This is a genomic window from Streptomyces sp. NBC_01267 (assembly GCF_036241575.1).
Classification (GTDB): Bacteria; Actinomycetota; Actinomycetes; order Streptomycetales; family Streptomycetaceae; genus Streptomyces.
In genome coordinates this window covers 6,394,854-6,452,524 of the sequence record NZ_CP108455.1, presented here as the reverse complement: position 1 = coordinate 6,452,524, position 57,671 = coordinate 6,394,854, and the positions used below count along the sequence as shown (strand labels likewise).

At 69.2% G+C, this 57,671-nt stretch carries 43 protein-coding genes (2 of these 43 cut by a window edge); 23 read left to right on the top strand and 20 right to left on the bottom strand.

What is annotated here, in order from left to right:
• Both OG709_RS28905 and OG709_RS28900 read right to left on the bottom strand, forming a co-directional pair.
• Positions 1–281, bottom strand: the 5' portion of a protein-coding gene (locus tag OG709_RS28905; protein ID WP_329168128.1) for a GH92 family glycosyl hydrolase. The gene continues 2,116 nt to the left of window position 1, outside the view; 281 of the gene's 2,397 nt are visible here — the first part of the coding sequence; it begins with the start codon at positions 279–281; its stop codon lies beyond the left edge, outside the window.
• Positions 282–631: 350 nt separating this feature from the next.
• Positions 632–1,051 (bottom strand): ArsI/CadI family heavy metal resistance metalloenzyme, encoded by a 420-nt coding sequence (locus OG709_RS28900; RefSeq protein ID WP_250305648.1) that lies wholly within the window; start codon positions 1,049–1,051, stop codon positions 632–634.
• A gap of 173 nt (positions 1,052–1,224) precedes the next feature.
• Here OG709_RS28900 and OG709_RS28895 point away from each other — a divergent pair, with 173 nt between their 5' ends.
• The 4 genes from OG709_RS28895 to OG709_RS28880 are packed head-to-tail and all read left to right on the top strand — an operon-like array spanning position 1,225 to position 3,992.
• A complete protein-coding gene (locus tag OG709_RS28895; protein ID WP_250305649.1) occupies positions 1,225–1,626 on the top strand; it encodes an ArsR/SmtB family transcription factor in 402 nt (133 codons plus the stop codon).
• On the top strand, positions 1,623–2,714 hold the full coding sequence (arsB, locus tag OG709_RS28890; RefSeq protein WP_266640198.1) for an ACR3 family arsenite efflux transporter: 1,092 nt from the start codon (positions 1,623–1,625) through the stop codon (positions 2,712–2,714). Before OG709_RS28895 ends, arsB begins: the two co-directional genes overlap by 4 nt.
• Positions 2,707–3,180 (top strand): arsenate reductase ArsC, encoded by a 474-nt coding sequence (locus OG709_RS28885; protein ID WP_329168125.1) that lies wholly within the window; start codon positions 2,707–2,709, stop codon positions 3,178–3,180. Before arsB ends, OG709_RS28885 begins: the two co-directional genes overlap by 8 nt.
• Positions 3,181–3,224: 44 nt before the next feature.
• Positions 3,225–3,992 (top strand): class I SAM-dependent methyltransferase, encoded by a 768-nt coding sequence (locus OG709_RS28880; RefSeq protein ID WP_329168124.1) that lies wholly within the window; start codon positions 3,225–3,227, stop codon positions 3,990–3,992.
• Positions 3,993–4,098: 106 nt separating this feature from the next.
• On the opposite strand, the gene OG709_RS28875 is transcribed toward OG709_RS28880, so the two are convergent.
• Complete coding sequence (locus OG709_RS28875; RefSeq protein WP_250305652.1) at positions 4,099–6,183, bottom strand: alkaline phosphatase family protein; 2,085 nt, start codon at positions 6,181–6,183, stop codon at positions 4,099–4,101.
• A gap of 357 nt (positions 6,184–6,540) precedes the next feature.
• On the opposite strand from OG709_RS28875, the gene OG709_RS28870 reads away from it, so the two are divergent.
• Both OG709_RS28870 and OG709_RS28865 read left to right on the top strand, forming a co-directional pair.
• On the top strand, positions 6,541–7,875 hold the full coding sequence (locus OG709_RS28870; protein ID WP_329168122.1) for a DUF692 domain-containing protein: 1,335 nt from the start codon (positions 6,541–6,543) through the stop codon (positions 7,873–7,875).
• 85 nt (positions 7,876–7,960) lie between these two features.
• A complete protein-coding gene (locus tag OG709_RS28865) occupies positions 7,961–9,568 on the top strand; it encodes an alpha/beta hydrolase (protein WP_329168120.1) in 1,608 nt (535 codons plus the stop codon).
• A 68-nt stretch (positions 9,569–9,636) separates the two neighbouring features.
• On the opposite strand, the gene hemQ is transcribed toward OG709_RS28865, so the two are convergent.
• Positions 9,637–10,374 (bottom strand): hydrogen peroxide-dependent heme synthase, encoded by a 738-nt coding sequence (gene hemQ / locus OG709_RS28860; RefSeq protein WP_266640206.1) that lies wholly within the window; start codon positions 10,372–10,374, stop codon positions 9,637–9,639.
• Positions 10,375–10,378: 4 nt separating this feature from the next.
• On the bottom strand, positions 10,379–11,788 hold the full coding sequence (gene hemG, locus OG709_RS28855) for a protoporphyrinogen oxidase (protein WP_266640208.1): 1,410 nt from the start codon (positions 11,786–11,788) through the stop codon (positions 10,379–10,381).
• A gap of 130 nt (positions 11,789–11,918) precedes the next feature.
• Between hemG and OG709_RS28850 the strand changes: the two genes are divergently transcribed.
• Together OG709_RS28850 and OG709_RS28845 are read left to right on the top strand one after the other, a co-directional pair.
• Positions 11,919–12,983 (top strand): DUF4349 domain-containing protein, encoded by a 1,065-nt coding sequence (locus OG709_RS28850; RefSeq protein ID WP_266640210.1) that lies wholly within the window; start codon positions 11,919–11,921, stop codon positions 12,981–12,983.
• Between the two features lie 24 nt (positions 12,984–13,007).
• Positions 13,008–14,387 (top strand): FAD-dependent oxidoreductase, encoded by a 1,380-nt coding sequence (locus OG709_RS28845; protein WP_329168117.1) that lies wholly within the window; start codon positions 13,008–13,010, stop codon positions 14,385–14,387.
• A 58-nt stretch (positions 14,388–14,445) separates the two neighbouring features.
• On the opposite strand, the gene hemE is transcribed toward OG709_RS28845, so the two are convergent.
• On the bottom strand, positions 14,446–15,519 hold the full coding sequence (gene hemE / locus OG709_RS28840; RefSeq protein ID WP_326693791.1) for a uroporphyrinogen decarboxylase: 1,074 nt from the start codon (positions 15,517–15,519) through the stop codon (positions 14,446–14,448).
• A 92-nt stretch (positions 15,520–15,611) separates the two neighbouring features.
• On the opposite strand from hemE, the gene OG709_RS28835 reads away from it, so the two are divergent.
• The 9 genes from OG709_RS28835 to OG709_RS28795 all read left to right on the top strand — a co-directional run bounded on the left by OG709_RS28835 (position 15,612) and on the right by OG709_RS28795 (position 28,947).
• Positions 15,612–16,262: a DUF3000 domain-containing protein gene (locus OG709_RS28835; RefSeq protein ID WP_250305660.1), complete on the top strand. Its 651-nt coding sequence runs from the start codon at positions 15,612–15,614 to the stop codon at positions 16,260–16,262.
• 338 nt (positions 16,263–16,600) lie between these two features.
• Complete coding sequence (locus tag OG709_RS28830; protein ID WP_250305661.1) at positions 16,601–17,257, top strand: response regulator transcription factor; 657 nt, start codon at positions 16,601–16,603, stop codon at positions 17,255–17,257.
• A gap of 78 nt (positions 17,258–17,335) precedes the next feature.
• Positions 17,336–18,619, top strand: a complete 1,284-nt coding sequence (locus OG709_RS28825) for a ribonuclease D (RefSeq protein WP_250305662.1) — start codon at positions 17,336–17,338, stop codon at positions 18,617–18,619.
• 361 nt (positions 18,620–18,980) lie between these two features.
• Positions 18,981–20,210, top strand: a complete 1,230-nt coding sequence (locus OG709_RS28820; protein WP_250305663.1) for a thiolase family protein — start codon at positions 18,981–18,983, stop codon at positions 20,208–20,210.
• Complete coding sequence (locus tag OG709_RS28815) at positions 20,207–22,339, top strand: 3-hydroxyacyl-CoA dehydrogenase NAD-binding domain-containing protein (RefSeq protein WP_266640214.1); 2,133 nt, start codon at positions 20,207–20,209, stop codon at positions 22,337–22,339. Before OG709_RS28820 ends, OG709_RS28815 begins: the two co-directional genes overlap by 4 nt.
• A gap of 106 nt (positions 22,340–22,445) precedes the next feature.
• The gene (locus OG709_RS28810; protein ID WP_250305665.1) at positions 22,446–23,489 is read left to right on the top strand and encodes a phage baseplate protein; all 1,044 of its coding nucleotides are present in this window, start codon (positions 22,446–22,448) and stop codon (positions 23,487–23,489) included.
• Positions 23,490–23,864: 375 nt separating this feature from the next.
• Positions 23,865–25,859: a hypothetical protein gene (locus OG709_RS28805; RefSeq protein ID WP_250305666.1), complete on the top strand. Its 1,995-nt coding sequence runs from the start codon at positions 23,865–23,867 to the stop codon at positions 25,857–25,859.
• A gap of 41 nt (positions 25,860–25,900) precedes the next feature.
• Entirely contained in the window at positions 25,901–27,352 is a 1,452-nt protein-coding gene (locus OG709_RS28800; protein WP_329168113.1) for a bifunctional cytidylyltransferase/SDR family oxidoreductase, read from the top strand.
• Positions 27,349–28,947, top strand: a complete 1,599-nt coding sequence (locus tag OG709_RS28795; protein WP_329168112.1) for a glycosyltransferase family 2 protein — start codon at positions 27,349–27,351, stop codon at positions 28,945–28,947. The genes OG709_RS28800 and OG709_RS28795 overlap by 4 nt, the downstream gene beginning before the upstream one ends.
• Before the next feature lie 74 nt (positions 28,948–29,021).
• On the opposite strand, the gene OG709_RS28790 is transcribed toward OG709_RS28795, so the two are convergent.
• Positions 29,022–30,179, bottom strand: coding sequence for a hypothetical protein (locus OG709_RS28790; RefSeq protein ID WP_266640217.1), 1,158 nt, complete (start codon positions 30,177–30,179; stop codon positions 29,022–29,024).
• A gap of 275 nt (positions 30,180–30,454) precedes the next feature.
• Between OG709_RS28790 and OG709_RS28785 the strand changes: the two genes are divergently transcribed.
• Positions 30,455–31,546, top strand: coding sequence for an LCP family protein (locus tag OG709_RS28785; RefSeq protein WP_250305670.1), 1,092 nt, complete (start codon positions 30,455–30,457; stop codon positions 31,544–31,546).
• 238 nt (positions 31,547–31,784) lie between these two features.
• Here OG709_RS28785 and OG709_RS28780 read toward each other — a convergent pair whose 3' ends face one another.
• The 10 genes from OG709_RS28780 to ngcE form a co-directional block, all read right to left on the bottom strand.
• On the bottom strand, positions 31,785–32,831 hold the full coding sequence (locus tag OG709_RS28780) for a hypothetical protein (protein ID WP_266640219.1): 1,047 nt from the start codon (positions 32,829–32,831) through the stop codon (positions 31,785–31,787).
• Between the two features lie 97 nt (positions 32,832–32,928).
• Positions 32,929–34,407, bottom strand: a complete 1,479-nt coding sequence (locus tag OG709_RS28775) for an amino acid permease (protein WP_250305672.1) — start codon at positions 34,405–34,407, stop codon at positions 32,929–32,931.
• Positions 34,408–34,566: 159 nt separating this feature from the next.
• Positions 34,567–36,486, bottom strand: coding sequence for a 1-deoxy-D-xylulose-5-phosphate synthase (dxs, locus tag OG709_RS28770; protein WP_250305673.1), 1,920 nt, complete (start codon positions 36,484–36,486; stop codon positions 34,567–34,569).
• A 175-nt stretch (positions 36,487–36,661) separates the two neighbouring features.
• On the bottom strand, positions 36,662–37,948 hold the full coding sequence (locus OG709_RS28765; RefSeq protein ID WP_250305674.1) for a sugar ABC transporter permease: 1,287 nt from the start codon (positions 37,946–37,948) through the stop codon (positions 36,662–36,664).
• Complete coding sequence (locus OG709_RS28760) at positions 37,945–38,733, bottom strand: ATP-binding cassette domain-containing protein (protein ID WP_250305675.1); 789 nt, start codon at positions 38,731–38,733, stop codon at positions 37,945–37,947. The genes OG709_RS28765 and OG709_RS28760 overlap by 4 nt, the downstream gene beginning before the upstream one ends.
• Positions 38,734–38,892: 159 nt before the next feature.
• Positions 38,893–40,002 carry an ABC transporter substrate-binding protein gene (locus OG709_RS28755; RefSeq protein ID WP_266644848.1) on the bottom strand — a complete coding sequence of 370 codons (1,110 nt, stop codon included), beginning with the start codon at positions 40,000–40,002 and terminating at the stop codon, positions 38,893–38,895.
• 132 nt (positions 40,003–40,134) lie between these two features.
• The gene (locus tag OG709_RS28750; protein ID WP_266640221.1) at positions 40,135–41,334 is read right to left on the bottom strand and encodes an ROK family transcriptional regulator; all 1,200 of its coding nucleotides are present in this window, start codon (positions 41,332–41,334) and stop codon (positions 40,135–40,137) included.
• A gap of 241 nt (positions 41,335–41,575) precedes the next feature.
• Complete coding sequence (locus tag OG709_RS28745; RefSeq protein ID WP_250305677.1) at positions 41,576–42,502, bottom strand: carbohydrate ABC transporter permease; 927 nt, start codon at positions 42,500–42,502, stop codon at positions 41,576–41,578.
• A gap of 1 nt (position 42,503) precedes the next feature.
• Positions 42,504–43,427 (bottom strand): carbohydrate ABC transporter permease, encoded by a 924-nt coding sequence (locus OG709_RS28740; RefSeq protein ID WP_250305678.1) that lies wholly within the window; start codon positions 43,425–43,427, stop codon positions 42,504–42,506.
• Positions 43,428–43,476: 49 nt separating this feature from the next.
• Complete coding sequence (ngcE, locus tag OG709_RS28735) at positions 43,477–44,925, bottom strand: N-acetylglucosamine/diacetylchitobiose ABC transporter substrate-binding protein (protein ID WP_250305679.1); 1,449 nt, start codon at positions 44,923–44,925, stop codon at positions 43,477–43,479.
• 475 nt (positions 44,926–45,400) lie between these two features.
• Here ngcE and OG709_RS28730 point away from each other — a divergent pair, with 475 nt between their 5' ends.
• Together OG709_RS28730 and xylA are read left to right on the top strand one after the other, a co-directional pair.
• The gene (locus OG709_RS28730) at positions 45,401–49,225 is read left to right on the top strand and encodes a GH92 family glycosyl hydrolase (RefSeq protein ID WP_329168107.1); all 3,825 of its coding nucleotides are present in this window, start codon (positions 45,401–45,403) and stop codon (positions 49,223–49,225) included.
• 247 nt (positions 49,226–49,472) lie between these two features.
• Positions 49,473–50,642, top strand: coding sequence for a xylose isomerase (gene xylA, locus OG709_RS28725; RefSeq protein ID WP_250305681.1), 1,170 nt, complete (start codon positions 49,473–49,475; stop codon positions 50,640–50,642).
• A gap of 82 nt (positions 50,643–50,724) precedes the next feature.
• Here xylA and acnA read toward each other — a convergent pair whose 3' ends face one another.
• The 3 genes from acnA to OG709_RS28710 form a co-directional block, all read right to left on the bottom strand.
• Positions 50,725–53,439, bottom strand: a complete 2,715-nt coding sequence (acnA, locus tag OG709_RS28720) for an aconitate hydratase AcnA (RefSeq protein ID WP_326693798.1) — start codon at positions 53,437–53,439, stop codon at positions 50,725–50,727.
• Between the two features lie 371 nt (positions 53,440–53,810).
• Positions 53,811–54,851: a hypothetical protein gene (locus OG709_RS28715; RefSeq protein ID WP_329168106.1), complete on the bottom strand. Its 1,041-nt coding sequence runs from the start codon at positions 54,849–54,851 to the stop codon at positions 53,811–53,813.
• A 342-nt stretch (positions 54,852–55,193) separates the two neighbouring features.
• Positions 55,194–55,742, bottom strand: a complete 549-nt coding sequence (locus OG709_RS28710; RefSeq protein WP_326693799.1) for a MarR family winged helix-turn-helix transcriptional regulator — start codon at positions 55,740–55,742, stop codon at positions 55,194–55,196.
• Positions 55,743–55,799: 57 nt separating this feature from the next.
• Here OG709_RS28710 and OG709_RS28705 point away from each other — a divergent pair, with 57 nt between their 5' ends.
• The 3 genes from OG709_RS28705 to OG709_RS28695 all read left to right on the top strand — a co-directional run.
• Entirely contained in the window at positions 55,800–56,303 is a 504-nt protein-coding gene (locus tag OG709_RS28705) for a DUF6790 family protein (RefSeq protein ID WP_326693800.1), read from the top strand.
• Between the two features lie 144 nt (positions 56,304–56,447).
• On the top strand, positions 56,448–57,260 hold the full coding sequence (locus tag OG709_RS28700) for a methyltransferase domain-containing protein (RefSeq protein ID WP_266640230.1): 813 nt from the start codon (positions 56,448–56,450) through the stop codon (positions 57,258–57,260).
• Between the two features lie 14 nt (positions 57,261–57,274).
• On the top strand, positions 57,275–57,671 hold the 5' portion of the coding sequence (locus tag OG709_RS28695) for a helix-turn-helix domain-containing protein (protein WP_250305687.1). Its footprint extends 1,133 nt past the window's final position; only the first 397 of its 1,530 coding nucleotides appear in the window; its start codon is at positions 57,275–57,277; the stop codon falls past the right edge of the window.

The window sequence follows — 57,671 nt, the reverse complement described above, 5'->3', positions numbered from 1 at the left end:
CCGAACGGAGTGTCGGCGCCGGGAAACGTCTTGCCGCAGGCGGTGTCGGGCGAGGTGGTCAGGGCGCCGATCAGCGGGTCGACGAGGTCCACCGGCGCGATGGCCTGACGGACGGTGCCGGCCGCCTGCGCCACGGTGCGGGCCGCGGCGCCGCCCGGTGTCGCGGCCGGTACGGCAGCGGCTGCCGGCACCGCGCCGGCGGCGCCGGCGACACCGAGGGCAGCGACACCCGTACCGGCCAGGAAGGTGCGTCGGGTGAGCGGACGTCTGGGCTCGGTCATGACGGTCTCCCGGAGGCAGGGGCGAAGAGGGGCGGCGGTGCCGGAGCGCTCACTATCTGACAACGTTGTCAAGAGTGGGTTCATTTTGGGCCGCGAACGCGGGAGCGTCAAGGGGCAGGCGGGCGCAACCCCCTGCGGGACGCTGCGGAGTACGGGGCTCGTCCAGCCCCGTACTCCTGCGCTACCAGGTCCGACCGACGCCCGCCGCGATCAGCAGCAGCACCACGGCGAACGCGGCCGGCGCGTCGCGCTCAGGATCGCGACGGCGCTCGGCGCCCACGTCATGGCATGACGTGGCATGGCGTGGCGTGGCACGTCATGGCGTGGCACGTCATGGCAGGGCAGTCGAATCAGCTGCTGCAGCATGCGTCGCCGTCAAGGGCGTCACTCTTGCCCATCCGGTCGGCGTCGGCCTTGACCACGTAGACCTCCCACGGCTCCTTCCCGGGGCCGTGCACCCATACCTTGTCCTGCACGGCGTAGCAGCACGAGGTGTCGTTCTCCTCGAACGTGGCGAGGCCCGCCTCCTCGAGGCGGCCGGTTGCGGCTGCGACCTGGTCCGTGGAGTCGACCTCTACGCCGAGGTGGTCGAGGCGGGTTTCCTGTCCGGGCTCGCCCTCGATCAACACGAGCTTGAGCGGCGGCTCGGCAATGGCGAAGTTGGCGTATCCCTCGCGTCGTTTGGCCGGTTCGGTGCCGAACAGCTTCGAGTAGAAGGTGACCGACGCTTCGAGGTCGCTGACGCGCAGGGCGAGCTGTGCACGGGACATGGTGGTGACTCCGATCGGTTGTAGTGACGTCTGACCGCATCGACATCTGACCGCGGGCATCCGTCTGCATCGCCATCCGCCCGCACGGGCATCCGTCTGCAAGAACGTCTGCCTGCATTGATGCTTGTCGATTCAAGGTTGCATCTTGGATCGAAGAACGTCAACATAGAAGCATGTCGAAACAAGAGCGTGCAGTGCTCGGCCAGACCGACGGGACCGGCCCCTGCTGTCCCGGGCTGCTGGCCGCTCCCCTCGGTGAGGGGCAGGCCGTGGAGCTGGCAAAGGTGTTCAAGGCGCTGGGCGACCCGGTGCGCCTGCGCCTTCTCTCGATGATCGCCTCGCGCGCCGGCGGCGAGGTCTGCGTCTGCGACCTGACCCCGGCCTTCGACCTGTCGCAGCCGACGATCTCGCACCACCTCAAACTGCTTCGGCAGGCCGGGCTCATCGACTGCGAGCGGCGCGGCACCTGGGTCTACTACTGGCTGCTGCCCGAGATGACCGACCGTCTCGCCGCCGTCCTGACGCGTCCCGCCGGCGAGACCCTGCCCGCCGCGCCCGCCGAGGCGACCTCGTGAGCGCCGCACCCGAGCAGCCGGTCGTCGGCCGACTGTCCTTCCTCGACCGGTACCTCGCCGTGTGGATTCTCGCCGCGATGGCGCTCGGCCTCGGTCTCGGCCGCGTCGTGCCGGGCCTCGGGAACGCGCTCGCCGAGGTCACCGTGACCGGTGTATCGCTGCCCATCGCGCTCGGCCTGCTCGTGATGATGTACCCGGTCCTCGCCAAGGTGCGTTACGACCGGCTCGACACCGTCACCCGCGACCGGCGCCTCCTGCTTCCCTCGCTACTGCTGAACTGGATCGTCGGCCCGGCGCTCATGTTCGCGTTGGCGTGGCTGTTCCTGCCCGACCTGCCCGAGTACCGCACGGGCCTGATCATCGTGGGGCTGGCGCGGTGTATCGCCATGGTGATCATCTGGAACGACCTGGCCTGCGGTGACCGTGAGGCCGCCGCCGTACTGGTGGCGCTGAACTCGGTGTTCCAGGTCATCGCGTTCTCGGCCCTCGGCTGGTTCTACCTGTCCGTGCTGCCCGGCTGGCTCGGTCTCGAACAGGCCGGCCTCGACGTGTCCGTGTGGGAGATCACCCGGAGCGTGCTGATCTTCCTGGGCATCCCGCTCGCCGCCGGGTACCTCACGCGCCGGATCGGCGAGAAGGCCAAGGGCCGTACCTGGTACGAGGCGCGGCTGATCCCGCGGATCGGGCCGTTCGCGCTGTACGGGCTGCTGTTCACGATCGTTGTGCTGTTCGCACTGCAGGGCGACGCGATCACCTCTCAGCCGCTCGACGTCGTCCGCATCGCACTGCCGCTGCTCGTGTACTTCGCGGTCATGTGGGCCGGTTCGATGGCGGTCGGCCGCGCCGTGGGGCTCGGCCACCCGCGCGCGACGACGCTCGCCTTCACCGCCGCGGGCAACAACTTCGAGCTGGCGATCGCGGTGGCCATCGCCACGTTCGGCGCCACTTCCGGTCAGGCCCTCGCGGGCGTGGTCGGACCACTCATCGAGGTGCCGGTGCTGATCGGCCTCGTCCACGTCGCGCTGTACGCCCGCCGCTACTTCACCGCCCCCGCACCTCTGACCGAGGAGGACCCCGCCCATGTCTGACGCCGCTCTCCCCTCCGTACTGTTCGTCTGCGTCCACAACGCCGGCCGTTCCCAGATGGCCGCCGCGTTCCTCACCCACCTCGCGGGCGACCGCGTAGAGGTACGGTCCGCCGGGTCCGCCCCCGCCGACGCGGTGAACCCGTCCGTCGTCGAGGCGATGGCCGAGGTGGGCGTCGACGTCTCGGCCGAGGTGCCGAAAGTGCTCACCGTCGAGGCCGTACAGGCGTCCGACGTCGTGATCACGATGGGCTGCGGCGACGCCTGCCCCGTCTTCCCCGGAAAGCAGTACCTCGACTGGCAGTTGCCCGACCCCGCCGGGCAGGGCGTCCGAGCCGTACGCCCCATCCGTGACGAGATCAGGGCGAGGATCGAAGCGCTGATCGCACACGTGCTGGGCTCTCAGGGCACGGCACCCCCGTCGGCCGACGGGGCGCGAAACGGCAGCGCGCGAAACGACGGGGCGTGACACGGCGGGGCGTGAACGGCGCGGCCCGTGTCAGGATGCCAGGCATGTCCGGTCGCGCGCTGAGCTTCGGAGTGATGGCGGAAGCCTTCGAACGGTTCCGGCCGGGGTATCCCGTGGAGCTCTTCGACATGGTGACGGCCTACGCGGCTCAGCCGGTTCGAACTGCCCTTGAAATTGGCGCGGGGACCGGCAAGGCGACCCGCCTGTTCGCCCAGCAGGGCGTCACGGTCACCGCGACCGAGCCCGACGGGGCCATGCTCGCCGAACTGCGCAAGCATGTGCCGGCAGGCGTCAGGACGGTGCGAGCCGCCTTCGAGGACGTGCCACCGGGCGAGAGGTACGAACTGGTCTACGCGGCAGCAGCGTTGCACTGGACCGCCCCGGAGAGCCGGTGGTCGCACATGGCCTCACTGCTCGAACCGGGCGGGGTGTTCGCCTCGTTCGCCGGGCCGGTCCAGCTGGCCGACCCGGCCGTGGAGGAAGCCGTCCGCACTGCCCGGGCGCCGTTCCTGGACAGCGACGAGGTCCCGTCCCCGGACGGGACACCTCCGGGGCATCACCTGCAGTGGCCGGGTACGGAGCTGCAACGGTCCGAGTGGTTCACCGACGTCCAACAGTCCGTGATCGAACGGCACTTGACGATGAGTGCGCGCGACTTCGTCGGCCACCTCTCGACCGTCTCGGCCTACCTCGTGCTGCCCGCCCCGGTGCAGGAACAGGTATTCAGCGAGATCCTTCAGGTCCTTCCCGGGACGGTCGAGCTCGCCGCCGACATCACCGTCCATCTCGCGCGTCGGTGTGACGAGCCGTAACACCCGGAACACCGCTTGCCGGACACCGGGTCACGGCCCCGGACGGCGAGCACCCTGGCGACGGCGGCCGGGGGACGGCTGCCGTCGCCACGGGTGTCCTGACGGATCAGCCCTTTCCGGCGGTAGCGATCCGGCCGGCGTAGCGCTGCGTCCAGGTGGTGTCGGTGTCGACGGTGACGACCACGTCGTAACGGCCCTCCTGCGTCGGCCACATGACGACCTTCGTCTTGCCGTGGGCCACGGTGACCTTCTGGGTCCGGCCGAGGTAGTCGTTGGCGGTGAGCGTGTAGTGCACCGGCTTGGTGCCGTCGTTGTGCAGCGTGAGTCTCACCTGCGCCTCGCGCTTGGCGCCCTCACTCCTCAGCAGGTCGACCTCCGCGCGCGGGAGCCCACCGCCCTTGTTGCCGGCGGGCGCGACCTGGCCGGCGAAGGAGCGGACGAAGCCGTCGTTGGAGTAGATCGAGAAGGCGTACTTTCCGTCGGTGGCCTTGGTGTCCCAGGTGTGGTCGCGCGGCTTGCGCGCGGTGACGGTGTACGGCGTGTTGGAGAACGCCTGGTACTTGTCGGGGAACACCTGGAAGCTCAGGGCCTTGTCGTTCGGGCCGCCGGTCAGCGTCATCCGCGCAGTGACCGTCCCCGATGCGTGGTCCTCCGAGAGCGTCGCGTGCGGATGGAAGCTCAGCGGGCGGGGCTTCATGTGGTCGGCGGCGACCGGCTGCGCGTGCTCGGCGAGCGGGTCCGGGAAGTCGGCCGGTCCGGGTTGCGGGTGGGTGAAGTCGAGTGCGCTGGTCAGATCGCCCGCGATCGAGCGCCGCCAGTCGCTGATGTTGGGGCAGCGGAACGGCTTGCCGAGGTGGGCCGCCCACGTCTCCAGGAACGTGATCGTCGAGGTGTGGTCGAACACCTCCGAGGCGACGTACCCGCCGCGGGTCCACGGCGAGACCAGCAGCATCGGTACCCGCGCACCGAGGCCGAGCGGGTAGTCACCGGCGTACTCGCGGGCCGTGCCCGGCTCGGGCCACGGCGGCAGCACGTGGTCGAACTTCCCGTCGTTCTCGTCGTAGTTGAGAATGAAGAGGGTGTGGTTCCAGATGTCGGGGTTGCTCTGCAGGCTGTCGAGCACCTTCTTGACGTAGCGCTCGCCGTGCCGGGTGTCCGCGCCCGGGTGCTCGGACCAGCCGTACGGCGCCACGAGCCAGGAGACCGCCGGCAGGGGGTGTTCCGCACCCGGCTGGCAGGCGTCATGGAAGTTCTTGAGGACCGCGTCGAGGTTCTCGTCGGAGTCGTCGTCCGGCGTGGTGGCGCCCGCGTAGTACGTGGCGTTGGCACGCCAGATCAGCCCGGTGCCGGGCTTCAGCTTCGGGTCGTCGGCGCTCAGTCCCTCCGGCTCGAACCCCTTGAAGTACTTCAGCTCGTTGTCGCCGTAGTCGCCGATCCAGGAGCTGATGTACCCCTGCCGCCCGTTGCCGCTGTTGTCGGAGTAGAGCCGCCAGTCGATGCCGGCCTGCTGGAGCTGCTCGGCCACCGTGATCCAGGAACGGGAGTAGTTGGACTCATCGGTGTTGCCGGTCTCGCTGTTGGCGGTGCCGCTCCACAGGTACTTCCGGTTGGGGTCGGTCGGCCCGAATTCAGAGCAGAAGTTCTGGTCGGCGACGGTGTACTGGGCGGCGACGGAGTGGTAGAAGCCCATGTAGTCGTCGCTGTGGTAGTTCATGCAACTGGCGCCGCTGTGCTGCGCCCACAGATCCCACTTGCGATGCTCGACGTCGCCCCAGGCTCCGTGGTCGTTGCCCCAGGCGCCGTCATCGGCCTGCGGGGTGACGATCGTGCCGTCGCTGTTCTTCTGCTGGAAGACGGTGGTGCCGTCCTGGAAGCGCAGCGCCTGCTTGTCGTTGAAGCCGCGTATGCCGGGGAACGTGCCGAAGTAGTGGTCGAAGGACCGGTTCTCCTGCATGAGGATCACCACATGCTTCAGGTCCGATATATCGCCCTTGAAGCCCTTCGGTACGACATACCTCGGCTGCTTCGGAGCGGCGTACGCGCCGCCCGCGCCGGCGGTCGCGCCGAACACCAGCGCCCCGGCGGCGATCCCGCCGCCCTGGAGGAACCGGCGACGGGAGGCGCCGGTGGCCGTGTCGGTCTTGTCGCCGAGCCCGGACTCGGGTGCCGGAGTGATCGGATCGGGGTCCATGGAAAGCTCCTCGCGCAGATAAGCACAGGTATGCATAGGTATGCACAGATAGGGACGGGTACCGCAGCCTGCTCATCGAAGCGAGTGAACACCAACTCCGTGTAAACACCAACCAAACGGTGATCAGGCTGATCAACTTCAGGCTTGCCAGCTTCTGCTGCCCTTATCCCGGCAATCGAACCCGCCTTGCGGCGCCGGGACATCGACATGCGACACGGTTCCGTCGGCCTCGGGCGGCGTGGGTTCCGGCAACCTCAAATGAAGCTCTGAATCTGCCGCCCGGTGGATTCACCGCGCCCCTCCGGGGTCATCAGCCCCGCACGGGCCGGAACCGCGGGGGCGGCGGAGGGGGACACCATGGGGCAGCTGGGGATCGGCATCGGATGGCGGCCGGAGATCGCCGGGGCGGTGGAGGGGCTGCCCGGGATCGACTGGGTCGAGGTGGTCGCGGAGAACATCTGCCCCGGTCATCTCCCCGACTCGCTGCGGCGACTGCGCGAGCGCGGGGTGACCGTGGTGCCGCACGGGGTGTCACTGGGCATCGGCGGCGCCGGGCGGCCCGCCGATGACCGGCTGGACGCGCTGGCCGAGCGGGCCCTGTTCCTGGGATCGCCGCTGGTCACCGAGCACCTCGCGTTCGTCAGGGCCGGGGGTCCGCTGACCGCGTCCACCGAGCTGGAAGCGGGACATCTGCTACCGGTCCCCCGTACCTGGGACGCGCTGCACGTGCTGTGCGAGAACGTCCGCATCGCCCAGGACTCGCTGCCCGTCCCGCTCGCCCTGGAGAACATCGCCGCGCTGATCTCCTGGCCGGGCGAGGAGCTGACGGAGGGCCAGTTCCTGGCCGAGCTGGTGGAGCGTACCGGCGTCCGCCTGCTGATCGACGTGGCCAACCTCCACACCAACCACGTCAACCGCGGCGAGGACCCGGCGACCGCCCTGGACGAGCTGCCGGTGGAGGCCATCGCGTACGTCCATGTCGCGGGCGGTGTGGAGAAGGACGGCGTCTGGCACGACACCCACGCCCACCCGGTGACCGGGCCGGTCCTGGACGTACTGGCGCAGCTCCGCGCCCGGGTGGACCCGCCCGGCGTGCTGCTGGAGCGGGACGACGACTTCCCGCCGGCGGAGGCACTGGCGGGTGAACTGGACGCGATCCGGAGGACTCTGACGGTCCGGCACCTCACGGCCGACGCCGGGCGGACCCCCCGGGCCCCCTCCCCCGCTCCGCGCCCGCCCGCGGCCCCGACGACGTCCGACACCACCCGCACCCGTCAGCGGCTCGCCCTGGCCGAGACCTCCTTGCTGTCCGCGCTGGTCGCGGGTACCCCCGCGCCCGAGGGGTTCGACGCCGGCCGGCTCGGCGTCCAGAGCCGGTCCCTGGCCGCCAAGCGCGCCGATGTCGTGTCGAAGGTCGCCCCGGAGCTGCCCGTCCTGCTCGGCACCGGCTACCGGAGCGCGTTCCTCGCGTATGCCAAGTCCCGTCCGATGAGCGGCGGTTACCGCCGTGACGCGCTGGACTTCGCCGAGCAGCTGCTCCGCTCGGGGCAGCCCGCCGATGCCGCCGCCCGGCGCCGCCTCAGCCTCTGGTGGCAGGACCGGGCGGCCCCGCACCCCCCGACCAGGGCCGGCCGCATCGCGCGCGCGGTGCGCACCCGGTTCAGGGGCCGTCCCGCGCATCGGGGTCAATGAGTCCGACACCGTCGGACGGTCCTTTACAACGCCAACTACCGCACCAAGTATCCCTTTTGTTCAGTAGCCGCACGAAGGGACACCGATGAAGGCAGTCGCGCTGTACGGAACCGCCGGGGTTCTGGTCCTGTCCGGCCTGTCCGCGCTGGGCGCCGCGCCGCCGGGCGACGTCGGTACGGACACCGCCGCCACCGCCGAGGCCGCGGGCACCGCGGTCGCCGCCGCGCGGGCGGCGGCGACCGGGATCACCTTCGGCGCCTGCCCGAAGCCGGAGGGGCTGCCCGCCGCCGTGAAGTGCGGCACCGTGCGGGTCCCGCTGGACTACGCGGACCCCTACGGGAAACAGATCTCCCTGACCGTCAGTCACGCGCACGCCACCGGCAAGCCCGCCGACCGCCAGGGCGCCCTGATCTACAACCCCGGCGGCCCCGGCGCCTCCAGCATGTACTTCCCGATGGCGACCGCCGTCCCCGCGTGGAAGCCGCTCGCCGCCGCCTACGACCTGGTGGGCTACGCCCCGCGCGGGGTCGGCCGCTCGGCGCCGCTGTCCTGCGAGGATCCCGCCACGAACGCCGAGGAACCGACAGCGGCGCCGATCCATCCCTCGGAAGCGTTCAAGCGGAAGAAGATCGCGCAGGCGAAGGCGTACGCGGCGGGCTGCGCCCGCAAGGCGGGCCCGGCGCTGCGGCAGTACAACTCGCTGAACAACGCACGGGACCTGGACGTCCTGCGGGCGGCGCTCGGCGAGCGGAAGATCACCTTCATGGGCGCGTCCTACGGCACCTACTTCGGCGCGCTGTACGCGACGCTCTTCCCCTCGCACGTCCGCCGGATGGTCTTCGACTCGGCGGTCGACCCGGACCCCCAGCAGATCTGGTACGGCAACAACCTCGCGCAGTCGCTCGCGTTCGAGAGCCGGTGGGCGGACTTCCGTACCTGGGTGGCGAAGCACGACAAGACGTACCACCTGGGCGCCAACGAGTCGGATGTGCTGGCCAGTTACGAGACGGCGCGCGCCCGGCTCACGGACAAGCCCGCGGGCTCCACCGTCGGTCCCGCGCAGCTTCAGGCCGCGTATCTCCAGGCGGGCTACTACGACGACGTGTGGCCGGCCGACGCCTACGCGCTCTCGCAGTACCTGAAGGGCAACGCGAAGCCGTTGATCAAGCTGGCCGCACCGGACCGCGCGGCAGCGAAGGAGAACGAGAACGGCACCGCCGTCTACACGGCGGTCGAGTGCAACGACGCCCCCTGGCCGACGGACTGGCGGGTCTGGGACGCCGACAACACCGCGCTCGCCCGGCGGGCGCCGTTCGAGACGTGGGACAACGCCTGGATGAATCTGCCGTGCGCCTACTGGCAGGCACCGCAGCAGCAGCCGCTCGACGTCCGTACCGCGGAGGGCGCGCTGCCCCCGACGCTGATCCTGGCCGCCGAGCGGGACGCGGCCACCCCGTACCCGGGGGCGCTCGAACTCCAGCGGAGGCTTCGGGGGTCGGTGCTGGTCACCGAGCGGGACGCGGGTACGCACGGCATCGGCGGTGGCCGCAACACGTGCGTCAACAGGTACCTGGACGACTATCTGCTGACGGGACGGACGCCGGTGCGGCGCGCTTCGTGCGCGCCGCACCCGCAACCGGACCCGGTGTCGCTGGAGAAGCGGACGCTGCCGCAGCCGCGGCCCGCTCTCTGATCTTCCGGGTCATGGAGAGCCGGGTTCACCCCGGGGCTCGTCCGGCCGGTCGGTCGGCCGGACAGCTCCTAGGCGAGCCCGGCCACCAGATCGGCGACCGACTTGCGCCGGCCGGTGTAGAAGGGGACCTCCTCGCGTACGTGCATACGCGTCTCGGAGCCCCGCAGGTGACGCATCAGGTCGACGATGCGGTACAGCTCGTCGGCCTCGAAGGCCAGCAGCCACTCGTAGTCACCGAGCGAGAACGAGGCGACGGTGTTGGCGCGTACGTCCGGGAAGCCCCGGGCCATCTTCCCGTGCTCCGCGAGCATCCTGCGACGGTCCTCGTCGGGCAGCAGGTACCAGTCGTAGGAGCGGACGAAGGGGTAGACCGAGACGTAGTCGCGGGGCGTCTCGTCGGCGAGGAACGCCGGGATGTGCGACTTGTTGAACTCGGCGGGGCGGTGCAGCGCCATGTTCGACCAGACCGGCACCAGCGCCCGGCCGAGGCGGGTGCGGCGGAAGAGGTTGTACGCGGACTGGAGCTCGTCCGCGGTCTCCGCGTGCCACCAGACCATCACGTCGGCGTCCGCGCGCAGCCCGGAGACGTCGTACGTGCCGCGGACGGTGATGTCCTTGGCCGCGAGCTGGTCGAACAGCTCCTGGACCTCGTCGGCGACAGCCGTGCGGTCCGTGTCGCCGGGCAGCACGTCGCGCAGCTTGAAGACGGACCACAGCGTGTAGCGCACGACCTCGTTGAGGTCCTTGGCCTTCTTGCCCGCGTTCGGGGCCTTGGGGGACTTCACGGTCTCCGGAGCATCAGTCATGCGGCTATTGTCCCGCGCCGCTCGCGGTGCCCGACGCCAGGGTTGCTGTGATCTCGTTCGCAGCCCGCTCGGCGCTCGCGATGCAGGCCGGAATGCCCACACCGTCGTAGGCCGCACCGCAGATCCGCAGGGACGGCAGCCCGGCGACGGCGTCCCGCACGCGAGCGACCCGGGCCAAGTGCCCGACCGGGTACTGCGGCAGCCCGTCGATCCACCGGGTCACCACGGTGGCCACCGGCTTCGCGGTGAGTCCGGTCGCCTCGCCCAGGTCGCTCAGCGACAGGTCGACCAGGTCCGCGTCCTCACGGTGCAGATGTTCCTCGTCGCCGTAGCGCCCGAGCGAGGTGCGCAGCACGGCCAGCTCCGGGTCGGCGTCGGACCAGGCCCACTTCTGGCTGGAGAAGGTGGACGCCTTGATGGTGTGGCCGTCCACGGGCGGTACGAGGAAGCCGGAACCCTCGGGGAGGTCCAGCTCCGTACGGCGGAAGGCGAGGGTCACCAGCGACATCGAGGCGTACTCGACGGCGGCCAGCTCGGTGGAGGCGGCCGGTGACTCGTCGGCGAGCAGCGCGGACGCGGCCCAGGCAGGGACCGCGAGGACCACGGCGTCGGCGTCGAGTGGGCCCTCGTCGGTACGCAGCCGCCAGCCCCCCTCCGTACGCCTCAGCTCGTGCACCTGCTGGTGCAGCCGGATGTCACCGCCGCGGGCGCGGACCGCGTCGGCGACGGCGAGCGGGAGGGTGCCGATGCCGCCGTCGATTCCCATGAAGACCGGTGCCGTCGAGGGTGTGGCCCGCTGCTGCAGGGCGCGCACCGCGGCGCCGAGGGTGGCGTGTTCGCGTGCCGCCGCGTGGAGCGCGGGAACCGCGGCCCGCATGGAGGTGCGGTAGACGTCGCCCGCGTAGACGCCGCCGAGCAGCGGTTCGACGAGGCGGTCGACGACCTCGCGGCCCATCCGGGCGGCCACGTACGTACCGAGTGCGATGTCCTCGCCGACCTCGGTGGGCGGCAGTTCGCTGTCCTGGCCGATGCGGCGCAGGCCCTCGGTGGAGAGGACGTCGCCGAGCCCGGCGGCGTCGGCGGGGACGCCCATCACATGGCCCTTGGGCATCGGCGTCAGCACGCCCCGGTTCCAGAGGCGGGCGCTGCTGGTGGCGGGCGGCTGGAGCGCCGCGTCGAGACCCACCTCACGGGCCAGGGCCACGGCTTCGGGGCGACGGGCGAGCATCGATTCGGCGCCGAGGTCGACGCGTACGCCTTCGATCTCGCCCGCGTGGAGCTTGCCGCCGACCCGGCCCGAGCCTTCCAGGACCGTCACCCGGGCTCCGGTGGCGAGCAGCCGGTGCGCTGCGGCGAGACCCGAGATCCCGCCTCCGATGACGACGACATGAGCCGTACGCGTGTCCGCATTCATGCCCCTACTCTCTCAAACCCGTTCCGAGGCCCGAACGTGACCGCTTCGGAACCGCAATCGGGCAACCCGCCAGGCCTCCCCGGACGTCAAACCGTCACCGTCCAGCGTCATGTCCCCGGGGGGAACGTCCATGCGTGCAGCCAGAGCCCTTGCGGCTCTCCTTCTCACCACATCGGTCGCCGTCGCTGGGTGCGGCGCGGCCGGTGACAGTGGCGGCAAGTCGGCCGCCGCCGCCCACCCCGCCGTGCAGCCGGCCGAAGGCAGTGGCGCCGCCGGTTCGGGCTCCGGGTCGGGTTCGGGTTCCGGTTCCGCGTCCGCTGCGAAGCAGTCGGGCGGCAAGGCACCGTCGGCCGTGCAGAACAAGATCGTCCGAACCGCCGAACTCACCGTGGAGGTCAAGGACACCGAGAAGGCCCTCGACCACGCCCGCACCGCGGCCGAGGACGCCGGAGGCTTCGTCGGAAGCGAGTCCACCGAACGGACCGCGGACGGCCTGGTGCGCTCGACCCTCGTGCTGCGCGTCCCGCAGAGCGCGTACGACGAGGTCCTGGCCGGACTCCAGGGCTCGGGCAAGCTGCTCGACCGCAAGGCGGACGCCAAGGACGTCACCAGCGATGTCGTCGATGTCGAGAGCCGGATCGCCTCGCAGCGAGCGAGCGTGGCCCGCGTCCGCACCCTGATGAAGCAGGCGTCCCAGCTCAGTGACGTGGTCTCGCTGGAGGGTGAACTGAGCACGCGGGAAGCCGCGTTGGAGTCGCTGCTGGCCGAGCAGGCGTCGCTCAAGGACCGCACCGACCTGGCGACCATCACCCTGCGGCTGTCCGAACCCGCGGCCCCGCAGGACGACAGCGGGAAGACGGCGGAGAAGGACGGCGGCCCGTCCTTCCTGGGCGCCCTGGCCGGCGGCTGGGACGCGTTCGTGGCGGTGGTCAGGTGGATCGCGATCGTGATCGCCGCGGTGGCTCCGTTCGCCGCCGCGGCCGCGCTGGGTTTCGCGGTCTGGCGGCTGCTGCGCCGGAGGCTTCCGGAGCGGGGCGCCTGGCGCCCCGTGTCGTGGGGGAAGGCGCCGTGGCGGAAGGTGTCGCCGCAGAGGGCGCCGTCGGGGCAGATGCCGACCGGGCAGGTGTCGCCGGGAGAGGTAGCGCCGCCCGCACACGTACCGTCCCAGGAGGAAGCGCGGCACGAGCAGGAGTGACCCGATCGGTACGGGAGGAACGCAATGGCAGCGGAACGACTGGTGGTCATCGGCGGTGACGCGGCGGGCATGTCCGCCGCGTCCCAGGCCCGCAGGCTCAAGGGCCCTGCGGAGCTGGGGATCACCGTCTTCGAGCGCGGCCACTTCACGTCCTTCTCCGCGTGCGGAATTCCGTACTGGGTGGGCGGTGAGGTCGGCGAGCGGGACGACCTGATCGCCCGGACACCCGAGGAACACCGCGCCCGCGCCATCGACCTGCGGATGCGCACCGAGGTGACGGAGATCGACGTCGCCGGACGACGGGTGCACGCCCGCGACCTGGAAACCGGCGACGGCGCCTGGACCCCGTACGACAAGCTCGTCGTCGCCACGGGCGCCCGGCCGGTGCGGCCCCCGCTGCCCGGCATCGACGCGCCTGGGGTGCACGGGGTGCAGACGCTCGACGACGGCCAGTCCCTCATCGACGACCTGCACCGGACCGAGGGCGGCCGGGCGGTGATCGTCGGCGCGGGGTACATCGGCGTGGAGATGGCCGAGGCGCTGCTGCACCGCGGCTACCAGGTGACCGTCCTGACGCGCGGCGCCCAGCCGATGGCCACCCTCGACCCGGACATGGGGCGGCTCGTCCACCGGGCGATGGACGGCCTGGGCATCACCACCGTGACCGGGGCCGAGGTCACCGGCATCCGCACGGACGCCGACGGCCGGGTACGGGCGGTCGTCACCGACGCGGCCGAGTACCCGGCGGACGTCGTGGTCCTGGGCATCGGCGTGGAGCCGCAGACCGCGCTCGCGGGCGCGGCGGGGCTCCCGCTGGGCGCGTACGGCGGGCTGCTCACCGATCTGTCGATGCGGGTACGCGGTCACGACAACATCTGGGCGGGCGGCGACTGCGTCGAGGTGCTCGACCTGGTCGCGGGCCGGATGCGGCACATCGCGCTCGGCACCCACGCCAACAAGCAGGGCCAGGTCATCGGTTCGAACGTGGGCGGCGGGTACGGGACGTTCCCCGGGGTCGTCGGTACCGCGGTGAGCAAGGTCTGCGATCTGGAGATCGCCAGGACCGGGCTGCGCGAGAAGGACGCGCGTGCGGCCGGACTGCAGTTCGTCACCGCGACGATCGAGTCGACGAACAGCGCGGGCTACTACCCCGGCGCGGCGCTGATGACGGTGAAGATGCTCGCCGAGCGGCGCTCCGGGAAGCTGCTCGGTGTGCAGATCGTGGGGCGTGAGGGCGCGGCGAAGCGGGTGGACATCGCGGCGGTGGCACTCACCGCGGGGATGACGGTGGAACAGATGGTCTCGCTCGACCTGGGGTACGCGCCGCCGTTCTCACCGGTGTGGGATCCGGTGCTCGTCGCCGCGCGCAAGACGGTGGCGGCGGTGCGGAAGGCGGGCCTGTAGGCCTGCGCCCGGCCTGCGGCGGGTTCGTATGGTCGAGCCCGCCGCCGGCCGGGGTGTGTCAGCGCTCCGTGCGGGTGTGGACGTACTCCACCAGGCGGCTCAGCGCGTCCGGGTCGGTCGTGGGCGGGACCCCGTGGCCGAGGTTGAAGATGTGGCCCTCCAGCCCTGCGGCTGCGGCCAGCACCTCGTCCGTCTTGGCCTCCACGGCCTCCGGCGTGGCGAAGAGCACGGCCGGGTCCAGGTTGCCCTGGAGCGCGCGGCCGGGGCCCACGCGGCGGGCCGCCTCGTCCAGCGGGACCCGCCAGTCGACGCCCACGACGTCCGCGCCCGCCTCGCCCATCAGCCCGAGCAGTTCGCCCGTGCCGACACCGAAGTGGATGCGCGGGACCCCGTACGGGGCGACCGCGTCGAAGACCTTCGCCGACGCGGACATCACCGAGCGCCGGTAGTCGGCGGGGGCCAGCGCGCCCACCCATGAGTCGAAGAGCTGGACGGCGCTCGCGCCCGCCTCGATCTGGATCTTGAGGAAGGCGGCGGTGATCTCGGCGAGCCGGTCGAGGAGGTCGGCCCACAGCTGCGGGTCGCCGTACATCAGGGCCTTGGTGTGCTCGTGGTTACGGGAGGGGCCGCCCTCGATGAGGTAGCTCGCGAGCGTGAACGGCGCACCCGCGAAGCCGATGAGCGGGGTGGACCCCAGCTCCGCGGTCAGCAGGCCCATCGCCTCGGTGACGTACCAGACGTCCGTCGGCTCCAGATCGCGCAGCTGCGCGAGATCGGCGCGGGTACGGATAGGCCGGGCGATGACGGGACCGACGCCCGGCTTGATGTCGAGGTCGATCCCGATGGCCTTGAGCGGTACGACGATGTCGCTGAAGTAGACGGCGGCGTCCACCTTGTGGCGGCGCACCGGCTGGAGCGTGATCTCGGTGACCAGGTCGGGCCGCATGCACGAGTCCAGCATCGCCGTCCCCTCGCGCACCTTCTTGTACTCGGGGAGTGAGCGTCCGGCTTGCCGCATGAACCAGACCGGCGTGTGCGGAACCGGCTCGCGTCGGCACGCCTTGAGGAAAGCCGAGTCTGCGGCGGGATTTGTCTGCTTCTGGGCGCCCGTGGGGCGGTCGTTGGCACTCACGTCGAGAAGTTTCGCATGTGCGGGGGAAGCGGTTGCCCCGGGCCGGGTGTCCTTCCCTGCACGGGAGGCTCGTTCCGCCTAGTGTTCCCCGCATGGCTGCGGCTCAGGGACGATTTTCAGATGGCGCTGACGGTACGAACAGTGCGGAGACGGACTCCGTCCCGCCCGCGTTCCGGGAGGCGGTCGAGGCGTTGCAGTCGGCCCGTCTGCGGCCGGAGATGGAGATCGACCCGACCAAGGCCCCACGCCGCCTCGCTCCGTACGCGTACGCCCTGGAGGCCGCGGTCGTCGAGAACGACAACGATCTGGCGGACGGCAGGCTCGTCCTGCTCCACGACCCTGCCGGGCACGACGCCTGGCAGGGTTCCTTCCGGCTGGTGACGCTCGTACGGGCGGAGCTGGAGCCGGAGATGGCAGCGGACCCGCTGCTGCCCGAGGTCAGCTGGTCCTGGCTGACGGGCGCGCTGCACGGGCGCGGGCTGTCGTACGGGGAGCCGAGCGGCACGGTGACCCGCGCGGGTTCGCACTACTTCGGCGGCCTCGCGGAGCGCAAACCGGCGACGCAGATCGAGATCCGGGCCTCCTGGACACCGAGCGAAGGCCGGGGCGGGGTGCCCGACACCGCGGCGCATCTGGCCGCCTGGTGCGATCTGCTGTGCCAGATCGCGGGGCTGCCGCCGGTCGGCCCGCCGGACGCCGCGGTGGTCTCCCTGCCGCAGCGGCGCGGACCCCGGGTGCAGTAACCGTGCGGGCGTCTTCTCCGCACGCGCGGCACCGGGCACGCGTCACGGGTCACGGGCCACCGCGGAGAGCGCCGCGAGCCGCAGCAAGGCTGTCATACGGCAACAAATCCGGCGCAGATGAAGCCGCAATTGGGCCACGAACAGAACCTCCGCGGACACGACCATCTTTCGAATGATCGAGCGCGCGTCCTATTTGCCCGAATTGTTACTCACTAAATCGTGATCATTCTCTAAAGCCGGGCGGGTTTGCTGCCGAAGAAGTCTGTGACCCTTCAAGCACGGTTCGCCCCGGCTCCTTCCCCCGGCCGGCACCGTTCCGCACCTTCCCAGGAGGCCTGGTGTCCGTTCTCCTCGAGCAGCCCGCAAGCCTGGTCGCCTACCGCCCGAACAAGCCGACGGCCATGGTCGTCGTGGCCGACCCGCGCGTCCGCTCCACCGTCACCCGCCATCTGTGGGCGCTCGGAGTCCGTGACGTCATCGAGGCGTCGTCCATCGCGGAGGCCCGTCCCCGCGTCGGTAAACCACGTGACATCTGCGTGGCCGACGTCCACCTGCCCGACGGTTCCGGGCTGACCTTGTTGTCCGAAACCCGGGCCGCAGGCTGGCCCAACGGCCTGGCACTCTCCGCCGCCGACGACATCGGCGCCGTACGCAACGCCCTCGCGGGCGGCGTCAAGGGATATGTCGTCACCGGCACCCGTAACAACGTCGGTCACCCGACCCGGCCCGGCGCCGCACCCATCGGCGCCGCCCGGATGCAGCGCCGCCCCCCGGGCACCCCGAGCCACCCGGGTGGTTACCGCGAGCTCTCCGGCCGCGAGGTCGAAGTGCTGCGGCTGGTCGCCGAAGGTCAGTCCAACAAGGCCATCGGTGTCTCCATGGGGCTCTCCGCCCTGACCGTGAAGAGCCACCTCGCCCGGATCGCGCGCAAGCTCGGCACGGGCGACCGGGCCGGAATGGTCGCGGTGGCCCTCCGTACCGGAATCATCCACTGACTCAAATACGCCCCCTCAGCACCCGTCGACGGATCGTTCCGTCGACGGGTGCTGTGTGTTCACCGATACCCTTGACGAGTGACCGACGCTCAAGAGACCGCAGCAGAGACAGCACTGCGAACCACCGGGGGCGCTCCCCCGGACGACGTCGAACAGGCGCCGATTCCCTTGCTGGAGCCCCGCGAGGGCATTCCTCCGGTGATTGCCACCGATGAAGCACTGGCCGATGTCGTCGCGGCCTTCGCGGCGGGCACCGGCCCGGTGGCCGTCGACGCCGAGCGGGCGTCCGGCTACCGCTACGGGCAGCGCGCCTATCTCGTGCAGCTGCGCCGCGAGGGCGCGGGCAGCGCACTGATCGACCCGGTCGGCTGCCCCGATCTCTCCGGCCTCGGCGCGGCCGTCGCCGACGCCGAGTGGGTGCTGCACGCCGCGACCCAGGACCTTCCGTGTCTGCGGGAAATAGGCATGGTTCCCACCCGGATCTTCGACACGGAGCTGGCCGGACGGCTGGCCGGGTTCCCCCGGGTCGGCCTCGGCGCGATGGTGGAGAGCGTCCTGGGCTTCACTCTGGAGAAGGGGCACTCCGCGGTCGACTGGTCGACCCGCCCGCTGCCCGAGCCGTGGCTGCGCTACGCCGCGCTCGATGTCGAGTTGCTGGTGGATCTGCGGGACGCGCTGGAGAAGGAGCTCGACCGGCAGGGCAAGCTGGGCTGGGCGATGGAGGAGTTCGACGCCATCGCGTCGGCGCCGCCCGCGCCGCCCCGCAAGGACCCGTGGCGCCGCACCTCCGGGATGCACAAGGTCCGCAGGCGCCGTCAGATGGCCGTCGTACGGGAGCTCTGGACCGCCCGCGACAAGATCGCGCAACGGCGTGACGTGTCGCCGGGGAAGGTGCTCGGCGACGGCGCGATCGTCGAGGCGGCCCTCGCTCTCCCGGTGAACGTCCAGGGGCTGACGGCGCTGACCGGATTCGGTCACCGCATGGGCAAGCGTCAGCTCGAACAGTGGCAGGCGGCGGTCGACCGGGCGAAGGCGCTCCCCGACATCGAGCTCCCGCAGCCCGGCCAGCAGGTGGCGGGGCCGCCGCCGCCCCGCGCCTGGGCGGACAAGAACCCGGCAGCCGCGGCCCGTCTCTCCGCGGCCCGTGCGGCCGTGTCGGCTCTCGCCGAAGAGCTGAACATGCCCCAGGAGAACCTGATGACGCCGGACACCGTGCGCCGGGTCTGCTGGGAGCCGCCCCGGGAGCGGACGGAGGACAAGATCTCAGCCGTTCTTTCGGAGCTGGGCGCCCGGCGCTGGCAGGTCGAGCAGGTGGCGCCGCTGCTGGTGAGCGCGCTTCAGGACGCTCCGCAGCAGAGCTGACGAACCGGGCCTGCGGCGCCGTCGCCGCAGGCCCGAAGTCCCGGACCGCATCCCTCACACACTGCACCGGCTCCGGGCCGTGGGCCGTACCGGGCTCGTTCGGCAACGCTTCCTTGCGATCATTGATTGACATGTGCACGCCATCGAATGACGGCCGGGGGCGGCGGGCCGATGCCGCTCACGGGCACGGCCCGGCGGGCGACGGCGCCACTGGACGGCGCTCCGCGCCCATGTGACCTTCGACGCTCCCGCCCCAAGGACTGGGCAGCATGGTTACCCGTGGGTAGCATGACCTTGTGCAGCGCGCCCCGGCGTGCCCGCGCAGCAGCAGTGCCACCCCGCACCCTGGAGGAGAGCCATCGTGCCTCGTACCATCCGGGACGTCGTCTTCGTCGACGGCGTCCGCACCCCGTTCGGCAAGGCGGGCCCCAAGGGCATCTACCACGAGACCCGCGCCGACGATCTCGTCGTGAAGGCGATCCGGGAGCTGCTGCGCCGCAACCCGGATCTGGACCCCGCGAAGATCGACGAGGTGGCCATCGCGGCGACCACGCAGATCGGCGACCAGGGGCTCACCCTGGGCCGTACCGCGGGCATCCTCGCCGGGCTGCCGCAGTCCGTTCCCGGCTTCTCGGTCGACCGGATGTGCGCGGGCGCGATGACCGCCGTGACGGCGACCGCGGGCTCGATCGCCTTCGGCGCGTACGACATCGTCCTCGCGGGCGGCGTCGAGCACATGGGGCGCCACCCCATGGGTGAGGGCGTCGACCCGAACCCCCGGTTCGTCTCCGAGAAACTGGTCGACGAGTCCGCCCTGTTCATGGGCATGACCGCGGAGAACCTGCACGACCGCTACCCCACGATCACCAAGCAGCGCGCCGACGAGTACGCCGTGCGCTCGCAGGAGAAGGCCGCCAAGGCGTACGCCAACGGCAAGATCCAGCAGGACCTGGTGCCGGTCTCCGTACGCCGCACCAACCCGGAGGCCGGGGAGACCGGTTGGGGTCTGGCCACCGCCGACGAGCCGATGCGCCCCGGTACCACTCTGGAGTCGCTCGCCGGTCTCAAGACTCCGTTCCGTGCGCACGGCCGGGTCACGGCCGGGAACGCCGCCGGCCTCAACGACGGTGCCACCGCGTCGCTCCTCGCGTCCGAGGAGACCGCGCGCGAGCTGGGCCTGCCGGTCAGGATGCGGCTCGTCTCGTACGCCTACGCGGGCGTCGAGCCCGAGGTGATGGGTTACGGCCCGATCCCGTCGACCGAGAAGGCGCTCGCCAAGGCGGGGCTGTCCATCGACGACATCGGCCTCTTCGAGATCAACGAGGCGTTCGCGGTCCAGGTGCTGGCGTTCCTGGAGCACTACGGCATCGCCGACGACGACGCCCGCGTCAACCAGTACGGCGGCGCGATCGCCTTCGGCCACCCCCTCGCGTCCTCCGGTGTGCGTCTGATGACGCAGCTGGCGCGGCAGTTCGAGGAGCAGCCGCACGTCCGCTACGGCCTGACCACCATGTGTGTCGGCTTCGGCATGGGCGCCTCGGTCATCTGGGAGAACCCTCACTTCGACACCACTGCCGGAGGCACCAAGTGAGCACCACCACCTCTGAGCTCCTGAAGGGCGCGGCCGAGCTGTTCCCCGGCGAGGTCGTCACCCAGGCGCACGTACGCCACCTCGATCTGCCGGGCGGCGCGGGCAGGTTCGCCCTGATCACGCTCGACAACGGCCTGGACCACACCAAGCCGACGACCTTCGGACCGCAGTCGCTGGCGAATCTCGACACCGCCGTCGACCAGGTCGAGAAGGAGGCCGCCGAAGGAGCGATCGTCGGTGTCGGCATCACCGGCAAGCCGTTCATCTTCGCGGTCGGCGCCGACCTCAAGGGCGTCGAGCTGCTGACGAACCACGCGGACGCGCTCGCCATCGGCAAGGGCGGCCACGAGGTCTTCAAGCGGCTGTCCGGACTCGCGGTGCCCACCTTCGCGTACTACAACGGCGCGGCCATGGGCGGCGGGGTGGAGGTCGGTCTGCACTGCGCGTACCGCACGGTGTCCGCGTCCCTGCCCGCCTTCTCGCTGCCCGAGGTCTTCCTGGGTCTCGTACCGGGCTGGGGCGGCTGTGTACTGCTGCCGAACCTGATCGGTGCGGACCGCGCGGTCTCGGTCATCATCGAGAACTCCCTCAACCAGAACCGCCAGTTGAAGGGCAAGCAGGTCCACGAGCTCGGGATCGCCGACGCGATCTTTGAGGGCGCCGACTTCCTGGAGCAGTCGCTGATCTGGACCTCCGCCGTCCTGCGGGGCGAGATCGAGGTCGTACGTCCGGAGATCGACCGCGGCGATGCCTGGGACCAGGCCGTCGCCCGCGGCAAGGCGATCGCCGACTCCAAGGTGCACGGCGCCGCCCCGGCCGCGTACCGCGCGCTGGACATCATCGGGGCCGCCAGGAACGGTGACCTGCAGCAGGGCTTCGACGCCGAGGACCAGGCACTCGCGGACCTGATCATGGGCGGCGAGCTGCGCTCCGGGATCTACGCCTTCAACCTGGTGCAGAAGCGCGCCAAGCGCCCGGCCGGCGCCCCGGACAAGAACCTGACCCGCCCGGTCACCAAGGTCGGCGTGGTCGGCGCCGGGCTGATGGCCTCGCAGCTGGCGCTGCTCTTCCTGCGCCGCCTGGAGGTCCCGGTCGTCCTCACCGACATCGACCAGGAGCGTGTCGACAAGGGTGTGGGCTATGTGCACGCCGAGATCGACAAGCTGCTGCTGAAGTCCCGCATCAACCAGGACAAGGCGAACCGTCTGAAGGCCCTGGTCTCCGGTGTGCTCGACAAGGCCGAGGGCTTCTCGGACGCCGACTTCGTCATCGAGGCGGTCTTCGAGGAGATCGGCGTCAAGCAGCAGGTGTTCGCCGAGGTCGAGGCGGTCGCTCCGGCGCACGCGATCCTCGCCACCAACACCTCCTCGCTCTCGGTGTCCGAGATGGCGTCGAAGCTGAAGCACCCCGAGCGGGTCGTCGGCTTCCACTTCTTCAACCCGGTCGCGATCCTCCCGCTGCTGGAGATCGTGCGCGGCGAGCAGACCGACGACGCCGCGCTGGCCACGGCCTTCGGTGTCGCGCGGAAGCTGAAGAAGACCGCGGTACTGGTGAAGGACGCCCCGGCGTTCGTCGTCAACCGCATCCTCACCCGCTTCATGGGCGAGATCCAGAACGTCATCGACGAGGGCACCCCGGTCGCGGTCGCCGAGAAGGCCGTGGAGCCCCTCGGCCTGCCGATGTCCCCGCTGGTGCTGCTGGAGCTGGTCGGCCCGGCCATCGGTCTGCACGTCTCCGAGACCCTGCACCGCGCCTTCCCCGAGCGCTTCACGGTCTCCGGGAACCTGGCCGCCGTGGTCGAGGCGGGCAAGCGCGGCTTCTACGTCTACGATTCCGGCAAGCCGGAGCTGGACCCGGAGGTCGCCGCTCTCCTCAAGCAGGGCGATTCGGTCCTCTCCGAGGAGCAGACCCGCGACCGGGTCCTGGACGCGGTGGCGCAGGAGATCGGCCTGATGCTGGACGAGGGTGTCGTGGCAGAGGCGCAGGACATCGACCTCTGCCTGATCACCGGTGCGGGCTGGCCCTTCCACCTGGGCGGCATCACCCCGTACCTGGACCGCGAAGGTGTCTCGGAGCGGGTGAACGGCAAGAAGTTCCTGGCGCAGGGCGTGGCGAGCGTCCCGGCGTAACCTGTCCGACCGAGGCGAAGGCGCCCGTCCGCACCCCTGGACCTGTCCGGGTGCGGGCGGGCGTTCGTCGCTCCCCACAGGGTCAGGAACGGCAGGCACGGAAGCAATGGTGGACAACGGGAGGCGCGGCGTCAGCCGCAGGACGCTGCTGATCGCGGGCGGAGCCGGGGCCGCGGCGGTCGCCACGGGCGGTGTGCTGGCCACCACCCGGGACCCGCGCCCGCCGGTGTCACATCTGCGGAAGCGGCGCGCGGCGGGGGACTTCGTCATCGCGTCACCGTCGCGCGTGCTCGGCCGCACCGCCCTGTACGACACCACGGGCGCCCAGTCCTTCGCCTTCGACGACGCCCACGGCCATCTCTACACGGTCCAGCAGGTGCAGGACGGTCTGCGGCTGCCCGGCGAACCGCGGGCCGTCCGGTACGCCGACCGGCTCCGCCGTGGTGACATGTGCGTATCGAAACTGTCGCTGGCAGGGGCACTTCTCGGCCATATGTATCTGCGTGGGTTCGGGCACGGGATATCCATGGGCGTCGAACCCTCCGGAGCCGGGGTCCAGCTGTGGGTGGAGTCCCGGGCGCACCCGGAGACCGGGTACGGGCGCGCGGTGGCGCGGGTGCCGTTCACCGACGGCACGGTGCTCGACAGCGATTCGCCCGCCGTACGCCATCACACCCCGCTGCCGGGGACCGTGCGCAACCATCCCGCGCTGGATCTCGTGGGCCGCCGGGTGCTGATCAGCCACTGGGCGGGCAAGCACCACCGTTACGCGGTCTACGGCATGGACGACTTCCTCGCGGGACGCTACGAGCCCCTGTACACGATGCGCGAGACGGCCCGTCACAAGGGCGAAGCCCTTCAGGGCTGCGCTCTCCATGGGGACTACATCTACCAACTCACCGGAAATCCCTACACCGATGGGAGCGGGAGCAATCCTCCCGAATCCGGGGGAAATACTTTTGCCTCCGCCATCGCCCTCGGAACCGGAAAGACAGCGGGCCGCCGGCGGATCACCGCCGCCCCTTCCCTCCCATTCCGCGAGCCGGAGGGAATAGCCGTCCAGCTCTCGCCGACCCCCCGGCTGTGCACGGGTTTCTCGACGAAGACAGCCGGACGCAGAGAGCTGAGTGTGTACGGCTTCACGGAATGACCGCACCGCGTGTCATCAGTAACACGTAATCAGCGACCGTTGATCAGCGTTACGTGATCGACCGATCACCTTGCGTGGCGTTCCGGTGAAATCCCCCACGGGAGATCACGTCCCAGCAATGACCGCATAACTGTTGCGCATCCAGATGCGGAGGATTTCACTTTTCTCTCATTGAAAGTTCACTCAAGAGCACATCAATGACTAAGATGCACCGGGTACTTCACACATTCCCCACAGCTTTCGCTGCCTGCCCGCCCCAACCGTGCGCAGCCGCCGATGTGATGAGGCCCCGCACCACCAGCACGACACCCCCCCCAACGCCGGCCGAACGCCGGGCATCGCACGACGCCGCGTCGAAGGAGGGCCTCACCGGCCATGGGCAAGCAACACCGTCAGGCTCTGCTGGGGATTCTCATATCGACCGCGCTGGTGGCCTCCTTCGTGGCCATGATGGCGGCCGTGGTGATCCCGTCACTGCCGCTCTTCGTGGGCGCCGCGGCCGTCAGCTATCTGGCGGACCTGCTCCTGCACACCGCCCAGTCGTCGACGCTGGACCGGCTGAGGGACTCACGGTTCGGCCTCACCATGCGGTTCCTGATCCGGCAGTTCCTGCTGCTGGCGCTGTGCGGCTCGATCGCCGACATCGACTCGTTCGTCGTGAAGATCACCACGGTGGGGCTGCTGCTGCTCTTCGTTCTCCAACTGGCGTACGGCGGTGTGCTGAAGCATGTGCGCAGCACCAGGGCCGCCCTGCCCTTCACCACCCGCGGCCTCGATCTGGACGCGCTGGACATCCGGCGCATGCCCCATCCGTTCCTGATGTCCAAGCATGTCCGCAAGATGCTGCACCTCGATCTCCCGCTGGTGGGCGGTGCGCTGGCCACGATGGCCACCGACGACTGGCGGTACGTGAGCTTCGGCGGAATCATCACCGTCTGGGTCGCCTGTGTGGCACTGCTCGTCGTCATGCCCGGTGCGCGGAACGCACTCGTCCTGCCCTCCGCCGACGAGGCCATCGACGAACTGAACCGTCAGCTCACCGTCTACCGGCCGCAGGTCGCCCTCTACTTCACCTTCGCCGCGGTCTCCCGTGACTTCATGTACCAGGTGAACATGTGGCTGGAGTCGCTGGAATCGCTGGATCTGCGGCCGATCATCGTGCTGCGCGAGCGGGCCACTCTGCGGTTCCTGGACGCCACTTCGGTCCCGGTGATCTGTCTGCCCAAGGCCGAGTACCTGGCGCGCGTGGAGATGCCCGAGCTGCGGGTGACGCTGTACCCGGGCAACGCGGGCAAGAACGTCCACATGCTCCAGCGGGCCGAGGTGAAGCACGTGTTCATCGGGCACGGCGACAGCGACAAGCTGGCCAGCAGCAACCGCGTCAGCAAGGTCTTCGACGAGATCTGGGTGGCCGGACGGGCCGGACGCGACCGCTACGAACGCATCAAGCACGCCGTCAACGCCCACGAGATCGTCGAGGTGGGACGTCCTCAGCTGATGCCCCTGCACCGGTGGACGGGCGCGGTCAGCAACAAGATCCCCACCGTGGTCTACGCCCCCACCTGGGAGGGCTGGACCGACGACGCCTGCTACACCTCGGTCATTCCGGCCGGTGAGAAGCTGGTCCGCACCCTGCTCGCGCACGAGCGGCAGATCCGGGTCATCTACAAACCGCACCCGCTGACCGGCACCCGCTCCCCCGCCGCCGCGGCGGCGCACCGGCGCATCATCTCTCTGCTGCAGGCGGACAACGCCGAGCGGTTCGGCCGCAAGCTCATGGACTCCAGGAGTTCGGCCCGCAAGCTGGCCCGTATCGACCAGCGCATCGCGCAGCTGTCGGAGCGCGGCGTCCGGTCCAAGTTCCCCGATCTCACCGAGGAGGAGCGCACCGCGCGCATCCGCCGCAGCCGCAACCAGGCGGGCGCCCTGTACTGGAGCGCCATCCCGGACGAGGCACACCATGTGGTGACCGAGCGGGTGCCGTCGCTGTACGAGTGCTTCAACCACTCCGACCTGCTGATCGGTGACATGTCCAGTGTGGTCTCGGACTTCGTGGCGACCCGCAAGCCGTACGCGATCTTCAACCTGGACGGTCTCCCTGACGACGAGTTCAGGAACGAGCAGCGCACCGCGTACGCGTCCTACCTCCTCGACGCGGAGTGCAACGGCCTCGACGAAGCGCTGCACGCGCTGCTCTTCCCGGAACGCGACGTGATGGCGCCGTACCGCGAGCAGCTGAAGGAGTATCTGCTCGGCCCCGACTACCCGCCGTCCATCGTGCGGTTCAACGACGCGGCGAACAGTCTCTACGCCCGGGGGCTCCAGGACTTCCCGGTCGAGTACCCGGAAGTGCCGCAGCTCATGGCGTAACGACCCGCACACCCCGGTCACCCAGCAGGAGGCAGGAACCCTTGTCCCAGCACGCATCACGCCGTCGCACCGTCGCTGTCGTCCTCGCCGGTGGCACCGGGGAGCGGGTCGGACTGTCGATCCCCAAGCAGTTACTGAAGATCGCGGGGAAGTCGATCCTCGAACACACCCTGTGGGCCTTCGAGAACGCTCCCGACGTCGACGACGTACTCGTCATGATGGCCCCCGACCACACCGCGGCGGCCGAGCGGATCGTCGCGCGGGCCGGGCTGCGCAAGGTGGTGAAGGTCGTGGCGGGCGGCGCGACGCGCAGTGCGACGACGCGCCTCGCGATCGAGGCGGCCGGAGCGCTTCCCACCGCGGGCGAGGACTGCAACCTGCTGCTCCACGACGCGGTGCGCCCGCTGGTCTCGCAGCGCGTGATCAAGGAGTGCGTCGGGGCGCTGGACCGCTACCGGGCCGTCGACGTCGCGATCCCCTCGTCGGACACGGTCGTCGTCACCCGTACCCACGGCGGTGACGGGGAGTTCGTGACCGCGATCCCCGACCGTTCACGGCTGCGTCGCGGACAGACCCCGCAGGGCTTCCGGCTCTCGACCATCCGCCGGGCCCACGAACTGGCCGCGGCCGACCCGGCCTTCCACGCGACCGACGACTGCGCGGTCGTGCTGACCTATCTGCCGGACGTCCCCGTCCATGTGGTGCGGGGCGACGAGTCCAATACGAAGGTCACCGACCCCGTCGACGTGTTCATCGCCGACAAGCTCTTCCAGCTGGCCACCTCGACCACCCCCGACGAGGGCAGCGAGGAGTTCTACCGGGAGCGCCTGGCGGGCAGGACCCTGCTGGTCTTCGGCGGCTCCTACGGCATCGGCGCCGACATCGCCCGGCTCGCCGAGGGGTACGGTGCCCGGGTCCACGCGCTGGGCCGCTCCACCACGGGCACCCATGTCGAGCGGCCCGACCAGGTCGACGACGCGTTCGCGCGCGCCTACGCCGAGACCGGGCGCATCGACTACGTGGTGAACACCGCCGGGGTCCTGCGCATCGGCCGGCTCGACGAGACCGGCGACGACGCCGTCCGCGAGGCGTTCGAGGTCAACTACCTCGCGCCGGTGAACATCGCCCGCACCGCGTTCAAGTACCTCAGCGAATCGCGCGGACAACTACTGCTGTTCACCTCCAGCAGCTACACGCGCGGGCGGGCCGAGTACAGCCTCTACTCCTCGACCAAGGCCGCCATGGTCAATCTGACCCAGGCGCTCGCCGACGAATGGGCGGCCGACGGGGTGCGGGTCAACTGCGTCAACCCGGAACGCACCGCTACCCCCATGCGCACCAGGGCCTTCGGCCAGGAACCCGAGGGTTCGCTGCTCACCTCGGAGTCGGTCGCCCGCAGTTCGCTGGACGTGCTGCTCTCCGGGATGACGGGCCATGTCATCGACGTACGCCGGCAGGACCCGACGGCCGGAGCCGACGGGCGGGCCTGGTGAACGCCGGGCCGGCGCACGCCGGTGACCTCCCGGACGTCACGGTCGTCGTGCGGGCGAGCGACCACGCCGCCACCCTCCCTGCGTGCCTCGACTCGCTCGCCCGGCAGACGATCGGCGCCCACCGGCTGGAGGTGATCGCGATCGACGACGGTTCGCTCGACGACAGCGGTCCCCTGCTCGCCCGCGCCACCCGGACCTTCCCCGGACGGCTCCGTACCGGTCAGCAGCCCCGGGGCATGGGGCCCGCGGCGGCCCGCAACCTCGGTCTGAGCCGCGCGACGGGACGGTACGTCATCTTCCTGGAGGGCGCGGACCGGCTGGCGCACGACGCCCTCGACCGGATGGTCGCGGCGGCTGACCGCAGCGAGGCCGATGTGGTGCTCGGCAAACCGGAGAGCACCGGGCGGCACTCGGTGGCGACGTCGATGTTCCGGACGGACCAGGACCACGCCGACCTCTACCGCTCGCGGGTCTACTGGTCACTCACCCCGGACAAGCTGTTCCGGACCGCCCTGGTGCGGCGGTGCGGGCTGCAGTTCCCCACCGACATGGTCATCGGTGACGACCAGGCCTTCACCGCGGCGGCCTATGTCGCCGCTCGGAACATCGCCGTGGTGGCGGACCGCACCTGTGTGCTCAAGGGGCCGTCGGCCGCGGCCCCGGTGACACCGGTACAGCGGGTGGCGCTGGCCGCCCGGATGATGGCGCTGGTCACCGCACTCGTACCGGCCGGGCCGGAGCAGGACCGGCTGCTCTCCCGCCATCTGGAGGCCGAACTGGGACGAGCCACCGGCCCGCTGCTGCTCGCCACGGACGATCCGGCGGAGCGGGAGCGGATCGCGCGGGCCGCGTCGGACGTGCTGCGCGCCCGGCTCACCCCGGGGGCGCTGGCGCTCCTCGCCCGGCCGCTGGCCGTCCGTCTGGCGCTCCTGTCGTCCGGCCGGTTCGCCGAGGCCGAGCAGATGGCCGGGTACGAGGCGCAGAAGCCGCCCGCGCCGAAGAAGACGGTGGAGAACGGCCGGGTCTACACGACTCTGCCGTTCTTCCGGGACCCGAGGACGCCGCTGCCCGACGCGTTGTTCGACATCACGGACAGGATGACGGTGACCCACCGGCTGACCCGGCTCCGGTGGGCGGACGCGGTCCTGTGCCTCGACGGGTTCGCCTTCTTCGAGCAGCTCTCCACGCGCGACCGGGCCACTCATGTGGTGTTCCGCGAGCCGGTGACGGGGGCCGAGGCGCGGGTCCCGGTGACCGCGCGCCGGGACGAGGAGCTGGTCAACGCCAAGGGGAAGAGCCGGGCCATGGGGCGTTTCTCGGCCCGCGCCGACCTGGCCGGGCTCTGCGGCGGGCAGCCACCCGCCCCTGGTGTCTGGGAGGTCTGGCTGTCGGTGAGTTTCGAGGGCGTCACCCAAGAGGTACGGCTGGGCCGCAAGCGCTCCGCCGACGTGGACGTCACCGGCCGGCTGCCGGTGGTCGTCGCGCCCTCGCCGCACTCCCCGGACCACGAACTGGCCGCCACCCTCTTCTACACGCCCGAAGGTGACCTCTCGCTCCAGCTCGCCGAGCGGCGTCCGCTGCCCGTGGCGCGGTGAACGGCCCTGTCCGGGGACGGACCGCCCGGTCCGTCCCCGGGCTCGGGGACAGACCGGGCGGTCCGGGTGGCCGGTCAGCCCACCCGGCTCCACGGCCCGAACGCCAGACCCTGCCCACCGCTGTCCTGACGTGCCAGCAGGATCCGCCCCTGCCCGTCGAGGGCGGCGACCACGATGCGGCCCGCGCCGTCCACGGCCACCTGCGGCGCGTGGGCTTCCTCCCCGCCCAGGGGGGCCCACCAGGTGCCGTACCCCTCGTTCTCCGTGACGTACGCGGTGACCTCGATGCCACCGTGCGCACCGGTCTGGGCGAGCACCGTGCAGTCGAAGTCGCCGACGCGCGCGCGGGCGACGCCCGGCCGCCCGCTGCCCCCGGCTCCCCCGGCCGTCAGCAGACCGTTGTCCTGCGCCCCGCGCCCCTGCGGGCGCCAGGCCACGAGGGAGGAGTCCCCGGGGTAGCGCCAGAAGTACGTGGCCCGCTTGGGGCCCGTCTCCAGGGCTGTCGGGGTGGCGCCCGCGACCGGGGTGCCGATCCGGTCCCACAACTCGAACCGGCCCTTCTCGACACCGACCCAGCGGTCCACCCGGTCGGGGCCCACGCCGAGGATCTCCAGCTTGCCGCCCCTGGGCATGACGGCGGTGAGGTCACCGGTGTACGGATCGGGCGACACGGTCTTCCAACCGCCCCAGGCGCCCGCGGCGTTACGGCTGCGCCGCAGGATCCCGCCGGTACGCAGCGAGACGATCACATGGACCGTGCCGGAGACCTGGTTGGCGACGATGACCGGCCCGGCGACCAGGGGGTCGCCGGCCGGGCCGTCGGGGGCGGTCGGGACGCCCAGGCTCCGCCAGTCCGTCACCCCGCGTCCGGTCTGGAACTGCGTGGCGAAGGCGACCTCGGGCGCGCCCGTGCCCAGCTGCCGGAGCGCGGCGAAGTGCACGTACCCCTCACTGGTCTGCGCCATGTCGACCCGGCCGCACCAGCCGGGGGTACCGATCAAGTCCGGTCCCGGCCAGGGGCCTTGGCCCGACGGCGGCTCCGTCCAGCGGTGCAGCCCGTCCCGGGCCGGGGCGTACGCCGTCAGCCGTCCGTCGTGCCCCTTGAAGAGCCAACTGCCCGCCGGTACGGACCGCGCCGGACCGTGCGGGGCGGGCGCCGCGTCGGCACCGGCCCCCCGCCTCCTGCCTCCGCCGGACTCCGCTGCCCTGCTGCCGCTCCTGTCCCGGTTCACGACTCCGTGCCGCCCTTCCGTGGCTCCACATGTCCTGTGCGGCGTTCGCGGGTACTCAGCGGTGCACTCGGGAGCACGGAACACACGTCTACAGCTCAGGAGTTTGTCATACCGGTCACGGTTTGTTCACCAAACAACCTCTGAATTCCCACCGATCGAAAGGTTTGTCTATTATTCGCTGAGACCCGAGGCTGACAGCTGGGCCGGTACCCCTCGACCGCCCGATTCCCCTCGCGCGCAATCCAAAGCGTTCCGACGGAAGGGCCCGACGAGCAGTGACGTACCAGCAAGACACCACACCACCCGGCGACCGGCCCGCACCGTCCCGTCGCGCACCCAAGCGCGGCAGGACCAAGAAGCGAAGCCCCCTGAAGATCATCCTGCTCACCCTGGTCGTCCTGCTGCTCGCCGCGGGCGGCACCGTCTGGTGGCTGTACAGCAACCTCGACGGCAACATCAAGGGTGTCGACATCAACAGGGCCCTCGGCAAGGACCGCCCCGAGAAGCTGCCCACCAGCGGACAGAACCTGCTGGTGCTCGGTTCCGACTCGCGCGCCGGGGCGAACGGCAAGATCGCGGGCGGCGACGTCAGCGGCGCCCGTTCCGACACCGCGCTGGTGATCCACATACCCGAGGGACGGTCCAGGGCGACCGCGGTGAGCATCCCGCGCGACACCCTGGTGACCCGACCGGAGTGCACCAAGTCGGACGGGTCCACGGTGCAGAGCGCGAACCGGGTGATGTTCAACTCGGTCTACTCGCAGGTCGGTCCGGCCTGTGTGGTGAAGACCGTGGAGAAGATGTCCGCGGTCCGGATCGACCACTACATGGAGATCGACTTCGCGGGCTTCAAGGGCCTGGTCGACGCGATCGGCGGGGTCACGGTCAATGTCCCCGAGGACATCCACGACGGGGCGAGCGGCCTCGACCTCAAAGCCGGTCCGCAGAAGCTGGACGGCACCCAGTCGCTGGCCTTCGTACGGACCAGGCACGGCATCGGGGACGGCAGCGACCTCGGCCGGATCGGGCTCCAGCAGCAGTTCCTGCTCGACCTGCTCGGCGAGGTGCAGAAGCAGGACATGCTGAGCAGCCCCACCAAGACGTACAAGATCGCCAACTCCGCGACGAAGTCGCTGACCACCGACTCGCAGCTGGCCTCCCTGACCTCGCTGGCCCAGTTCGCCCGCAGCATGAAGGGCGTCAACCCGGACACCATGGAGACGATCATGCTCCCGGTGTCGTACGACAAGGTCGACCCCAACCGGGTGGTGGCGGCCGAGCCGCAGGCCACGCAGTTGTGGAAGGCGATTCGCACCGACACGGCGGTACCGGCCTCGGCCAAGAAGTCCCCGGCCCACGGCGGCTGACCTGGTTTCCGGGCGGCGGCGTGGCCCTGCGGCCGTACCGCCGCCCGGTCCGTGCGGACTGACTGGACCGACCGGACCGACCGGAATTTCCGAGCCGCCGGGACTCCCCGGTCCGTCCGGAATCTCACAGCGCCGGGACTCCCCGGACCGTCCGGAATCTCCGAGCCGCCGGGATTCCCCGGACCGCCCGGATCAAGCGGGCTCCCCGGACCGTCCCGACCGGTGCGGAATCAGCCGGTCAGGCCTGGGTCCAGGCCGCGAGTGCCAGCCCCGGTTCCGCCTTCTGCCGCGCCACCCGCAGCGTGCCGTCCACGGCGATCACCGCGAGAACCACCCGGCCCGCCGCGTCCACGGCGAGGGCAGGTGCGCCGAGCGAGGCCTCGCCGGTCTCCGTCCACCACAGCCCGTCCGCCTCACCCTCGGTGGGGCAGGCGGCGATGGCCGGACGGCCGTTGCGGCCCCGGTAGGCCAGCACCGTGCAGTCGTACCCTTCGACACCGGTACGCAGCACGGCCACCGGCCCGCCGTCCGGCGCCCCGCCCAGCTCCAGGGGTTCGGCGCCCGCACGGTGGCCCATCACCCCGGCGCCGCCGGAGTCGCACCAGTAGTACGTGGCACGGCCTTCCGCCGTGCACACCCCGGTGGCGGACCCCGCAGCCGGGGTGGCGGAGACCGGGTCCCCCACGGTGAAGTCGCCGCCCGGCTCCTCCTGGGCCCAGTGCAGCACCTGCTTCTCCGCGGGCGCCAGCACCTCGACGTGGTCGGCCGGGGCGACCGCGGCGGGCGTCCCGTCCAGCAGCCGGCTGCCCTTCAGGTCCTTCCACCCCTCCCACTTGCCGGACTTGCCCTGCCGGCGCATGGTCAGGCCGCGGCCCGCGTTGCGCACGAAGACATGGACCCGGCCGTCGGCGCCGACCACCGCCGCCGGGGCGCCGGTCCTGCGGGCGCGGTCGGCGTCCTTGTAGGGGGTCCCGAGGGAGTGCCACGGTCCGAACGGACGGCCCGTCTGGTACTGCGTCGTATGCATCACCTCGACCCCGCGGGCGCCGTCGCGCCGGGCCAGCAGATGGACATAGCCGTCCGGGCCCTGTGCCAGGGTCATGTGGGTGAGATCGGGGGCCGCGACGAAGTCCGGCCCGGACCAGTCGGGGCCGCCCGGCTGCTGCTCGGTCCAGCGCAGAAAGCCGCCGTCCGCGGGGGCGTACGCGCTGAGGCTGCCGTCCTTGCCCCGCAGCAGCCAGCAGCTCGTGGCCGGACCTGTGGCCTGTACGGAACGCGACGACATGGCTGGCTGCCAGCCTTCCCTCAACCGGTCATACTTCTGGCCGAGAATAACATTCTGGCTGGTGAGGGCCGATAGCACCCGGCCCCTCCACCGCGGCCTACCGTGCCCCGCGCTGTTCCATCCGGCTGTTCCCGCGCCCGTACGCGAAGTACACGACCGCGCCGATCACCATCCAGATACCGAACCGCAGCCAGGTCTCGGCGGGCAGATTCAGCATCAGCCAGAACGAGGCCAGCATCGACAGGATCGGCACCAGCGGCACCAGCGGTGTCCGGAACGCACGCGGCAGGTCCGGGCGCTTCCTGCGCAGGATCATGACCCCGGCGGCGACCGTGACGAAGGCGAACAGCGTCCCGATGTTGACCAGTTCGGCGAGTTCGTTGATCGAGGTGAAGCCCGCGACCACCGCGACGATCACGCCGAGCAGGATCGTGGAGCGGTAGGGCGTACCGAACTTCGGGTGCACCCGGGAGAAGAACTGCGGCAGTAGCCCGTCCCGGCTCATGGCGAAGAAGACCCGGCTCTGGCCGAGCAGCAGGATCATGCAGACGGAGGTGAGTCCGACGGCCGCCCCGAAACTGATCAGGCCCGCCCAGAAGGGGTGTCCGACCGCCTTGAAGGCATCGGCGAGCGGGGCGTCGGTGGACAGTTGGGTGTACTTCTGCATACCGGTGACGACGATCGAGACGGCCACGTACAGCACGGTGCAGATGATCAGCGAACCGAGGATGCCGCGCGGTACGTCCCGCTGCGGGTTGCGGGTCTCCTCGGCCGCGGTGGCGACGATGTCGAAGCCGATGAAGGCGAAGAAGACGACCGCGGCGGCGGTGAAGATGCCCATCACGCCGAAGGAACCGGGCGTGAACCCGAACATCAGCTGGACCAGCGGGGCCTTGAGGCCGCTGTCACCCGAGCTGTGCACGGAGGGCGGGATGAAGGGGTGGTAGTTGGAGCCGGTGATGTAGAAGGCGCCCACGACGATCACCAGCAGGACGACGGTGACCTTGATGGCGACCACGATCGTCGTCACCCGCGAGGAGAGCTTCATACCGGCGACCAGAATGCCGGTCAGCACGAGCACGAGGAGGGCCGCCAGCAGATCGAAGCCGAACTTCCCGCCGTGCGTCCCGGTCAGGAACCGGGGCAGGTTCAGCCCCGCGGTGTCCATCAGCGAGCGCATGTATCCGGACCAGCCGACGGCCACCACCGCACAGCCCAGGGCCAGTTCGAGGATGAGGTCCCAGCCGATGATCCAGGCAGGCAGCTCCCCGAGCGAGGCGTACGAGAAGGTGTACGCGGAGCCCGCCACCGGGACCGTCGACGCGAACTCCGCGTAACAGAGGGCCGCGAGAGCGCAGACGACACCGGCCACGACGAAGGACAGTGCCACGGCGGGGCCCGCGGTCTGTTTGGCGATCAGGCCGGTCAGTACGAAGATGCCCGTACCGATCACGACACCGACGCCGAAGACCGTCAGATCGAGCGCGGACAGCGACTTCTTGAGCGTGTGCTCCGGTTCCTCCGTGTCCTGGATGGACTGCTCCACGGATTTCGTCCGGAAGAGACTGCTGCTCACGGGCGTACCTCCACGCTTGTCGTCCTTGCATGATCAGGAGCGCGTGTGTCCGTGTACCCGGCAGCGAGCCTTTTTCACACGAATGAGCCGGTGGGACCACCCGTACAGGCTTGGTCCCACCGGCTCATCGGTGGCGCGAGGTGCTGCTGTGCCGTGTGATCAGTCGCGGGCGGGCTCCGCGGCGGCGGACTCGCTCTCGTAACGGCCGTCGATCTTCGCCACCAGGCCGGTGACCTGGCGGGCGATGTCCGGGGCGGTCAGCCCGATCTCGGCCATGACCTCCTTGCGGGACGCGTGGTCGAGGAAGCGCGGCGGGATACCGAAGTCCCGCAGCGGTACGTCGACCCCGGCGTCCCGCAGGGCCTGGGCAACGGCCGAACCGACGCCTCCGGCACGGCTGTTGTCCTCGACCGTGACGACCACCCGGTGCTGCTCGGCGAGCGGGGCGAGTGCCTCGTCGACGGGCTTCACCCAGCGCGGGTCGACGACCGTCGTCGTGATGCCCTGCTTGTTGAGCAGTTCGGCGATCTCCAGGCACATCGGGGCCAGCGCGCCGATGGAGACCAGCAGGACGTCCGGCCGGTCCGTACCGGCCTTGCGCAGCACATCCATGCCGCCGATCTTGCCCACGGCGGGGACGGCCGGGCCGACCACGCCCTTGGAGTAGCGCACGACGGTCGGCGCGTCCTCGACCTGGACGGCCTCGCGCAGCTGGGCGCGGACCTGCTCGGCGTCGCGGGGCGCGGCGATCCGCAGGGTGGGGACGCACTGGAGGATGGACATGTCCCACATGCCGTTGTGCGAGGCACCGTCCGTGCCGGTGACACCGGCCCGGTCCAGGACGAAGGTGACACCGCACTTGTGCAGGGCCACATCCATCAGCACCTGGTCGAAGGCGCGGTTGAGGAAGGTCGCGTAGACGGCGAAGACCGGGTGCAGTCCGCCGGTCGCGAGACCGGCGGCGGACACCGCGGCGTGCTGCTCGGCGATCCCGACGTCGTACACCCGGTCCGGGAATGCCTTCTCGAACTTCTCCAGGCCGAGCGGCTGGAGCATGGCCGCAGTGATCGCGACGATGTCGGAGCGCTCGTGGCCGAGTTTGACCATCTCCTCGCCGAAGACCGAGGTCCAGTCCAGGCCTGCCGCGGCGATGGGCAGACCGGTGTCGGGGTGGATCGGACCGATGCCGTGGAAGTGGTCGGCCTCGTCCTGCTCTGCGGGCTTGTAGCCACGGCCCTTCTCGGTGATGCAGTGCACGATGACCGGTCCGCCGAAGCCCTTGGCCCGCTCCAGCGCGGACTCCAGTGCCTCGATGTCGTGACCGTCGATCGGGCCCACGTACTTCAGGCCGAGGTCCTCGAACATGCCCTGCGGGGCGATGAAGTCCTTGAGGCCCTTCTTCGCGCCGTGCAGCGTCTCGTACAGCGGCTTCCCGACGACGGGGGTGCGCCCCAGGAGGTCCTTGCCGCGGGCCAGGAAACGCTCGTAGCCGTCGGTCGTGCGGAGCGTGGCCAGGTGATTGGCCATCCCGCCGATGGTGGGCGCGTAGGAGCGCTCGTTGTCGTTGACGACGATCACCAGCGGGCGGTCCTTGGCGGCGGCGATGTTGTTCAGCGCCTCCCAGGCCATTCCGCCGGTCAGCGCGCCGTCACCGATCACCGCGACGACATGGTCGTCCTTCTTGAGGATCTCGTTGGCCTTGGCGAGGCCGTCGGCCCAGCCGAGAACCGTCGAGGCGTGCGAATTCTCGATGATGTCGTGGTCGGACTCGGCTCGCGAGGGGTAGCCGGACAGGCCGCCCTTGCCTTTGAGCTTCGAGAAGTCCTGACGGCCGGTGAGCAGCTTGTGCACATAGCTCTGGTGACCGGTGTCGAAGAGCACCCGGTCCTTGGGGGAATCGAAGACGCGGTGCAGGGCGATCGTCAGCTCGACGACACCCAGGTTCGGGCCGAGATGGCCACCGGTCTTGGACACGGCGTCGACGAGGAAGGTCCGGATCTCTCCGGCCAGCTGTTCCAGCTGCTCCGGGCCCAGCCGGTCCAGATCGCGCGGTCCCGTGATGCGGGTCAGCAGCGCCACCCGTGCCTCCTTGCGTTCGAACTGTGATCGAGCTTTGCCAGGTCTGCTGAGTCTAATGTTCCATCCGGGGCGGTCGGCATCGGGCGGTGCGTTCTACGTCACCCGTTCGGAGTAGTAGTACGCACGGACGCCCGGCACCGGAACGCTTCCGGGCCGGGCGCCTGTCGCGTCTGCACTATGCGCGGCCTGCGGACTTCTGGGTCTTGCGGGTCACCGCGTCGATCACGACGGTGGCCAGCAGGACGCCACCGGTGATCATGTACTGGATGGGTGAGGCGATGCCCTCCAGCGACAGGCCGTACTGGATCGAGACGATCACCAGCACGCCGAGCAGCGCGTTCCAGGTACGGCCACGGCCACCGAAGAGGCTGGTGCCACCGATGACGGCGGCGGCGATCGCGTTCATCAGCAGGTCACCACTGCCGGCGCCCTGGTTGGCGGTGGCGATCTTGGAGGCGAGGAAGAGCCCGCCGATCGCGGCGAACGTACCGGCGACGGCGAAGACCGAGATCCGGATCATCGTGACGTTGATACCGGCACGACGGGACGCCTCGACGGATCCGCCGAGCGCGAAGATCTTGCGGCCGTACGTGGTGCGGCGGAGCAGGAAGTCCGTGCCGACCAGGACCACCAGGAAGATCATGACGGCGAGCGGCATGCCCTTGTACTGGTTGTACATGTACGCCACCGCGAAGGCCACGACCGCCAGCGCCCCGGTGCGCAGCAGGATCTCGCTGAGCGGCCGGGACGGCACCCCTGCGGCCTCGCGGCGCCGGGCGTCGAGGAACGACGAGAGGAAGAAGACCACCACGCCGAGCAGGGCGAAGCCGTACGCGACGGCCACGTCGGCGAAGTAGTAGCCGGTGATGTTGGCGATGGGGCCGTCACCGGGCAGGTTGATCGTGCCGTTGTCGCCGAGGATCTGGAGCATGAAGCCGTTCCAGAACAGCAGACCGGCCAGGGTCACGGCGAACGCCGGGACGCCGATGCGGGCGAAGAAGAAGCCGTGGATCGCACCGGCGACCGTGCCGGTGAGGATGGACAGCAGCAGCGCCAGCCACTGGTTCATCCCGTGTGTGACGTTCAGCACGGCGAAGGCCGCGCTGGCCACGCCGCTGACCGAGCCGACCGAGAGGTCGATCTCACCGAGCAGCAGGACGAAGACGATACCGACGGCGATCATGCCGGTACCGACCATGGTCACCGAGATGTCGGTCAGGTTGCCCGCGGTGAGGAAGCGCGAGTTCACGCTCTGGAAGACCGCGGCGATGACGATCAGGCCGACGATCACCGGGATGGAGCCGAGGTCGCCCGCGCGTATCTTGCGCTTGAACTCGGAGAGGTAACCGGCGAAGCCCTGCTCGCGCACCAGCAGCCGGGGGTCGACCGTGGTCACCGCGGCCGGGGCCGCCGCCTGGGCGTCCGCCGGGCCGGACGCGGTGGAGGTCTTGTCGATGCTCACTTCTGAACCTCCACACTGCGCGACGCACGACGGGTCACGGCGTTGTCCGTGGCGCCCGTGATGGCGGCGATGATTTCTTCCTGCGAGGTGGTCTTCACGTCGAAGACACCGTTGTTGCGGCCGAGGCGGAGCACCGCGACCTTGTCGGCGACCGCCTTGACGTCCGCCATGTTGTGGCTGATGAGCAGCACCGCGTGGCCGCGCTCACGGAGCCGCTCGACCAGGTCGAGCACCTGCGCGGTCTGCTCCACGCCGAGGGCCGCCGTGGGCTCGTCGAGGATGACGAGCTTCGGCTCGCCCAGCATGGAACGCGCGATGGCGACGGTCTGGCGCTGTCCGCCGGAGAGCGAGGCGATCGGGATGCGGACACTGGGGATGCGGATCGAGAGCGTGGTCAGCAACTCCCGTGACCTGCGCTCCATTTCGACCTCGTCGAGGATGCCGCGCTTGCGCAGTTCCCGGCCGAGGTAGAGGTTGCCGACGACATCGATGTTGTCGCAGAGCGAGAGGTCCTGGTAGACGGTCGCGATGCCCAGGTGCTGGGCGTCGTGCGGGCGGTTGATCTGTACCGCCCTGCCCTCCCACTCGATGACGCCGTCATCGATGGGGTGCACCCCGGCGATCGTCTTGACCAGCGTGGACTTCCCGGCTCCGTTGTCGCCCACCAGGGCGAGTACTTCACCGCCGTGGGCCTCAAGCTCTACATCGGTGAGCGCCTGGACGGCACCGAATCGCTTGGAGACCCCACGCAACGCCAGCACGGGCGTAGCGGACACTTGAACCATCTCCTTCGCCGCCTGACCGGCGGGGATGCCACGCTGCCATGAGAGCGCGGTGGCTGAGCAGGGTGTTCCGCCCGGCGCCCGCCCCGTTAGCGGGACGTTGGTGGGGCAAGGCGCCGGACAGGCTTCAGTGGGTCACGAATCCCTTGCGGAGCAGGGGAGTTACTTCAGACCCAGCTTGTCGCACGCAGCCTTGTAGGCCGGGGTGCAGATCTCGCTGACCTTGTAGATGCCGTCCTTGATGACGGTGTCGGTGATGTTCGCCTTGGTCAGCGAGACGACCGGGAGGATCACCGAGGGGATGCCCTTGACGCTGACGGTGTCGACCGTGGTCTTGGCGATCGAGTCGAGCTTCTGGCCCTTGGCGAGCGCGACAGCCATCTCGGCGGCGATCGGACCCTCCTGGATGTACGGCTTGTAGACGCTCATGTACTGCGTCCCGGCCACGATGCGCTGCACACCGGCGAGTTCGGCGTCCTGCCCGGTGACCGGCGGGATCGGCGAGATACCGGCGGCCTTCAGGGCGGTGATGATGCCGCCGGCCATGCCGTCGTTGGCGGAGTAGACGCCGATGACGTTCTTCTTGCCGAGGGCCGTGATCGCGCCCTCCATGTTGGAGTTGGCGTTCTCCGGCTTCCACTCCTTGGTGTCGTACTCCTTGCCGATGTTCACCTTGCCGTCGAGGACGGAGTGAGCGCCCTTCTTGAAGTCGGCGGCGTTCGGGTCGGTGGAGGAGCCGTTCATCATGACGATCTTGCCGGACTTGGCCTTGGTGCCGAGCGCCGCGAGCAGCGCCTCGCCCTGCGTCTTGCCGACGGTCACGTTGTCGAACGAGACGTAGGCGTCGATGGGGCCCTGGGCGAGGCGGTCGAAGGCGACGACGGGGATACCCGCCTCCTTGGCCTTCTTCACCGAGGCCGCGATCGACTTGTAGTCGACGGCGTCCACGATGATGGCGTCCACCCGGTTGGTCACCATGGCGTCCATCTGCTGGCTCTGCGTGTCCGGCTGCTGCTTGGCATTGACGTAAGTGATCTTGCCCTTGCCGTGGGTCAGTTCGTCGACCTTCTTCTCGATCAACGGCTTGTCGAACTTCTCGTAGCGGGCGGTCTGGTTCTCCGGAAGGAGCAGCCCGATGTTGAGGGCGTCGCCCTTCTTCGCGGAGTTCCCGGCCGGCTTGTCCTTGTTCCCGCCGGACTCCTTGGCACTGCCACAAGCGGCGAGAGAGACAGCCATCGCGGTGACGGCCACGGCCACGGCGGCACGACGCATCTGCGTGTTCACTTCAGAAACCTCCCTGACGAGGCCGCGACATTGCGGCCGAGGTGCCTGGAGTCAACTCGGCTGTCAGGCCAGCGTCAAGGAGTAAATCCTTAACGAGATGGCAACGGTGTCATTCCTTCTCTAAGTGAAGACAGGCGTCCCTGTGGGCATCGTGCTGTCCAAAAGACTTGAATCGCCCATTTCACTGAGGACCAGCGCGAGCGCGCCCAGCACCTCGGCCCGGCCGCCCAATGCCCCTGGAAGCACGGAGAGTTGGCGGGCGGCGCTGGGGATCGCGTACCGGCCGACGGACTCCCTGATCGGGCCGAGCACCAGCTCACCGGCCTCCGCGAGGTCGCCGCCGAGCACCACCCTGCTCGGGTTGAGCAGGTTGCAGAGATTGGCGACGCCGCTGCCGATGTGCCGGCCGACGTCCGCGATCACCCTGCGGCAGCCCGGGTCGCCGCCGCGCGCGAGCTGGACGACCCGCTCGATGGTCAGACCGGTGCCGTGGCTGGACTCGAGGAGCGGCAGGACGTACCGGGCGGCCGTGAAGGTCTCCAGGCACCCCCGGTTGCCGCAACGGCACACCGGGCCGGACTCGTCGAGCGTGATGTGCCCGATCTCGCCCGCGGTGCCACCGGGGCCGCGGTAGATCTGCCCGTCGATCACCAGACCGGCTCCGACGCCGCTGGCGACCTTGATGTACGCGAGGTCCCTGACCCCGCGACCGCTCCCCCACACCAGCTCGCCGAGTGCACCCAGATTGGCGTCGTTGTCGACGTACACGGGCACGCCGAGCCGGGCCGCGAGTTCGTCGCTCGGGTTGATGCCCGACCAGCCCGGCAGGATCGAGGTGGAGCCGAGCGTGCCCGACTCGACGTCGATCGGTCCCGGCACCCCGAGCCCCACGCCCACGACCTTGTCCGCGCCGATGCCGGTCGCCGCGATCAGCCGGTTCACCAACTCCTCGGCCCGCCCGAAGCCTTCGGCCGACGAGGCGTCCACATCGAGCGGTTCGGACTCCTCGGCGAGGACCTGGTGAGCCAGGTTGCCGACCGCGACGCGCAGATGCGTGTGGCCGAAGTCGACCCCTATGACGATGCCCGCCGAACCGCTGAGCGAGACGCTGCGGGCCCGTCGGCCGCCCGCCGAGGTCGGGGTGACCTCGACCGTGCCGCCGTCCTTCAGTTCGCGAACGATATTGGAAACCGTGGCTGCCGAGAGCCCCGTACTGCGGGCGATCTCCGCCTGGGTGAGCGAGCCCGCCATACGCACCGCGCGTACGACCCGCTCAAGGTTGGCCCGGTGCAGAGACGTCTGCGACCCCGGAGTCTCCATCGACTCATCCACTCCTGCCATTGGTGGACGGCGCGACGGCCGCCCCCGTGCGGGACACCCCTGTCAGGGCCCGCCATATCTCCAACATGTGAACCCTAAGCTGACTCTTTTGGCCTCCCCCCCGTCAAGACCTTGAGCAAGGGGAGAGACAGATGAGCAGCCGGCCCGGCGGGCAGAACAGACGAACCGCCCGACAGCGGATGCTGTCGGGCGGTTCGGGTGAACAGCGGAACAGGAGGCCCTACTTGAGCGCCCCCGCGGTCAGACCGGCGACGACCTGCCGCTGGAAGATGATGTACGCCGCCAGGACCGGCAGCATCGCCATCACCAGTCCGGCGAAGAGGCCGGAGTAGTCGCCCTTGTACCCCTGGCTGGTGGCCAGCTCGACCAATCCCTGGGCGAGGACCCGCTGCTTCGGGTCGGTGTTCAGCACCGTCGGAAGCAGGTACTGGTTCCACTGGCCCAGGAAGTTGAAGATACCCACGCTGATCAGGCCGGGCTTGGCCATCGGCAGCATCACCTGGAAGAAGGTCCGGGTGTGCGAGGCGCCGTCGAGCGTCGCCGCCTCGGCCACTTCTCCCGGCAGCGTCCGGAAGAACGAGGTGAGGAAGAAGACGGTGAACGGCAGCGAGTAGGCGATGTAGACCAGGATCAGGCCCTGGGTCGTGTTCAGCAGACTCATGTTGTTCATGACGAAGAACAACGGCACCAGCGCCAGGATGATCGGGAAGCTCATCCCTCCGACGAACAGGAAGTAGATGAACCTGTTCCCCGGGAAGTCGAAGCGCGCCAGCACGTAGGCCGCCATGGAGCCGAGCAGCAGGGTGCCGATGAGCGAGCCGCCGACGACCACGATGGTGTGCCCGAAGTACTGACCCATGTGCGCCTGGCCCCAGGCACGGGACCAGTTCTCGAAGTGCAGCCGGTCGGGCAGCTTCCACGGCTCGGCGAGGATGTCGTGGTCGTTCTTGAACGACGACATCACCGCCCACAGCAGCGGAACGACGACCAGGACCGCCCAGATGATGAGCACGCCGTGCGAGAAGACGTTGAGCGTGCCGCCGCCGCTCTCGCCCTTCTTCTTCGCCGGAGCCGCCGCGGGCTTGGTGAGCCGGGCCGGCGTCGGGTCCTCGGCGACCTCGGCCGGAGGGGTGTCAGTGGTCTTCATCTCAGAACTCCAGCCGCTCGCGCCGGCCCAGTCGCATCACGATGGCGGAGAACACCAGGGTGAGCACGAGGAGGGCGACGCCGATCGTTGTCGCGTATCCGGCCTGGCCGTCGCGGAACGCCGTCTGGTAGACGAACAGCGGCAGCACGGTGGTCGATTGGGCGGGGCCACCCGGGCCCACACTCATGATGTTCACCGCGGCGAACGCCTCGGCGCCGAGGGACAGGATGCCCATGTACACCCAGCCCGACTGCACGGTGTCCCAGAGCAGCGGAAGCGTGATCCGGAAGAAGGTCGTGACCCGGCTCGCGCCGTCCAGCAGCGCCGCTTCGTAGAAGTCCTTCGGAATGGATGCCATTCCCGCGGAGAACAGCACCACGAAGAAGCCGACCTGGGACCAGACGAGTACGGCGAAGATGCACCAGAGGGCCAGCTTAGGGTCTCCGAGCCAGTCCGGCTGAATGCTGTCGAGACCGACCGCGTCCAGGGCGCCGTTGAGAATGCCCCCGTCGGGGTTGTAGATGAACCTGAAGAGCAGGGCGACGATTGCGATCGACAGCACCTGCGGGAAGAAGTACGCGATCTTGTAGAACCCGGAACCGCGTACGCCCCCGATGGATACGCCCTTACGGCGCTTGCCACCCACATTCAGCATGAAGGCGAAGAACAGCGCGAGGCCGAGCGTCACCAGCGGCAGCAACAACACGAACAGCACACTGTGTTCCAGGGATTTCCAGAATGTCGGGTCCTGGAGCATCCGGCTGTAGTTGTCGAAGCCCACCATCTTGAAGTCCGGGCTCAGGCCGGTCCAGTCGGTGAACGAGTAATAGATCGACTGAATGAACGGCCATATGACGAAGATTGCATACAACGCCAGTGGGACTATCAAGAATCCCACAATGAACCGGTACTTACCTTGTTGCATGGTTACCGACCCCGATCTTCCGGCGGGTGCCGCCGCTGGTGACGCGTGCTCACTGGTGCTTGTAGTGCTTGATCGACGAGTCCTTGGCGGCTGCGTCGGCGTACTGCTGACACTTCTTGACAGCCTCGGCCGGGGTCATGCGGCCCGCCATCATCTCGCCCAGGACCGAGACGCCGATCTGCTCCTTCTGGAGCTTCACGTACCAGTCCTGGAGCCGCGGGTTGACCACGTTGTCGCCCGCGGCCTTCAGCACGTCGAGGCCCGACTGGAGGGCCGTCGACAGCTCCAGACCGTCGGTGCCACCGTTGAAGGCGGACAGCGACTTCACCGTCTTGGTGAAGTTCTTGGACGAGGCCTCACTGAGCATGATGCGCAGCTGGTCCATGCCCGCCTGCGGGTTCTTCGCGTTCCGCGGCACGATGAAGGGCTCGCCACCGGAGGCCCAGATGGTGCCGTACGGCATCTTGTCCGTGGACTCGTCCAGGCTGGACGGCGCGCCGACCTTCATCTGGAAGTTCTTGGGCGTGGTCTTCGCCGCCTCGTTCTCCACCCAGGAGCCGTTGGGGATGAAGAGCGCCTTGCCACCGGTCCAGGCGGTCTGGGACTGGATGTGGTCGATGCCGGGCGTTCCCTTGAGGATGTAGCCCTTCTGGAACAGCTCGTAGTAGGCATCGAATCCGGCCTTGACGGCGGGGTGCTTCCAGGCGTTGGGCGCCAGGTCGTCGATGTCGTCGAGGACCTGACGACCGCCGATCTTGGCGATGAAGGGGAAGAGCGAGAACGGCAGGTAGTACGGGTACTTGCCCGCGTACGTCCAGCCCGCGATGCCCTTCTTCTTCGCCTTGGCACAGACGGAGAGCATGGCGTCCCAGGTCTTGGGATACTCGACGTCCAGGTTGTCCAGGGCGGTCTGCGAGTACCAGACGCCGTAGACGGTGTACGCGTAGTTCATGATCCAGCACGGCTGACCGTCGTACTGGCCCATCTCCACGATGCCCGGACGCAGGGTGTCCCGGACCTTCTTGCTCGGGTCGTCGACGGACGGCGCGTCCAGCAGGGGCGTGAGGTCGGTCAGCTGGTTCTTGCCGACCAGGACACCCATGTCCATCTGCTCGGCGCCCGAGTTGTCGATCAGGTCGGGCGGGGTGCCGCCGTTGAAGCGCGGCTGCAGCTCGGACTGGATCTTCTGCGTGGACGAGAAGTGCACCTTCGACTTCGGGTGCGCCTTCGAGTACAGCGTGTTGGCGGCCTTGGCGTACTCGACGCCGAAGCCTCCGTCGAAGACGACCATGTCGAGCGGGGCGGTCTCGTTCACGCCGAGCGGGTTGCTCGCGGTCGTCTTGCCCTTCGCGACCTTCTTGTCGCTGCTGCTGTCGCTGCTCGCGCAGGCAGAGAGGAAGCTCATCGTCGGGACGGTGATCAGGCCGAGAGCGGCCGATCGCTTGATCAGATCACGACGGCCAAGGCCCTCAGTGGTGCGAGCGGAGGTGGATCCCATGCTCAAGTCCTCGCCTTCTACAGGACTCAGGCGGTGTACCGGTCGCCCGTTGAGAATTCGCCTCAGGCGAAGGGCCCCGCCACCGCGGTCAGTTGAAGCTGGGTTGCACTGGCTGCAGGAAGGGAACACTGAGAATTTGGATGAGGATGCCCTGATGCTCCCCCACCCTGTTCCCCACCCCCCCTGGCCCGCTGCCAAAGACACGGCGAAGCGGACGTCGACAGGTATAGTCCACTGACCTTCAACTGGGCAAGATCGAATGCAGGTTTGAACGTCAGTCTTTCCCGAGTTGAGACCTCACAGACATCTGGTGCACTCCGCCCACCAGCCGGGACTTCCCCTTGAGAGCGCGTCCAATTCCGTCCGGTACGCGCGGTCAACACACTTGACGGCACAGCCCACTTGCCTTCCTACTGGACCTTGCGCATCAGAGTGACAACGTTGTCCAAAGCGCATAGGTGAGAGGAAAACCCTCATGCAGACCAGAGCTCGGCACCGGGCAAGATCTACGGCCGCCCTGGTGGCGGCGGCATTCGCGCTCGTCGTGACGGGGCAGGGCGCTGCCGTGGCGCAACCCGCCCAACGTCACGCGTCGGACAAGGAGTTCCACTCCTCGTTCGAAGCGGGCCAGCCACAGCCGGACTGGCGGAATACCGTAGAAACAGGTCCTGACGGCCATAAACGCTCCTCCGGTATCGATGGCACCACCAATGCCGGTATACCGGGCAATGTCATGGATCATGTCATCGGGCTGCGGGCCAGTGACGAGAACGCGGCCAGCGGCGAGGGCAAGGGCAGCCTCGTCGACCTGGATCCGAACACCAAGTGGCTGGCGTTCCACCCGACCGGGTGGGTGGAGTTCGATCTGGACGAAGCGGTGAAGGTCACGACCTACGCGCTGACGTCCGCCAACGACCACTCCGAGCGTGACCCGAAGGACTGGACCCTGCAGGGCTCCACCGACGGCAAGGACTGGAAGACCCTGGACAGCCGGCAGGGCCAGGCCTTCGACCAGCGCTTCCAGACGAAGTCGTACGACGTCGGCGGTGCGGACACCGCCTATGCGCACTACCGGTTCGAGATCTCGGCCAACAACGGCGCTTCGGACGCCACTCAGCTCGCCGATGTTCAATTCTCGAACGGGGACACCAGCACCCCGCCGCCCACCGACATGGTCACCAGGGTGGACAGCGGGCCGCTGACCTCGCCGACAGCCAAGGCCGGGGCCGGGTTCACCGGGACCCATTCGCTGCGCTACTCCGGCACCCAGAAGGGCGAGGGCCACGCCTACTCGTACAACAAGGTCTTCGACGTCAACACCCGGATCGACCGGAACACCGAGCTGGCGTACAAGGTGTTCCCGGAGATGGGGAAGACCGACCTGAACTACCCGTCCACCGATGTGGCGGTCGATCTGGCCTTCACGGACGGCACGTACCTGAGCGACCTGAAGGCCACCGACTCCAACGGCGGGCTGCTGACGCCGCAGGGCCAGGGCGCCGCCAAGCGGCTCTACGTCAACCAGTGGAACACGGTCTCCTCGGACATCGGGACGGTCGCGGCCGGCAAGACCGTCGACCGGATCCTGGTGGCGTACGACTCCCCCAAGGGCCCGGCGACGTTCCGCGGCTGGATCGACGACCTCTCGATCGCGCCCAAGAAGACCGAGAAGCCGTCCGCGCACCTCTCGGACTACGCCCTCACCACCCGTGGCACCAATTCGAGCGGCGGCTACTCCCGCGGCAACAACTTCCCGGCGACCGCCGTCCCCAATGGCTTCAACTTCTGGACGCCGGTCACCGACGCGGGCTCCACGAGCTGGCTCTACAACTATGCGAGCACCAACAACGCCGACAACCTCCCCACGCTCCAGGCCTTCGGCGCCAGCCACGAGCCGAGCCCCTGGATGGGCGACCGGCAGACCTTCCAGCTGATGCCGTCGGTGGCCGCCGGAACCCCGGACGCCGACCGCGGCAAGCGGGCGCTCCCCTTCCAGCACGAGAACGAGGTCGCCAAGCCCCACTACTACGGGGTCACCTTCGAGAACGGCCTCAAGGCGGAGCTGACGCCGACCGACCATGCGGCGATGATGCGGTTCACCTACCCCGGTGACAACGCGAGCATGATCTTCGACAACGTCTCCAACGCGGGCGGTCTGACCCTCGACCCGAAGACCGGGACCTTCAGCGGGTACTCGGACGTCAAGAGCGGCGGCTCCACCGGAGCGACCCGGATGTTCGTGTACGGCTCCTTCGACACCCCGGTCACCGCGAGCTCGCGGCTCACCGGCGGGGGCGGCGACGACGTCACCGGCTACATGCGCTTCAAGCCGGGCAAGAACCGCACGGTCACCCTGCGCCTGGCGACCTCCCTGATCAGCGTGGACCAGGCGAAGGACAACCTGTCCCAGGAGCTGCCCGCCTCGGCCACCTTCGCGAAGACCGAGGCGAAGGCCCAGGCGCAGTGGGACAAGATCCTCGGCAAGATCGAGGTGCAGGGCGCCAGTCACGACCAGCTGACCTCGCTCTACTCCTCCATGTACCGGCTGTACCTCTACCCGAACTCCGGTTCCGAGAAGGTCGGTTCGAAGATCGAGTACGCGAGTCCGTTCTCGCCCAAGGCCGGTGAGAACACCCCGACCCACACGGGCGCGAAGGTCGTGGACGGTTCGGTGTACGTCAACAACGGCTTCTGGGACACCTACCGGACGACCTGGCCCGCGTACTCCTTCCTCACCCCGAAGAAGGCGGGTGAGATGGTCGACGGCTTCGTCCAGCAGTACAAGGACGGCGGCTGGATCTCCCGTTGGTCCTCCCCGGGCTACTCCGACCTGATGACCGGCACCAGCTCGGACGTGGCGTTCGCGGACGCCTATGTGAAGGGCGTGAAGTTCGACGCGAAGGCGGCGTACGAAGCAGCGCTGAAGAACGCCACCGTCGTACCTCCGAGTTCAGGAGTTGGACGCAAGGGAATGGCCACCGCGCCGTTCGTCGGCTACGCGGACACGAACACCAACGAGGGCATGTCCTGGTCGATGGAGGGATACGTCAACGACTACGGCATCGCGCAGATGGGCCAGGCGCTCTACAAGAAGACGCACGAGGCCCACTACAAGGAGGAGTCCGAGTACTTCCTCAACCGGGCGCAGAACTACGTGAAGCTCTTCGACCCGGAGGTCGACTTCTTCCAGGGCAAGGACGCGCAGGGCAACTGGCGGCTGCCGGCCGACAAGTACGACCCGCGGGTCTGGGGCTACGACTACACCGAGACCGACGGCTGGGGCTACGCCTTCACCGCCCCGCAGGACTCGCGCGGTCTGGCCAATCTGTACGGCGGCCAGGCGGGCCTGGCGAAGAAGCTGGACACCTACTTCTCGACGCCCGAGACCGCGGGTCCCGACACCACCGGTTCGTACGGCGGTGTCATCCATGAGATGACCGAGGCCCGTGACGTCCGGATGGGACAGTACGGCCACAGCAACCAGGTGGCCCACCACGTCACCTACATGTACGACGCGGCCGGTCAGCCCTGGAAGACGCAGGAGAAGGTCCGCGAGGTGCTCAGCCGCCTCTACGTCGGCAGTGACATCGGCCAGGGCTACCTCGGCGACGAGGACAACGGCGAGCAGTCGGCCTGGTACATCTTCTCCTCGCTGGGCTTCTACCCGCTGGTGATGGGCAGCGGTGAATTCGCTGTCGGATCACCGCAGTTCACCAAGGCCACCGTGCACCTGGACAACGGCCGGGACCTGGTGGTGAAGGCGCCGAAGAACAGCTCGAAGAACATCTACGTGCAGGGCCTGAAGGTGAACGGCAAGTCCTGGAACTCGACCGCGCTGCCGAGTGACGTCCTGGAGCAGGGCGGGACCCTGGACTTCGCGATGGGCTCGCAGCCGTCGCGCTGGGGCACCGGCAAGAACGACGCCCCGGTCTCCATCGCCAAGGACGACAAGGTGCCTTCGCCGCGTGAGGACGTGATCAGTGGTCCGGGGGCGCTCTTCGACAACACCTCGGCCACGGACGCCTCGTTCACGTCGGTCGACCTGCCCGTGAAGTCGGCGACCCGGCCGGTCCAGTACACCCTCACCTCGTCGGACAGGGCGAAGGCGCCGAAGGCGTGGGTGCTCCAGGGCTCCGACGACGGCACGAAGTGGACCCAGCTGGACGAGCGGTCGGGCGAGTCCTTCGCCTGGGACAAGCAGACCCGGGTCTTCAGCGTGGCCCACCCGGGCAGGTACAAGAAGTACCGCCTGGTGAGCGCGGACACGGCCACCCTCGCGGAGGTGGAGCTGCTGTCCTGACACGACGGTCGGTCTCCACTGCGGGGGCGGGTACGGGATTTCCGTATCCGCCCCCGCGGCCGTTCCGTATCCGCCCGGCGGCCGTCCCGTATCCGCCCCCCGCGGCCGTTCCGGGGCCGCGGGACCCGCGGCTGGACACGCCTCTGGAAACAATCGCGCCGATGCCGTATTAGTAGTGTCAGAAAACAAATCAAGTCGGCCGACCGGTGACGCCGTCGGCCGAGCCGGTGTCGACCAGAGGCAGACCATGTCGGACCGTTTCACCCCCACCCCTGCGGACAGGTTCACCTTCGGACTCTGGACCGTCGGCTGGAAGGGCAACGACCCCTTCGGCGACGCCACCCGCCCCGCACTCGATCCCGTGGAGTCCGTGGAGCGCCTCGCGGAACTGGGCGCCCACGGCGTGACCTTCCACGACGACGACCTGATCCCGTTCGGCGCCCCGGAGTCCGAGCGGGCGGCGCTCGTCACCCGCTTCAAGGAGGCCCTGGACCGCACCGGTCTCAAGGTCCCGATGGCCACCACGAACCTGTTCACGCATCCGGTCTTCAAGGACGGCGGCTTCACCGCGAACGACCGCGACGTCCGCCGGTTCGCGCTGCGCAAGGTCATCCGCAACATCGATCTCGCTGCCGAACTGGGTGCCCGGACCTATGTCGCCTGGGGCGGCCGTGAGGGCGCGGAGTCGGGAGCCGCGAAGGACGTCCGGGTGGCGCTCGACCGGATGAAGGAAGCCTTCGACCTGCTCGGTGAGTACGTCGTCGACCAGGGCTACGACCTGCGCTTCGCCATCGAACCCAAGCCGAACGAGCCGCGTGGCGACATCCTGCTCCCCACCGTCGGGCACGCCCTGGCCTTCATCGAGCGCCTGGAACGCCCCGAGATGTACGGCGTGAACCCGGAGGTCGGCCACGAGCAGATGGCCGGACTGAACTTCCCGCACTCCATCGCCCAGGCCATCTGGGCGGGCAAGCTCTTCCACATCGACCTGAACGGCCAGTCCGGCATCAAGTACGACCAGGACCTGCGCTTCGGCGCCGGTGATCTGCGCCAGGCGTTCTGGCTGGTGGACCTGTTGGAGAGCGCGGGCTACGAGGGGCCGCGTCACTTCGACTTCAAGCCGGTCCGCACGGACGGCTTCGACGGGGTCTGGGAATCCGCGAAGAACTGCATGCGCAACTACCTGATCCTCCGGGAGCGCGCGCTGGCGTTCCGCGCCGATCCGGAGGTGCGCGAGGCGCTGGCCGCCTCGCGGCTGGACGAGCTCGCACTGCCGACCGCTGCCGACGGGGTCAAGGGGCTGCTCGCGGACCGTTCCGCGTACGAGGACTTCGACGTGGCGGAAGCGGCGCAGCGCTCGATGGCCTTCGAGGCGCTCGACCAGCTCGCCATGGAGCATCTGCTCGGCGTCCGCTGACGCTCGACCGGAGTGCCTGTGCACCACGAAGGGCCGCACCTCCCGTGACGGGAGGTGCGGCCCTCGCTGTCGCTGCCGGACCCTACTTGCGGATCAGGTTCCGGAGCACGAACTGCATGATGCCGCCGTTGCGGTAGTAGTCCGCCTCACCGGGGGTGTCGATACGGACGACCGCGTCGAACTCGACGCCGGTGTCCGTGGTCACCTTGACCGTGCGGGGCGTGACGCCCTTGTTCAGCTCCGTCACGCCGGTGAAGGAGAAGGTCTCCTGGCCGGTGAGACCGTACGTCTCGGCGGTCTCGCCCTCCGGGAACTGGAGCGGCAGGACGCCCATGCCGATGAGGTTCGAGCGGTGGATGCGCTCGTACGACTCGGCGATGACGGCCTTGACGCCGAGCAGCGCGGTGCCCTTGGCCGCCCAGTCGCGGGACGAGCCCGAGCCGTACTCCTTGCCCGCCAGGACGGTGAGCGGAACGCCCGCGGCCTGGTAGTTCTGCGAGGCGTCGTAGATGAACGACACCGGGCCGTCCGGCTGGGTGAAGTCGCGGGTGAAGCCGCCCTCGGTGCCCGGCGCGATCTGGTTGCGCAGGCGGATGTTCGCGAAGGTGCCGCGGATCATGACCTCGTGGTTGCCCCGTCGCGAGCCGTACGAGTTGAAGTCACGGCGCTCGACGCCGTGCTCCGTCAGGTACTTGCCGGCCGGGGTGTCGGCCTTGATGGCGCTGGCCGGGGAGATGTGGTCGGTGGTGACCGAGTCGCCCAGCTTGGCGAGGACGCGGGCGCCCGTGATGTCCTCGACCGGGGTCGTCTCCATCGTCATGCCCTCGAAGTACGGGGGCTTCCTGACGTAGGTGGACTGCGGGTCCCACTCGAAGGTGTTGCCGGTCGGGATCGACAGGGCCTGCCACTGGGCGTCGCCCGCGAAGACGTCCTCGTAGGACTTGCTGAACATGTCCTCGCCGATGGTGTTCGCCACCACGTCGTTGACCTCGGCCTCGGTCGGCCAGATGTCCTTGAGGTAGACCGCGTTGCCGTCCTGGTCGGCGCCCAGGGAGTCCTTGGTGATGTCCACCTTCATGGAGCCCGCGATGGCGTACGCGACGACCAGCGGCGGGGAGGCCAGGTAGTTCATCTTGACGTCGGGGTTGATGCGACCCTCGAAGTTACGGTTGCCCGAGAGCACCGAGGTCACGGCCAGGTCGTGCTCGTTGACCGCCTTGGAGACCTCTTCCGGCAGCGGGCCGGAGTTGCCGATGCAGGTGGTGCAGCCGTAACCGACGAGGTTGAAGCCGACCTTGTCGAGGTAGGGGGTCAGGCCCGCCTTGTCGAAGTAGTCGGTGACGACCTTCGAGCCCGGCGCGAGGGTGGTCTTGACCCACGGCTTGCGGGTCAGGCCCTTCTCGACCGCCTTCTTCGCCACGAGCGCCGCGGCGACCATGACGTACGGGTTCGAGGTGTTGGTGCAGGAGGTGATCGCGGCGACGGTGACGGCGCCGTGGTCGATCTCGTACGTCGAACCGTCGGGGGCCGTGACGATGGTCGGGCGGCTCGGCACGCCGTTGTGGGCGGCCGGGGCGTCGGAGGCCGGGAAGGACTCCTTGCCCGACTCCTCGTCCTCGGAGACGTAGTTGCGGACGTCCTGCGCGAACTGCGCCTTGGCGTTGGCGAGGACGATGCGGTCCTGCGGGCGCTTCGGGCCGGCGATGGACGGGACGACCGTGGCGAGGTCGAGCTCCAGCTTCTCGGAGAAGTCGGGCTCGGCGGCCGGGTCGAGCCAGAGGCCCTGCTCCTTGGAGTACGCCTCGACGAGCGCGACCTGCTTCTCGTCACGGCCGGTCAGGCGCAGGTACTTCAGCGTCTCGTCGTCGATCGGGAAGATCGCGGCGGTGGAGCCGAACTCCGGCGACATGTTGCCGATGGTGGCGCGGTTCGCCAGCGAGGTGGCGGCGACGCCCTCGCCGTAGAACTCGACGAACTTGCCGACGACGCCGTGCTTGCGCAGCATCTCGGTGATCGTGAGGACCAGGTCGGTGGCGGTGGTGCCGGCGTTCAGCTCACCGGTCAGCTTGAAGCCGACGACGCGCGGGATGAGCATCGAGACCGGCTGGCCCAGCATCGCGGCCTCGGCCTCGATGCCGCCGACGCCCCAGCCCAGCACACCGAGGCCGTTGACCATGGTGGTGTGCGAGTCGGTGCCGACGAGGGTGTCGGGGTACGCCTGGCCGTTGCGGACCATGACGGTGCGGGCCAGGTGCTCGATGTTGACCTGGTGGACGATGCCGGTGCCCGGGGGGACGACCTTGAACTCGTCGAAGGCGGTCTGGCCCCAGCGCAGGAACTGGTAGCGCTCCTTGTTGCGGCCGTACTCCAGCTCGACGTTCTGCGCGAAGGAGTCCGACGTACCGAACTTGTCGGCGATGACGGAGTGATCGATGACCAGCTCGGCCGGGGCCAGCGGGTTGATCTTCTCGGCGTCACCCCCGAGCTCCTTGACGGCCTCGCGCATGGTCGCGAGGTCCACCACGCAGGGCACACCGGTGAAGTCCTGCATGATCACGCGGGCCGGCGTGAACTGGATCTCCTGGCTCGGCTGAGCCTGCGAGTCCCAGCCGCCGAGCGCCCGGATGTGGTCGGCGGTGATGTTCGCGCCGTCCTCGGTGCGCAGCAGGTTCTCCAGCAGCACCTTCAGGCTGTAAGGGAGGCGCGCGGAGCCCTCGACCTTGTCCAGCTTGAAAATCTCGTACGACTCGTCGCCCACGCGCAGCGTGCTGCGGGCGTCGAAGCTGTTCGCCGACACGACAGTCTCCTTCATCAATGTGCGCGTACTACCGCGCCGCGCCTCATGTGCGGCCGGCGCCGCATGGTGCCACCTACGGCTGCTCGGCCGTCCGCTGTGATAAGGATTAGTTAGGTAACCCTTACCGAGTGGCGGTTGCGATACGCCTCGGCAGATATCTCGATGTCGAGATAACTCTAGTACACGACCGCGCGGAGGTCATGCGGGGACCACGCTGACCCCTGCCATCCGATCGAGGCGTTCGACAGCGAACCCAGCCGTTCCGGCTTCCTTGCCGGCGAACCTGGTCGTACGAGGGGACGCACCGGGGGTGCTGGGTGGCCGCACCGGTCGGGATGGATCTTGCGGAGCCGCCTCCGCCTCCCGGAGACTCAGAACGACACGGTGAGGGCGATGACGACGATGTTGGCGATGAGGTACAAGCCCGTCGCGATGACGAAAGTGCGGTTGTTGAAGCGCCGCGCCGCCGGTTCGGCCATGGGATCGGTCAACAGCTTCATGACGTAGGTGGTGCTGGCGACACCGACCAGTACGTAGAGCAGGCTCATGAAGTGGATCTCTTCGACCAGCGTCACGTTCAGGAAGGTGCCCAGCGCCTCGTCGACCGCCCGCAGGTTGAGCATGATCGTGAAGAGCGCGGTACCGAGAATCCCGAGCCGTGCGACCATGGCGACCTCGTTGTCCTTCGACCAGATCAGAAACGAGATCAGGGCGACCAGGAGAGCCACATATACCGGCAGGATCTGCTTGCCGAAACTCGTGAGGTCCACTCGGGTGAGCTGGAACTCGATCACCAGCTGGGAGTAGTGACTGCTGCCTCCTTGTTTGAGCCGGGGATCGCCGAAGCTCGTCCTGTAGGACGCGTCACCGACACCGATCCGGAATCGCGTGATCTTGAAGTCGCCGGGATGGATCCCGGGGTTGTACGTGGAGTTCTTCACATCCGCCCGGTAGACGAACCGTGACTTGTCCAGTTTGTTTTCCTCGACCCGGATCCGGACGACCTGTTTGTCGAACGGGAAGTCCGTCAGGTTCAGGGTCTGCCGGAAGGTCCCGGCCACTTTGACCTGAGTCCAGTACTCGTTGTCCACCTTCTCACTGGAAGGCGCGGTCAGCGTCGTCTTCGTCGCGTTGGTGAATTCGAGACGCTGGACAGCGGCAAGGTCCTTGCGTGGGCATACGCTCCACAGCCACAGGTCCGCGTTCACGGTGCTCTCGACCGGATTCACCGCGTAGAGGTCGGTGACGTAAGCCCCGACCCTGCAACTGGGCACGGCCGCAGCGGCGGGCGTGACGATGATCAGCGTGCTCAGCACCGCAGCGACCGCTGCGAGCAGGGCGGCCGCTCCCGACGGGAGCCCGGCCAGGAAGTCACGTCGGCCGTTCGCTGGCCCGCCGTACGAACGGGGCATACCTGCGAGCCTCCAAGGACGCCGGCGGGAGCAGCAGGAACTGCCTCAGGGGAGCGTTTCCACGCGGACCTTAACCCGGCGGCCGAGGCAAGGTCGCGATCAGAGCGGCCCACCCCGCAGACCGGCTCAGATGCACCCGTTCGGCCCATGTCCAGGGCCTCGGCGCGGCTGTCGACCACGCAGGCGGCATGCTCATGACCGCCCAGGCGGCGCCCTCTGTGTGGACAGGTGGCGGGCGTTGCGTGCGGTTTCGTCTCACCTGAGTATCCGAAACCGCCTGTCTCATCCCATCCAGTCCCCGCGGGTCGGCGGAGATGCGGACGACTGACTTCATCGAGAGCATCAACCTGGTTCTGCCGCCCCTGGCCGAGCAGCAGGTGACCGGGATTCAACTTCCCCCTGCTCACGTCGGCCCGCTCGATCCGGTTCCGGTGCGCCGTTCGGTTGCCGGGCCGTGGCTGCGCGCCGTGGCTGCGCGGGTGTCAGCAGCGCGGCGAGCCGGTGGGTCTCCGCGAGGTAGCGGTCGTAGGGGAAGCCGGCCTGCAGGAGGGCGGTGCGGAGTTCTTCCTCCAGGGGCTTGCCCTCGACCAGGAAGGCGTCCTGGCCCGTCGGGGTGAGGGTGACCAGGCGTCGGCGTCGGTGGGCGGGGTCGACGCTGATCGTCACGTACCCCTGCGCCTCCAGCGGGCGCAGGGAGCGGCTGATGGCCGGGTCGGACAGGGTCAGGGCCTCGGCGAGCTGGTGCTGGGTGGCGGGTTGGATCTCCTCAAGGGTGCCCAGTAGTCGCAGTTGACTGTGGGAGAGGCGCTGGTTCGGGTCGGAGCGGCGCCGGGCCGCCTCGCCCATCAGCATGACCACGCGGTACAGGAGCTCTGCCAGTCCTTCGTCCATACGTCCACCTTACCTGATACTTGCATGGTTAATATTAACCATGCAACACTCAGATTCATGGACAACCTCCCGTACGCCGTTCAGACCACGTTTCCGCTTCTCTTCATGCTGGTACCCGCCCTCGGAGCGCTGCTGAGCTGCCGTCGCCGCGGTCCGGGCCGGTCGGCGGCGGAGATCTGGCAGCGCTGGTGGTCGGTCGGCGCCCTTGGCGTCGGAAGCCTGTGGATCACGATCTCGTTCCTGGCGATCCCGAAGGGCATGGCCGACACCATCGGCTTCGCCACCTCGCCGTTCCAGTTCGAGATCGCCTTCGCCAACCTCGGCCTCGCCGTGCTGGGCTTCCGCGGCGCGTCCGCATCGCCCCGCGAGCGACTCACGAGCGGGTTGGCCGCCGCCGCGTTCCTGTGGGGAGCCACGATCGGCCACGTCTACCAATGGTTCGCCAACGGCGACCACGCCGCCGGAAACACGGGTGGCATCCTGGCCAACGACGTCCTCATTCCCGCCGTCTTGATCGCCCTGGCCGCCCGGGACATCCGCCGCGCCGGCCCGGCCGCCTGACCACGGCGGCCCACCCGCCCGGCAGCGGAGCCCCGACGATGCGAACGGCCGGCTTCGATCGGCCAATGTTCCTCCCGGGACCGGGGCTTGAGACCGCATCCCGGCCGTCTCCGCGCGGGGTCGTCGGCCTGATTGACTGGTCGCATGAACAGGGACTTAGGCGCACCCCGGCCCGACCAGGCGGCGTACATGCTGCGCATGGCCGGAACGGGGCGTACGTACAAGGAGCAGCTGCTCGCCCTCCTCGATGTCCGGGCCGGCCAGACCGCGCTGGATGTCGGATGCGGGCCCGGCGCCGACCTCGGCGACTTCTCCCGGCTGGTCGGTGCGGGCGGCAGGGTGATCGGGGTCGACCGCGACCCGGCCATGGTGGCCGAAGCGCGGCGCCGGGCGAGCGGGCCGGCGCCCGTCGAGATCCGGGAGGGTGACGCACATGCGCTGCCGGTGGAGCCGGGGAGCGTGGACCGGGCCAGGATCGACCGCGTACTGATGCATGTCGACGATCCGGCCGCCGCGCTCGGCGCGTTGCACCGCGCGGTCCGTCCGGGCGGGCTCGTGGGGCTCGCCGAGCCCGACTGGGACACCCTGGTCGTCGACGCGGACGACCTCGAAACCGGTCGGGCCTTCACCCGCTTCACCACCACGGTCGCCGTCCGCAACGCCACGATCGGGCGCCGTCTCGCCCGCCTCGCCGAGGAAGCCGGGTTCACGGTGCTGACCGTGCTGGCCAACACCCCGGTCCTGCGGGACCCGGAAGTCGCCGACTACGCCCTGGGGCTCGGCCGCAACACCCGGAAGGCCATCGACGCCGGCCACATCGACGAGGAACGCGGCACGCGCTGGTTCGAGTCGCTGAGCCAGGGGCCTTTCCTCGCCTCCTGCACGGTGTTCACGGTGATCTGTTCGCGCGGCGTCACTCCAATGGCCGACCCCGATGAAGCGTCATCTCATATCTGAGATAGCGTTCCCGTATGGCAGACGACTACCTCGTACGCATCGGCAAGCTCATCCGTGACGCCCGTCAGCACCGGGGCTGGACACAGACTCAGCTTGCCGATGCGCTCTCCACCAGCCAGAGTGCTGTGAACCGCATCGAACGCGGTAACCAGAACATCAGCCTTGAGATGATCGCCCGTATCGGCGAGGCACTTGACAGTGAGATCGTCTCGCTGGGCTATGCCGGGCCGATGCATCTGCGCGTGGTCGGCGGACGCCGGCTCTCCGGCTCGATCGACGTCAAGACGAGCAAGAACGCCTGTGTGGCGCTGCTTTGCGCGTCGCTGCTCAACAAGGGACGCACGGTGCTGCGGCGGGTGGCGCGCATCGAAGAGGTGTTCCGGCTCCTGGAGGTGCTCAACTCCATCGGGG

Coding starts and splice junctions, on each gene's coding strand:
- OG709_RS28900 (WP_250305648.1), bottom strand. CDS start 1,051: ATGTCCCGTGCACAGCTCGCCCTGCGCGTCAGCGACCTCGAAGCGTCG.
- OG709_RS28895 (WP_250305649.1), top strand. CDS start 1,225: ATGTCGAAACAAGAGCGTGCAGTGCTCGGCCAGACCGACGGGACCGGC.
- OG709_RS28885 (WP_329168125.1), top strand. CDS start 2,707: ATGTCTGACGCCGCTCTCCCCTCCGTACTGTTCGTCTGCGTCCACAAC.
- OG709_RS28880 (WP_329168124.1), top strand. CDS start 3,225: ATGTCCGGTCGCGCGCTGAGCTTCGGAGTGATGGCGGAAGCCTTCGAA.
- OG709_RS28875 (WP_250305652.1), bottom strand. CDS start 6,183: ATGGACCCCGATCCGATCACTCCGGCACCCGAGTCCGGGCTCGGCGAC.
- OG709_RS28870 (WP_329168122.1), top strand. CDS start 6,541: ATGGGGCAGCTGGGGATCGGCATCGGATGGCGGCCGGAGATCGCCGGG.
- OG709_RS28865 (WP_329168120.1), top strand. CDS start 7,961: ATGAAGGCAGTCGCGCTGTACGGAACCGCCGGGGTTCTGGTCCTGTCC.
- hemQ (WP_266640206.1), bottom strand. CDS start 10,374: ATGACTGATGCTCCGGAGACCGTGAAGTCCCCCAAGGCCCCGAACGCG.
- hemG (WP_266640208.1), bottom strand. CDS start 11,788: ATGAATGCGGACACGCGTACGGCTCATGTCGTCGTCATCGGAGGCGGG.
- OG709_RS28850 (WP_266640210.1), top strand. CDS start 11,919: ATGCGTGCAGCCAGAGCCCTTGCGGCTCTCCTTCTCACCACATCGGTC.
- OG709_RS28845 (WP_329168117.1), top strand. CDS start 13,008: ATGGCAGCGGAACGACTGGTGGTCATCGGCGGTGACGCGGCGGGCATG.
- OG709_RS28835 (WP_250305660.1), top strand. CDS start 15,612: ATGGCTGCGGCTCAGGGACGATTTTCAGATGGCGCTGACGGTACGAAC.
- OG709_RS28810 (WP_250305665.1), top strand. CDS start 22,446: ATGGTGGACAACGGGAGGCGCGGCGTCAGCCGCAGGACGCTGCTGATC.
- OG709_RS28805 (WP_250305666.1), top strand. CDS start 23,865: ATGGGCAAGCAACACCGTCAGGCTCTGCTGGGGATTCTCATATCGACC.
- OG709_RS28780 (WP_266640219.1), bottom strand. CDS start 32,831: ATGTCGTCGCGTTCCGTACAGGCCACAGGTCCGGCCACGAGCTGCTGG.
- OG709_RS28760 (WP_250305675.1), bottom strand. CDS start 38,733: ATGGTTCAAGTGTCCGCTACGCCCGTGCTGGCGTTGCGTGGGGTCTCC.
- OG709_RS28755 (WP_266644848.1), bottom strand. CDS start 40,002: ATGCGTCGTGCCGCCGTGGCCGTGGCCGTCACCGCGATGGCTGTCTCT.
- OG709_RS28750 (WP_266640221.1), bottom strand. CDS start 41,334: ATGGAGACTCCGGGGTCGCAGACGTCTCTGCACCGGGCCAACCTTGAG.
- OG709_RS28745 (WP_250305677.1), bottom strand. CDS start 42,502: ATGAAGACCACTGACACCCCTCCGGCCGAGGTCGCCGAGGACCCGACG.
- OG709_RS28740 (WP_250305678.1), bottom strand. CDS start 43,427: ATGCAACAAGGTAAGTACCGGTTCATTGTGGGATTCTTGATAGTCCCA.
- ngcE (WP_250305679.1), bottom strand. CDS start 44,925: ATGGGATCCACCTCCGCTCGCACCACTGAGGGCCTTGGCCGTCGTGAT.
- OG709_RS28730 (WP_329168107.1), top strand. CDS start 45,401: ATGCAGACCAGAGCTCGGCACCGGGCAAGATCTACGGCCGCCCTGGTG.
- xylA (WP_250305681.1), top strand. CDS start 49,473: ATGTCGGACCGTTTCACCCCCACCCCTGCGGACAGGTTCACCTTCGGA.
- OG709_RS28715 (WP_329168106.1), bottom strand. CDS start 54,851: ATGCCCCGTTCGTACGGCGGGCCAGCGAACGGCCGACGTGACTTCCTG.
- OG709_RS28710 (WP_326693799.1), bottom strand. CDS start 55,742: ATGGACGAAGGACTGGCAGAGCTCCTGTACCGCGTGGTCATGCTGATG.
- OG709_RS28705 (WP_326693800.1), top strand. CDS start 55,800: ATGGACAACCTCCCGTACGCCGTTCAGACCACGTTTCCGCTTCTCTTC.
- OG709_RS28700 (WP_266640230.1), top strand. CDS start 56,448: ATGAACAGGGACTTAGGCGCACCCCGGCCCGACCAGGCGGCGTACATG.